Annotated in this window: 59 protein-coding genes, 5 pseudogenes and 1 riboswitch (2 of these 65 cut by a window edge); of the genes and pseudogenes, 51 read left to right on the forward strand and 13 right to left on the reverse strand. The window is 38.6% G+C overall.

What is annotated here, in order from left to right; translation table 11 throughout:
• From PGLA_RS05625 to PGLA_RS05755, 27 genes and pseudogenes are all read left to right on the forward strand, one after another.
• A protein-coding gene (locus PGLA_RS05625) for a SpoIIIAH-like family protein (protein ID WP_068530011.1) crosses the window boundary here: on the forward strand, positions 1-180 show its end. The gene continues 603 nt to the left of window position 1, outside the view; the window shows 180 of its 783 coding nt (coding positions 604-783); its start codon lies off the left edge, out of view; its stop codon occupies positions 178-180.
• 157 nt (positions 181-337) lie between these two features.
• Positions 338-832, forward strand: coding sequence for an acetyl-CoA carboxylase biotin carboxyl carrier protein (gene accB, locus PGLA_RS05630; protein WP_068530013.1), 495 nt, complete (start codon positions 338-340; stop codon positions 830-832).
• A 109-nt stretch (positions 833-941) separates the two neighbouring features.
• Positions 942-2,285: an acetyl-CoA carboxylase biotin carboxylase subunit gene (gene accC / locus PGLA_RS05635; RefSeq protein WP_068530017.1), complete on the forward strand. Its 1,344-nt coding sequence runs from the start codon at positions 942-944 to the stop codon at positions 2,283-2,285.
• 133 nt (positions 2,286-2,418) lie between these two features.
• Positions 2,419-2,829, forward strand: coding sequence for an Asp23/Gls24 family envelope stress response protein (locus PGLA_RS05640; RefSeq protein ID WP_068530020.1), 411 nt, complete (start codon positions 2,419-2,421; stop codon positions 2,827-2,829).
• Between the two features lie 77 nt (positions 2,830-2,906).
• On the forward strand, positions 2,907-3,446 hold the full coding sequence (gene amaP, locus PGLA_RS05645; protein WP_068530023.1) for an alkaline shock response membrane anchor protein AmaP: 540 nt from the start codon (positions 2,907-2,909) through the stop codon (positions 3,444-3,446).
• 14 nt (positions 3,447-3,460) lie between these two features.
• Complete coding sequence (locus PGLA_RS05650) at positions 3,461-3,694, forward strand: DUF2273 domain-containing protein (RefSeq protein WP_068530025.1); 234 nt, start codon at positions 3,461-3,463, stop codon at positions 3,692-3,694.
• 231 nt (positions 3,695-3,925) lie between these two features.
• A complete protein-coding gene (gene nusB, locus PGLA_RS05655) occupies positions 3,926-4,378 on the forward strand; it encodes a transcription antitermination factor NusB (RefSeq protein WP_068530027.1) in 453 nt (150 codons plus the stop codon).
• Between the two features lie 39 nt (positions 4,379-4,417).
• Positions 4,418-5,275 (forward strand): bifunctional methylenetetrahydrofolate dehydrogenase/methenyltetrahydrofolate cyclohydrolase FolD, encoded by an 858-nt coding sequence (folD, locus tag PGLA_RS05660; protein ID WP_068530029.1) that lies wholly within the window; start codon positions 4,418-4,420, stop codon positions 5,273-5,275.
• Between the two features lie 11 nt (positions 5,276-5,286).
• Positions 5,287-6,657, forward strand: a complete 1,371-nt coding sequence (xseA, locus tag PGLA_RS05665) for an exodeoxyribonuclease VII large subunit (RefSeq protein WP_068530031.1) — start codon at positions 5,287-5,289, stop codon at positions 6,655-6,657.
• Complete coding sequence (gene xseB, locus PGLA_RS05670; RefSeq protein ID WP_068530037.1) at positions 6,641-6,901, forward strand: exodeoxyribonuclease VII small subunit; 261 nt, start codon at positions 6,641-6,643, stop codon at positions 6,899-6,901. Before xseA ends, xseB begins: the two co-directional genes overlap by 17 nt.
• Positions 6,902-6,923: 22 nt before the next feature.
• Entirely contained in the window at positions 6,924-7,799 is an 876-nt protein-coding gene (locus PGLA_RS05675; RefSeq protein WP_425415355.1) for a polyprenyl synthetase family protein, read from the forward strand.
• Between the two features lie 103 nt (positions 7,800-7,902).
• A complete protein-coding gene (gene dxs / locus PGLA_RS05680; protein ID WP_068530043.1) occupies positions 7,903-9,810 on the forward strand; it encodes a 1-deoxy-D-xylulose-5-phosphate synthase in 1,908 nt (635 codons plus the stop codon).
• 31 nt (positions 9,811-9,841) lie between these two features.
• On the forward strand, positions 9,842-10,684 hold the full coding sequence (locus tag PGLA_RS05685; RefSeq protein ID WP_068530046.1) for a TlyA family RNA methyltransferase: 843 nt from the start codon (positions 9,842-9,844) through the stop codon (positions 10,682-10,684).
• 109 nt (positions 10,685-10,793) lie between these two features.
• Positions 10,794-11,276 carry a hypothetical protein gene (locus PGLA_RS05690; RefSeq protein WP_068530049.1) on the forward strand — a complete coding sequence of 161 codons (483 nt, stop codon included), beginning with the start codon at positions 10,794-10,796 and terminating at the stop codon, positions 11,274-11,276.
• A gap of 25 nt (positions 11,277-11,301) precedes the next feature.
• Positions 11,302-11,751 (forward strand): transcriptional regulator AhrC/ArgR, encoded by a 450-nt coding sequence (ahrC, locus tag PGLA_RS05695; protein ID WP_068530052.1) that lies wholly within the window; start codon positions 11,302-11,304, stop codon positions 11,749-11,751.
• A 55-nt stretch (positions 11,752-11,806) separates the two neighbouring features.
• Positions 11,807-13,531: a DNA repair protein RecN gene (gene recN / locus PGLA_RS05700; protein WP_068530055.1), complete on the forward strand. Its 1,725-nt coding sequence runs from the start codon at positions 11,807-11,809 to the stop codon at positions 13,529-13,531.
• Positions 13,532-13,644: 113 nt separating this feature from the next.
• Positions 13,645-14,976, forward strand: coding sequence for a SpoIVB peptidase (spoIVB, locus tag PGLA_RS05705; protein WP_068530057.1), 1,332 nt, complete (start codon positions 13,645-13,647; stop codon positions 14,974-14,976).
• A 202-nt stretch (positions 14,977-15,178) separates the two neighbouring features.
• The gene (gene spo0A, locus PGLA_RS05710; protein WP_068530059.1) at positions 15,179-15,982 is read left to right on the forward strand and encodes a sporulation transcription factor Spo0A; all 804 of its coding nucleotides are present in this window, start codon (positions 15,179-15,181) and stop codon (positions 15,980-15,982) included.
• Between the two features lie 161 nt (positions 15,983-16,143).
• Positions 16,144-16,830 (forward strand): tyrosine-type recombinase/integrase, encoded by a 687-nt coding sequence (locus PGLA_RS05715; protein WP_068530062.1) that lies wholly within the window; start codon positions 16,144-16,146, stop codon positions 16,828-16,830.
• A 108-nt stretch (positions 16,831-16,938) separates the two neighbouring features.
• Positions 16,939-19,170 (forward strand): ATP-binding cassette domain-containing protein, encoded by a 2,232-nt coding sequence (locus tag PGLA_RS05720; RefSeq protein WP_068530065.1) that lies wholly within the window; start codon positions 16,939-16,941, stop codon positions 19,168-19,170.
• A gap of 192 nt (positions 19,171-19,362) precedes the next feature.
• Positions 19,363-20,481 (forward strand): DUF3800 domain-containing protein, encoded by a 1,119-nt coding sequence (locus PGLA_RS05725; protein ID WP_068530068.1) that lies wholly within the window; start codon positions 19,363-19,365, stop codon positions 20,479-20,481.
• Between the two features lie 218 nt (positions 20,482-20,699).
• A complete protein-coding gene (locus PGLA_RS05730) occupies positions 20,700-21,917 on the forward strand; it encodes an HNH endonuclease (RefSeq protein WP_068530070.1) in 1,218 nt (405 codons plus the stop codon).
• Between the two features lie 250 nt (positions 21,918-22,167).
• Complete coding sequence (locus tag PGLA_RS05735; RefSeq protein WP_068530079.1) at positions 22,168-22,500, forward strand: TIGR02391 family protein; 333 nt, start codon at positions 22,168-22,170, stop codon at positions 22,498-22,500.
• Positions 22,501-22,526: 26 nt separating this feature from the next.
• On the forward strand, positions 22,527-23,291 hold the full coding sequence (locus PGLA_RS05740; protein WP_068530082.1) for a hypothetical protein: 765 nt from the start codon (positions 22,527-22,529) through the stop codon (positions 23,289-23,291).
• A 165-nt stretch (positions 23,292-23,456) separates the two neighbouring features.
• A complete protein-coding gene (locus PGLA_RS05745) occupies positions 23,457-23,708 on the forward strand; it encodes an excalibur calcium-binding domain-containing protein (protein ID WP_145939490.1) in 252 nt (83 codons plus the stop codon).
• Between the two features lie 344 nt (positions 23,709-24,052).
• Positions 24,053-25,132 (forward strand): hypothetical protein, encoded by a 1,080-nt coding sequence (locus PGLA_RS05750; protein ID WP_068530088.1) that lies wholly within the window; start codon positions 24,053-24,055, stop codon positions 25,130-25,132.
• A gap of 358 nt (positions 25,133-25,490) precedes the next feature.
• Positions 25,491-26,674: pseudogene (locus PGLA_RS05755) on the forward strand (IS256 family transposase).
• Between the two features lie 106 nt (positions 26,675-26,780).
• Here PGLA_RS05755 and PGLA_RS05760 read toward each other — a convergent pair.
• Positions 26,781-27,548 (reverse strand): stalk domain-containing protein, encoded by a 768-nt coding sequence (locus PGLA_RS05760; protein WP_068530091.1) that lies wholly within the window; start codon positions 27,546-27,548, stop codon positions 26,781-26,783.
• 757 nt (positions 27,549-28,305) lie between these two features.
• Here PGLA_RS05760 and PGLA_RS05765 point away from each other — a divergent pair.
• The 3 genes and pseudogenes from PGLA_RS05765 to PGLA_RS05775 form a co-directional block, all read left to right on the forward strand.
• Positions 28,306-28,575, forward strand: a complete 270-nt coding sequence (locus PGLA_RS05765; protein WP_068530094.1) for a hypothetical protein — start codon at positions 28,306-28,308, stop codon at positions 28,573-28,575.
• Positions 28,576-28,720: 145 nt separating this feature from the next.
• Positions 28,721-28,966: a hypothetical protein gene (locus PGLA_RS05770; protein ID WP_068530097.1), complete on the forward strand. Its 246-nt coding sequence runs from the start codon at positions 28,721-28,723 to the stop codon at positions 28,964-28,966.
• Between the two features lie 199 nt (positions 28,967-29,165).
• Positions 29,166-29,378 (forward strand): annotated as a pseudogene (locus PGLA_RS05775) (GMP synthase (glutamine-hydrolyzing)); the annotation flags it as partial.
• 789 nt (positions 29,379-30,167) lie between these two features.
• Here PGLA_RS05775 and PGLA_RS05780 read toward each other — a convergent pair.
• A complete protein-coding gene (locus PGLA_RS05780; protein ID WP_068530101.1) occupies positions 30,168-30,581 on the reverse strand; it encodes a hypothetical protein in 414 nt (137 codons plus the stop codon).
• Between the two features lie 670 nt (positions 30,582-31,251).
• Between PGLA_RS05780 and PGLA_RS05785 the strand changes: the two are divergent.
• Positions 31,252-31,455, forward strand: a pseudogene (locus PGLA_RS05785) (GMP synthase (glutamine-hydrolyzing)); the annotation flags it as partial.
• 207 nt (positions 31,456-31,662) lie between these two features.
• Here PGLA_RS05785 and PGLA_RS05790 read toward each other — a convergent pair.
• Entirely contained in the window at positions 31,663-31,839 is a 177-nt protein-coding gene (locus PGLA_RS05790) for an H-type small acid-soluble spore protein (RefSeq protein ID WP_068530105.1), read from the reverse strand.
• Positions 31,840-32,073: 234 nt separating this feature from the next.
• Between PGLA_RS05790 and PGLA_RS26570 the strand changes: the two are divergent.
• Positions 32,074-32,199: pseudogene (locus PGLA_RS26570) on the forward strand (sporulation initiation factor Spo0A C-terminal domain-containing protein); the annotation flags it as partial.
• Between the two features lie 309 nt (positions 32,200-32,508).
• Positions 32,509-33,039, forward strand: coding sequence for a hypothetical protein (locus PGLA_RS05795; RefSeq protein WP_145939491.1), 531 nt, complete (start codon positions 32,509-32,511; stop codon positions 33,037-33,039).
• A gap of 1,029 nt (positions 33,040-34,068) precedes the next feature.
• Here the strand turns inward: PGLA_RS05795 and PGLA_RS05800 are convergent.
• Positions 34,069-34,245: an H-type small acid-soluble spore protein gene (locus tag PGLA_RS05800; protein WP_068530109.1), complete on the reverse strand. Its 177-nt coding sequence runs from the start codon at positions 34,243-34,245 to the stop codon at positions 34,069-34,071.
• A gap of 235 nt (positions 34,246-34,480) precedes the next feature.
• On the opposite strand from PGLA_RS05800, the pseudogene PGLA_RS28785 reads away from it, so the two are divergent.
• The 3 genes and pseudogenes from PGLA_RS28785 to PGLA_RS05810 form a co-directional block, all read left to right on the forward strand.
• A pseudogene (locus PGLA_RS28785) lies at positions 34,481-34,611 on the forward strand (sporulation initiation factor Spo0A C-terminal domain-containing protein); the annotation flags it as partial.
• Positions 34,612-35,279: 668 nt separating this feature from the next.
• A complete protein-coding gene (locus tag PGLA_RS05805) occupies positions 35,280-36,341 on the forward strand; it encodes a Gfo/Idh/MocA family protein (RefSeq protein ID WP_068530112.1) in 1,062 nt (353 codons plus the stop codon).
• Positions 36,342-36,564: 223 nt separating this feature from the next.
• Positions 36,565-37,443 carry a helix-turn-helix transcriptional regulator gene (locus PGLA_RS05810; protein WP_068530116.1) on the forward strand — a complete coding sequence of 293 codons (879 nt, stop codon included), beginning with the start codon at positions 36,565-36,567 and terminating at the stop codon, positions 37,441-37,443.
• A 232-nt stretch (positions 37,444-37,675) separates the two neighbouring features.
• Here PGLA_RS05810 and PGLA_RS05815 read toward each other — a convergent pair whose 3' ends face one another.
• Positions 37,676-39,874, reverse strand: a complete 2,199-nt coding sequence (locus tag PGLA_RS05815) for a GH92 family glycosyl hydrolase (protein WP_068530119.1) — start codon at positions 39,872-39,874, stop codon at positions 37,676-37,678.
• Between the two features lie 39 nt (positions 39,875-39,913).
• Positions 39,914-41,008, reverse strand: a complete 1,095-nt coding sequence (locus tag PGLA_RS05820) for a GntR family transcriptional regulator (protein ID WP_068530123.1) — start codon at positions 41,006-41,008, stop codon at positions 39,914-39,916.
• A 507-nt stretch (positions 41,009-41,515) separates the two neighbouring features.
• Positions 41,516-41,614, forward strand: a riboswitch (guanidine-I (ykkC/yxkD leader).
• A gap of 67 nt (positions 41,615-41,681) precedes the next feature.
• On the opposite strand from PGLA_RS05820, the gene PGLA_RS05825 reads away from it, so the two are divergent.
• Positions 41,682-42,023, forward strand: coding sequence for a DMT family transporter (locus PGLA_RS05825; RefSeq protein WP_068530126.1), 342 nt, complete (start codon positions 41,682-41,684; stop codon positions 42,021-42,023).
• Entirely contained in the window at positions 42,024-42,338 is a 315-nt protein-coding gene (locus PGLA_RS05830; RefSeq protein WP_068530137.1) for a DMT family transporter, read from the forward strand.
• 251 nt (positions 42,339-42,589) lie between these two features.
• Here the strand turns inward: PGLA_RS05830 and PGLA_RS26575 are convergent, their stop codons facing one another.
• Complete coding sequence (locus PGLA_RS26575; RefSeq protein ID WP_084410778.1) at positions 42,590-42,811, reverse strand: hypothetical protein; 222 nt, start codon at positions 42,809-42,811, stop codon at positions 42,590-42,592.
• A 281-nt stretch (positions 42,812-43,092) separates the two neighbouring features.
• On the opposite strand from PGLA_RS26575, the gene PGLA_RS05835 reads away from it, so the two are divergent.
• From PGLA_RS05835 to PGLA_RS05840, 3 genes are all read left to right on the forward strand, one after another.
• Positions 43,093-43,410 carry a hypothetical protein gene (locus PGLA_RS05835; RefSeq protein ID WP_068530142.1) on the forward strand — a complete coding sequence of 106 codons (318 nt, stop codon included), beginning with the start codon at positions 43,093-43,095 and terminating at the stop codon, positions 43,408-43,410.
• 30 nt (positions 43,411-43,440) lie between these two features.
• Positions 43,441-43,566: a hypothetical protein gene (locus PGLA_RS29365; protein WP_281197260.1), complete on the forward strand. Its 126-nt coding sequence runs from the start codon at positions 43,441-43,443 to the stop codon at positions 43,564-43,566.
• Between the two features lie 161 nt (positions 43,567-43,727).
• Positions 43,728-44,558, forward strand: a complete 831-nt coding sequence (locus PGLA_RS05840; RefSeq protein WP_211269504.1) for a stalk domain-containing protein — start codon at positions 43,728-43,730, stop codon at positions 44,556-44,558.
• 20 nt (positions 44,559-44,578) lie between these two features.
• On the opposite strand, the gene PGLA_RS05845 is transcribed toward PGLA_RS05840, so the two are convergent.
• Together PGLA_RS05845 and PGLA_RS05850 are read right to left on the reverse strand one after the other, a co-directional pair.
• Positions 44,579-45,310: a ZIP family metal transporter gene (locus PGLA_RS05845; protein ID WP_068530146.1), complete on the reverse strand. Its 732-nt coding sequence runs from the start codon at positions 45,308-45,310 to the stop codon at positions 44,579-44,581.
• Between the two features lie 109 nt (positions 45,311-45,419).
• Complete coding sequence (locus PGLA_RS05850; RefSeq protein WP_068530148.1) at positions 45,420-45,989, reverse strand: thymidine kinase; 570 nt, start codon at positions 45,987-45,989, stop codon at positions 45,420-45,422.
• Positions 45,990-46,111: 122 nt separating this feature from the next.
• On the opposite strand from PGLA_RS05850, the gene PGLA_RS05855 reads away from it, so the two are divergent.
• Together PGLA_RS05855 and PGLA_RS05860 are read left to right on the forward strand one after the other, a co-directional pair.
• Complete coding sequence (locus tag PGLA_RS05855) at positions 46,112-46,324, forward strand: hypothetical protein (RefSeq protein WP_068530149.1); 213 nt, start codon at positions 46,112-46,114, stop codon at positions 46,322-46,324.
• Positions 46,325-46,414: 90 nt separating this feature from the next.
• The gene (locus PGLA_RS05860; protein ID WP_068530152.1) at positions 46,415-46,738 is read left to right on the forward strand and encodes a hypothetical protein; all 324 of its coding nucleotides are present in this window, start codon (positions 46,415-46,417) and stop codon (positions 46,736-46,738) included.
• Between the two features lie 99 nt (positions 46,739-46,837).
• On the opposite strand, the gene PGLA_RS05865 is transcribed toward PGLA_RS05860, so the two are convergent.
• Complete coding sequence (locus PGLA_RS05865) at positions 46,838-47,143, reverse strand: DUF2627 domain-containing protein (protein ID WP_068530155.1); 306 nt, start codon at positions 47,141-47,143, stop codon at positions 46,838-46,840.
• Between the two features lie 203 nt (positions 47,144-47,346).
• Here PGLA_RS05865 and lpdA point away from each other — a divergent pair, with 203 nt between their 5' ends.
• The 5 genes from lpdA to lipB all read left to right on the forward strand — a co-directional run bounded on the left by lpdA (position 47,347) and on the right by lipB (position 53,122).
• Positions 47,347-48,768 carry a dihydrolipoyl dehydrogenase gene (gene lpdA, locus PGLA_RS05870; RefSeq protein WP_068530157.1) on the forward strand — a complete coding sequence of 474 codons (1,422 nt, stop codon included), beginning with the start codon at positions 47,347-47,349 and terminating at the stop codon, positions 48,766-48,768.
• A 185-nt stretch (positions 48,769-48,953) separates the two neighbouring features.
• Positions 48,954-49,988 (forward strand): thiamine pyrophosphate-dependent dehydrogenase E1 component subunit alpha, encoded by a 1,035-nt coding sequence (locus PGLA_RS05875; protein ID WP_068531303.1) that lies wholly within the window; start codon positions 48,954-48,956, stop codon positions 49,986-49,988.
• Positions 49,979-50,965, forward strand: coding sequence for an alpha-ketoacid dehydrogenase subunit beta (locus PGLA_RS05880; RefSeq protein ID WP_068530160.1), 987 nt, complete (start codon positions 49,979-49,981; stop codon positions 50,963-50,965). The genes PGLA_RS05875 and PGLA_RS05880 overlap by 10 nt, the downstream gene beginning before the upstream one ends.
• A gap of 20 nt (positions 50,966-50,985) precedes the next feature.
• The gene (locus PGLA_RS05885) at positions 50,986-52,356 is read left to right on the forward strand and encodes a dihydrolipoamide acetyltransferase family protein (protein WP_068530162.1); all 1,371 of its coding nucleotides are present in this window, start codon (positions 50,986-50,988) and stop codon (positions 52,354-52,356) included.
• A gap of 64 nt (positions 52,357-52,420) precedes the next feature.
• Entirely contained in the window at positions 52,421-53,122 is a 702-nt protein-coding gene (gene lipB / locus PGLA_RS05890) for a lipoyl(octanoyl) transferase LipB (protein WP_068530168.1), read from the forward strand.
• A gap of 2 nt (positions 53,123-53,124) precedes the next feature.
• On the opposite strand, the gene prli42 is transcribed toward lipB, so the two are convergent.
• On the reverse strand, positions 53,125-53,226 hold the full coding sequence (gene prli42, locus PGLA_RS27320) for a stressosome-associated protein Prli42 (protein WP_145939492.1): 102 nt from the start codon (positions 53,224-53,226) through the stop codon (positions 53,125-53,127).
• 97 nt (positions 53,227-53,323) lie between these two features.
• On the opposite strand from prli42, the gene PGLA_RS05895 reads away from it, so the two are divergent.
• Positions 53,324-54,466 (forward strand): tripeptidase T, encoded by a 1,143-nt coding sequence (locus PGLA_RS05895; RefSeq protein WP_068530169.1) that lies wholly within the window; start codon positions 53,324-53,326, stop codon positions 54,464-54,466.
• Between the two features lie 101 nt (positions 54,467-54,567).
• On the opposite strand, the gene PGLA_RS05900 is transcribed toward PGLA_RS05895, so the two are convergent.
• Together PGLA_RS05900 and mciZ are read right to left on the reverse strand one after the other, a co-directional pair.
• Positions 54,568-55,770: a hypothetical protein gene (locus PGLA_RS05900; RefSeq protein ID WP_068530170.1), complete on the reverse strand. Its 1,203-nt coding sequence runs from the start codon at positions 55,768-55,770 to the stop codon at positions 54,568-54,570.
• A gap of 112 nt (positions 55,771-55,882) precedes the next feature.
• Positions 55,883-56,017: a Z-ring formation inhibitor MciZ gene (mciZ, locus tag PGLA_RS26580; protein WP_084410780.1), complete on the reverse strand. Its 135-nt coding sequence runs from the start codon at positions 56,015-56,017 to the stop codon at positions 55,883-55,885.
• A 95-nt stretch (positions 56,018-56,112) separates the two neighbouring features.
• Between mciZ and PGLA_RS05905 the strand changes: the two genes are divergently transcribed.
• Together PGLA_RS05905 and PGLA_RS05910 are read left to right on the forward strand one after the other, a co-directional pair.
• A complete protein-coding gene (locus PGLA_RS05905) occupies positions 56,113-56,688 on the forward strand; it encodes an NUDIX domain-containing protein (protein WP_084410782.1) in 576 nt (191 codons plus the stop codon).
• Positions 56,685-57,671, forward strand: the 5' portion of a protein-coding gene (locus PGLA_RS05910) for an endonuclease Q family protein (RefSeq protein WP_068530174.1). Its footprint extends 228 nt past the window's final position; only the first 987 of its 1,215 coding nucleotides appear in the window; the start codon lies at positions 56,685-56,687; its stop codon lies off the right edge, out of view. The genes PGLA_RS05905 and PGLA_RS05910 overlap by 4 nt, the downstream gene beginning before the upstream one ends.

Here is a 57,671-nt window from a genome sequence, read left to right on the forward strand (position 1 = left end):
GAAGAGGAACTTCATCAGCAATTCGAAGAGGTTGTTGTTAAAGAAGAGAATGATAAATATCAAGTGCTTGTTCTAAGTGAGAAATTGGATGTGAAGCAAGCTGTAAACATTGTACAATTAGTCATGAAAGAGCTAAATGTATCTCAAGATAAGGTTAGTGTACAATACGTAGCACCTTAATATAATCCCTATATTTCACCATAATTAGACAAATAAGGAAATGGTCCAGGAGGTTCTGGACTCTTTCCATTTCTTGCGTTTGTGATATAATACATATCGGTATGTATATGCAAGTCGTGAGTAAGGCGGTTCTGAAAGTTAAAGGAGTGAATTGACAATGTTTAAGTTGAGTGAGATTAAGGAATTGATCAAGTTAGTAGACCAAACATCTGTTCAAGAGTTGGAGATTGAGATGGAAGGTACTCGTGTATCCATTCGTAAACCTGGGAAGGAAGTTGCACATTATCAACAATCCATCCCACAAGCATATCCAACGGCACCATTACATGTTCAGCCGATGCTGCATCCTACAGAGCAGGGATCTGATCTAAGTTCGACTGGTCAGTCGACATCAGCAGATTTATCATCCTCATTACATAAAATTGTTTCCCCTATGGTGGGAACATTCTACAGATCTGCTTCTCCTGATGATGCTCCCTTTGTAAGTAGTGGAGATAAAGTAGACTTGAAATCAACGGTGTGTATCATAGAAGCTATGAAGTTAATGAATGAATTGGAAGCTGAAATAAAAGGACAAATTGTAGAGGTGTTGGTTGAAAATGGCCAATTGGTCGAATATGGACAGCCTTTATTCTTGGTGAAAACGGAGTAGGACGTTACTACAATAATCTTACGAAGAGAGTTTTCCTACGGAAAACTTTGAGTTAATGCTTACGAAGAGAGTTTTCCTACGGAAAACTTTGAGGAGGATGGTACTTGCAATGAAATTTCATAAAGTGCTCATTGCGAACCGCGGAGAAATCGCGGTTCGTATTATCCGGGCTTGTCGAGAACTTGACATATCAACGGTTGCAGTATATTCAGAAGCAGACAAAGATTCTTTGCATGTACGTCTAGCTGATGAAGCATATTGTATTGGACCTATACTATCAAAAGATAGCTATCTGAATGTTACTAATATCATGAGTGTTGCTACACTTACAGGGTGTGATGCAATTCACCCTGGATATGGATTTTTAGCAGAGAATGCGGATTTCGCGGAGATCTGTGAATCGTGCAACATTACATTTATCGGTCCTTCAGCAGATGCTATTAATAGAATGGGTGATAAATCCGTTGCTAAACTGACCATGAAGGAAGCCGGTGTACCCGTAATTCCAGGGTCTGATGGGATAGTAGATAGTCTAGATGAGGCGATTATTCTTGGTCGTGATATTGGCTATCCACTCATTATCAAAGCAACCGCTGGTGGCGGAGGTAAAGGGATACGTATCGCGGAAGATGAAGACTCACTAATTAAGCAAATAACTGCAGCTCAGCAAGAAGCTCAGAAAGCTTTTGGCAATGCAGGTGTATATTTAGAGAAATATTTGACCGGAATGAAACATGTGGAAATCCAGATTATTGCTGATAATTATGGTCATGTGGTGCATTTAGGAGAGCGAGATTGTTCTATACAACGTCGTAGACAGAAGTTGCTAGAAGAAGCTCCATGTCCTATACTTTCCCCAGAAATACGTGAACGGATGGGTGAAGCTGCTATTCGAGCTGCTAAGTCAGTTCAGTACTCGGGAGCGGGAACGCTTGAATTCTTGCTTGGAGATGATGGGCAATTCTATTTCATGGAGATGAATACACGTATTCAGGTTGAACATCCTGTGACAGAATTAGTGACTGGTGTAGATCTCATTAAGGAAATGATCTCTGTAGCAGAAGGGCATTCTCTTTCTTTCAGACAAGAAGATATTGTGATTAACGGGTGGGCTATCGAATGCCGGATTAACGCAGAGGATCCTGATAAAAACTTTATGCCTGCGCCTGGAAAGATTTTATTTTATCTTCCTCCCGGTGGTCCTGGTGTTCGAATCGATAGTGCAGCTTATCAAGGGTATACGATTCCACCGTATTATGATTCTATGATTGCTAAGCTGATCGTCTGGGCACCAACACGACAAGAAGCTATCGCAAAAATGAAACGTGCATTATCCGAATTTATGGTGGAGGGAATTCATACAACGATCCCATTTCACCAAAAACTTTTGAAACATCCTACGTTCATCGAAGGGGATTTCGACATCAAGTTTCTTGAAGAGAACGAGATTTGATTTCTTGAACTTTGTTTGTCTTAATGAACCCTAAATGATATAGTATGGATAACAAAATTTGCATGCCTAGTAAGTGCTATGCGATTATCTATTAATGCTAAAGAATTTACTTGAAGGGTGTGATAAGGTCATTATGAGTACAATACCGAACGAATTTGAACGAACGGATATCGGTGAGATCCAAATTGCTCCTGAAGTCATTGAGGTTATTGCTGGATTAGCTACAGTTGAAATTAAAGGTGTAGCTGGCATGAGTGGAGGATTTGCAGGTGGTATTGCAGAACTTTTAGGGCGTAAGAATCAATCTAAAGGTGTTAAGGTTGAAGTTGGCCAACGCGAAGCTGCAATTGATGTATCCGTCATCGTAGAATACGGTTATCGTCTGCCTGAAGTAGCTACTCAAATTCAGACTAATGTTAAACGTTCTATCGAGAATATGACAGGACTAACCGTAATTGAAGTGAACGTGCATATTCATGATGTTATTTTTAAAGTAGTGGATAAGAGCGAAGACGTTGATGTTAGCCACCACCGGGTTAAATAATAGACTATGATAGGCATTCGAACCCCCGACATTTCTTGTCGAGGGTTTACTATAATTTTAGGAGGTTGGGTTGTTTCGTGGCTAAAATACTTGATAGACTTCTGCTGTTTATATATAGCTTGAGTATTGCTATTCTTTCAGTAGCTGCCATCCTCAAACTCAGTGGTGTTTTACCATCTAACTGGATTGATGACTCGGATTACCGTGTGTTCATCTCGACGATTGTTGTGTTGGTGATATTATTTCTTCTAAGTATTCGTTTCTTCTATATCTCTATTCGTAAAGATCGGAATAGTATTCCTTCCATTGATCAGCGAACGGAGTTTGGAGATATTCAAATTTCAGTAGAAACGATTGAGAATTTATGTCTCAAGGCAGCATCTAAAGTACGAGGTGTAAGAGACTTGAAAGCCCGTATCAAGGTGAATCAAGCAGGTATTACGATTGAGATTCGTGCTGTTGTGGATGGTGAATTTTCCATCCCTGTCTTATCCTCTGATATACAGAAACAAGTCCATGATTATTTGCAAGAAACCACTGGGATTCCGGTGTCGGATGTGTCGGTATTTATAGCTAACGTTGCTCAATCACCAAGCTTTAAGAGTAGAGTGGAATAGAGGTGGATTTCCCGATGCTTTGGAAAGAAATGTGGGGGAGTCACAGAGGACGCATTGTCGGTATTATGGGTGGGGTTTTATTTGGTATTATTTATTTGATATCTGGTTTTTGGGATATGTTGTTCTTTGCATTGGTTGTGTTCATTGGGTACACTTTCGGTAAAAGAAAAGATTTGCAACAGGGTTCCTTCTTTCAATTGAGGGAAGCTGTGCAATGGTTATCGGAACGGTGGCGCCCTTTCAAATGAACCCTGTGATATGCTTTCTCTAAGAAAAAGAGCTACAGCTTCGCCAGGCCCATTTTTTGGAGAAAGTTTTCCGGGGTTTTTTTTGTGAATATTAAGAAAGTATAAGTTTTACGTTATACTTTGTTAATATTTCACGAAGAAACACATCTGAAACCTGAAATGACAACATGATAGGTTCTGTTATAAGACAAAATGAACGCAATACAAGATATTCAGGAGGAACAGATAATTATGAAAAGACGTGTGGCAAGAGAAATCGTAGTACAAAGCTTGTACCAAATGGAAATGAACTTAGTTGAAAGTGAAGAAGCTGTATCGATCCTTTTGGAGGAAGCTTCTGAAGAGAATGAGACGGAAAGAGTCATCAAAGATGAAATCAAACTAAAGGAATATGTTCTTGAGCTAGTGAACGGGACTTGGAGTAATAAAGTTGCGATTGACGAATTGCTGGGGCATTATTTAGTTGGATGGCAAATGAGCCGTTTATCTCGCGTAGATCGTCAAGTATTGCGATTAGCGACTTATGAAATGGTATATCAAGAAGACGTTCCAGCGAAAGTGGTTGTCAATGAGGCGATTGATCTTGCGAAACATTTTGGAACAGAGGATTCAGGTAAGTTTGTAAATGGTGTATTAGGTAAAATGATTGGTGATTTGGATGAACTTAAAGAGAAACGTTCCTAGAATTCCTAATTATACTTAAACATAAGGGGAGAGAGTGTAATGACAGCAACGATTATTAATGGGAAACAGGTATCAGATGAAATCCGTGGTTCATTAGCTAATGAAGTAAAGGAACTTTCAAATAAAGGCGTTGTTCCAGGACTTGCTGTCGTATTGGTGGGGGAAGACCCTGCCTCTCAAGTCTATGTCCGTAATAAAGAGAAAGCTTGTCATGACCTAGGCTATTATTCTGAAGTACACCGTCTATCGGAGACGACTACGCAAGAAGAATTGCTGACATTAGTGGATAAGCTTAATCATCAGGACAATATCAATGGCATACTTGTACAACTACCACTTCCTGGGCATATTGAAGAAAAGGCTGTTATTAATGCGATCTCGGTGGAAAAAGACGTGGATGGGTTTCACCCCATTAACGTAGGTAACTTGGTGATCGGTGATGATAGTCTCCTTCCATGTACACCATCGGGTGTTATTGAACTGATAAAGCGTGCCGGCATTGAAATGTCAGGTAAGCATGCTGTCGTGATTGGAAGAAGTAATATCGTTGGTAAGCCTGTATCGTTATTGCTTCAACGGGAGAATGCTACCGTTACGATGTGTCATTCACGTACAGCTAATATGGCTGAAATTGCGAGACAAGGCGATATTCTAGTCGTAGCTATCGGAAGAGCTAACTTTATTGATGCAAGTTATGTGAAACCAGGAGCAGTTGTTATCGATGTTGGGATGAATAGACTTCCTAATGGTAAACTTGCTGGTGATGTTGATTTTGAAAGTGTTAAAGAAGTGTCAGGACCTATTACACCCGTTCCTGGAGGCGTTGGTCCGATGACAATTACAATGCTTATGCAGAATACGTTGATTGCGGCTAAACGTCATCATAAATTGGCTTAAAGGGGTTTGTTATGGACCAGCAGAATGTATTATCCATTAAAGATCTGAACCGATACATCCGGATGAAGCTGGATTCGGATTCATTGTTGTCTGATGTATGGATTCGTGGGGAAATATCTAATTTCACTCACCATTCTAGCGGACATATGTATTTCACATTGAAAGATGAGAGTAGCCGTATACGTGCTATTATGTTTGGATCTCACAATCAAAAATTACCTTTCATACCGAAGGAAGGTTCGCGGGTGATCGCCAGAGGGAATGTTACTGTCTATGAACGAGATGGACAGTATCAATTCTACGCGACACATATGCAGCCTGATGGTATCGGAAGCTTATATCTTGCCTATGAACAGCTAAAGAAGAAATTAGAGTCCGAAGGGTTATTTGCGTCTGAGCGAAAGCGTCTAATACCTGACTACCCAAAGACAATCGGCGTAATCACGTCTCCAACAGGAGCAGCGGTAAGGGATATTATCATTACGCTGAAGCGGCGGTATCCCCAAGTAAACATCATCCTTTATCCTGTGCTTGTGCAAGGTAAAGGAGCTGCTCCATCTATCGTGAAAGCAATCGAGGCTTTGAATAGTATGGCAGAAGTCGATGTAATCATTGCGGGTAGAGGTGGCGGCTCGTTAGAGGAATTGTGGGCTTTTAATGAGGAAATGGTTGCTAGAGCTATTTTTCGATCCGTGATTCCAATCATTTCTGCAGTGGGACATGAAACGGATTTCACGATTGCCGATTTCGTTGCTGATCTCAGGGCGGCGACTCCTACGGCAGCAGCTGAACTTGCCGTACCCAATGTAGAAGAAATTAAGGCTACTCTGAATCTTAGAGAACGTCAGTTACGACAGGCTTTGAATCAACGAGTACAACATGGTCGTGAGCGGCTAGCAGCGCTACAACGTTCACCTGTGTTGGTTCATCCTCGCAGAACTTTACTGCAACATACGGAGCGGCTGGATAGGCTACAGCAAGGGCTTACACGATCGATTCGTTCTAGTGTAAAGCTTAATAAGGAAAGAAAATCCCGAATCCATCACAGCTTGTTACGATTCAATCCGAAAGAGCAAGTGTCTTCCGCTAAAAAGAGTAGAGAAAAAAGTCAGCGTCAGCTTCAGCTGGCTATGTTATCTATTCTGAAAGGAAATCAGACACAACTCGGTTCTGCGGTAAGACAACTGGATGCTCTTAGTCCATTGAAGGTCATGTCTAGGGGATATAGTCTTGTTTATGACGAACATGAGAAACGTTTGATTAAATCGATAAGCGATGTACAGCTTGGAGATTTGGTGAAGATAAGAGTCAATGATGGTCAATTCGATTGTCAGGTATGGGCAATCAAGGAGGATGAGCAAAGTCATGGCGAAGGTCACTGAACTTAATTTTGAACAAGCAATGAGCCAGCTAGAAGAAATTGTAGACGAGCTTGAGCATGGGGACGTTCCTTTGGAAAAAGCGATTGAGTTATTTCAAAAAGGGATGGGCTTATCTCAGTTATGCAGTCAGAAGCTGGAACAGGTTGAACGCAAAATAGAAATGATTGTGGAGGAAGATGGCGAGCTTCGGAAAAAGCCATTTGGTGCTTCACTTGATTCAGAAAGTGGTGAATCCATTGAGTAATCAACCTTCATTAAATGATTATATTGAAGATATATCGGATCTGATCACATCATCCTTGTTGGAGATATTCCCATCCAACTGGGATGTTCCTTCTAATCTAAAGGAATCGATGACCTATTCCCTACTTGCAGGAGGAAAACGCTTACGACCGTTGTTAGTTATTACAGCTTGTGAAGCTCTTGGGGGACGACGTGAAGTAGCGATAGAAGCAGCTTGTTCTGTTGAAATGGTTCATACATATTCGCTTATCCATGATGATCTTCCAGCAATGGACGACGACGATTATCGTCGTGGGAAGCTTACAAATCATAAAGTGTATGGTGAAGCCATGGCCATCCTTGCGGGAGATGGACTGCTTACGCATGCCTTTTTTAGTTTAGCTCAGATTGCACGTAAGCATGGTATTCCTTCAGATAGGGTTCTTGCTATTGTTGAGGATTTGGCTGAAATGGCTGGACCTAGAGGCATGGTTGGTGGTCAGGTCGCGGACATGGAAGGGGAACAGGGCCTAACGAGCATATCCCAACTTGAGTATATACATACCCACAAGACGAGTGATCTGTTTATATTCTCTCTAATTGCAGGGGGACGAATTGCAGGGGCTGATGAAGCTAAGATTACAGCACTTCGTTCATTTGGTCACCACATTGGACTAGCCTTCCAGATTCAAGATGATATTCTTGATCTAATTGGTGACGAAGCTAAGCTTGGTAAAAAGACTCAGAGTGATGTCAAACAAGATAAAGTGACTTATCCTTACTTTATTGGTCTTGATGAATCGAAGTTGGAAGTCGCAAGATTGACCCATGAAGCTAAGAGAGTAATTATAGAGGCTGGTTTCCCTCATCCAGAACGTCTTCTGGAAATTGCAGATTATTTGGTCAATCGGGATCATTAAGACTGCTAATTTTATTAGTAAGGTTCATTTGTGATATAATGAGCGGAAAGATTTCCAATCTCAACATTAACAAATCCTATAGAAGAAAAGTGGGGAGATTTAAGTGAAGCTTCCACAATTGAAACATCCAGAACAATTGAAGTCACTTTCGGTTGACGAACTAACTGCCCTGGCGGCTGAAATCAGACAGTTTCTGATTGAGAAGTTGTCTGTTACAGGAGGGCATCTCGCATCGAATTTGGGCGTGGTGGAACTAACGCTTGCTCTTCATTACTGTTATAACAGCCCGAAAGATAAGTTTTTATTTGATGTAGGACATCAAGCATACGTCCATAAGATACTTACTGGTCGTATGGATCGATTCGATACATTACGTAAATATAATGGATTATGTGGGTTCGTGAAGAGGTCAGAAAGTGAACATGATGTCTGGGAAGCCGGTCATAGTAGTACATCTCTATCCGCTGCCATGGGTATGGCTCTTGCTAGAGATCTTAAAGGCGAAGACAACAAGGTTGTTGCGTTTATTGGAGATGGTGCATTAACAGGTGGTATGGCATTTGAGGCGCTAAATCATATTGGTCATGCACAGAAGAAATTAATGGTGGTCCTAAATGATAATGAGATGTCTATTGCACCCAATGTAGGCGCTATGCATAATTATTTAAGCAAGTTACGTTCAGATCGTCACTATTTACGAGCAAAAGACGAAGTTGAAGGCATGCTTAAGAAAATTCCAGCGATTGGTGGTAAATTAGCCAAGACGGTTGAGAAGTTAAAAGATAGCGTTAAATATATGGTTGTACCAGGTATTCTTTTTGAGGAACTAGGTTTTACGTATCTTGGTCCAGTTGACGGACATGACCTTCAGAAATTAATCGATACGTTTCAGCAAGCGGATAATGTAGATGGCCCTGTGTTTGTTCATGTTCTTACAACGAAGGGCAAAGGCTATACACCTGCGGAAGCGGATTCCTATAAATGGCATGGTATCACACCTTATAAGATTGAATCCGGTCAAGTTCTGAAATCAGTAGGAAACCCAATGTATACGGATGTGTTCGCACAAACATTAATTGAACTTGGAGAACGTGATTCAAGAGTCGTGGCCGTAACACCAGCAATGCCTGGGGGTTCGGGACTATTTCCATTCAGTGAAAGATTTCCAGATCGCATGATTGACGTGGGGATTGCAGAGCAACATGCGGCAACCATGTGTGCGGCTTTGGCGATGGAGGGAATGAAACCTGTATTCGCAGTGTACTCTACATTTATGCAACGGTCTTATGATCAGATTGTGCATGACATTTGCCGACATAATGCCAATGTAACGTTTGCTATTGATCGTGCCGGATTTGTTGGAGCAGATGGAGAGACACATCAAGGGGTATACGATATTGCTTTCATGCGTCATATTCCGAATATGGTTCTTATGATGCCTAAGGATGAGAATGAGCTTCGGCACATGATGTATACGGCACTAGAATATAATGATGGACCTATAGCTTATCGTTATCCACGTGTGAATGGACTTGGTGTGCCTATGGATGAGACGCTTGTATCCATTCCAATTGGGAAATGGGTAACGGTTCGTGAGGGAGAAGGGTACGCTGTACTTGCCGTAGGCCCTATGGTGCAAGTGGCTCTCGACGCCTCAGAACTACTTAAGCGAGAGGGAATTCAACTACAAGTTGTGAACGCTCGTTTTCTTAAGCCTGTGGATGAAGAAATGTTACGCAGCCTTGCTAAATCAAGAACGAATATGATCATCTTGGAAGAAGCATGTGAGGCTGGAAGTCTCGGTGGTGCTGTTCTTGAATTTTACGCAAATGAGCATATGTTTGATACGACCGTTTCAATTATGGGTGTTCCTGATCGATTTATTGAACACGGAAGTATCAAAGAGCAACGCGAAGAAACTAACTTAACGGCAAGTGCAGTATGTGAGGAGATACGTAAACTTATAGCTCTTCATCCTTATGAATATGGTAAAAGCAGCTTTCCGTCTTAAGGCGTGAAGACAGAATCAGGTGAATGAATATATGGAAAAAGAACGTATAGATATTCTGCTTGTTGAGCAGGGATTATATGATAGCCGCGAAAAAGCAAAGGCAGCGATCATGGCTGGGCTAGTGTTTGCTGCTGAAGAGCGGATTGAGAAACCAGGAATGAAGATTCCAAGGGACGCTGCGATCAGGGTCAAAGGTGCTGTTCATCCTTACGTAAGCAGGGGTGGATTGAAGCTGAAGAAGGCAATCGACAGCTTTGGAATTGAACTCCAAGATGCTGTGATGCTTGATATTGGCTCTTCAACGGGTGGTTTTACCGACTGTGCGTTAAAGTATGGTGCTAAGAACGTATATGCGATTGATGTGGGAACCAACCAATTAGATTGGTCTCTTCGCAGCGATGAGCGGGTATATGTTATGGAAAAGACAAATTTTCGATATATGACTCCAGAAGATTTAAAAGGACCTATTCCGAATTTTGCTAGCATTGACGTCTCATTTATTTCACTTCGAATTATATTGCCACCTCTAATGGCACTATTGAGCCAACCCTCGAGTATAGTAGCTTTAATAAAGCCACAGTTCGAAGCTGGTCGAGATAAGGTGGGTAAATCAGGTGTAATTCGTGATACGGCAGTTCATAAGGACGTTCTAAAGACGGTTCTAACATTTGCAGAAGAGTTGGGCTATCGTCTGCAAGGGTTAACGTTCTCACCCATTACGGGTGGTGAAGGTAATATTGAATTTCTAGCCCACTGGAAGCTGGATATGTCTGATCGTGAGGGAATTCTATTGGATACCGTAAGCATGAAGGATCTCATAGACCGCGTTATTAACGAGGCGACACATACGTTTAAGGGGAACTCATCTAAGTAGATGGGTTTCTTTGCTTGAAATGGGTATCGTCCTTGAAAAAGCATAGCCAATTTTACTTGAAAAAAGGTTTTTTTTAAGGGCTCACGAATACATCTATGAGGTGATTCGCATGGGAGGACGAGCTGATCTGTTCATGATGGCTATAATAGGAATTCTTATTATTATAGGCATTATTTCTTTATTGATGAGGTGGTATCAGAAGCCAATCATTGATCGCAGCCTGAATATACCCTTTAATGATTACATCCCTGAACATCCAGCTGTGGATTTTTTGCAAAGTAAAGGATTTGAAGTGATGGGTGGGCGAATTAAGATCCCCCTTTATTTCGAAGTTGATCATGAGGATTACTTTAGTAGGTTGTTTATTGATTATGTTGTGACCGATGAAGAAGGTGCGGTATATCTGGTTAAGACAGCCAAGAAACGTTTACCACTGGAATGGACAGGCAGCTCTCTAAGAGATCGTCTCTTACCTTACTTTCTCCTTTATCCAGACTGTGCGGGAGTACTATATATGGATTTAAATGAAAGAGAAATACGACATATCTATTTCGAGTGGGATGAGGAAGAATGGAATGGATATGATAGTTAATTATTAGCACAAATAGGAGGCATTTATGAAGGGACAGCGACATATTAGGATACGTGATATTATTACGCATCGCGATATTGAAACTCAGGATGAACTGGTAGAAGCGTTAAGGGAGTCGGGGTTTCAGGTAACGCAAGCGACAGTATCACGAGACATTAAAGAATTAGTTCTGATTAAAGTACCAACGGAGGATGGAAGATATAAATATTCACTTCCGACGGACCAACGTTATAACCCTGTTCAGAAATTAAAAAGAGCGCTTATAGATAATTTCGTGCATATAGATCACACTGGAAACCTCGTTGTCATGAAATGTTTACCAGGTACAGCCAATTCCGTTGCGGTCTTGTTGGATAATATGGAATGGAATCAGATCATGGGTACCATCTGTGGAGATGATACGATTCTAATGATTTGTCGTTCTGAGGAAGATAGTGTGTACGTGATAAAGCAAACGTTAGGTTTTATTTCATAGATATATTAGGCATTCATGAGTAAGGCAGTAAAGAGCCGAAGGTGGGATTGTGTTCATGCTGGTAACGTTGTCCATTCGAAATTTAGCTGTTATTGAAGCGATTGACGTACATTTTTATCCGGGATTTCATGTGATTACGGGGGAGACAGGTGCAGGTAAGTCTATTGTCATTGACGCGCTCGGTCTTTTGGCGGGGGGGAGAGGTTCTGCAGATCTCATCCGTTATGGCTGTAATAAAGCTGAAATTGAAGCACTGTTTGAGCTCCAAGAAGGGCATCCGGTGTGGGATACGCTTGTCAAGATTGGTATAGATGGTAATCATGAAGAGCATTTGGTTATTCGACGTGAAATTACGTCTCAAGGAAAGAGCACTTCTCGGATTAATGGACAACTTGTGAATCTTACGATGTTGCGTGAAGTAGGTGAACTACTTGTTAATATCCACGGTCAGCATGAGCATCAGAGCTTATTGCGGCCGGAGAGGCATTTGCATCTTCTGGATACATACGGTGAACATATAATTGGTCCTTTAAAGCTACGGTATCAGGAGAAATATTCGGCTTTTATTAAAGTTGAGAAAGAACTTCGAGAAATACAGAATTCTAGCCAAAAAGCATATCAGATGCTGGATTTATATCGATTTCAATTAGAAGAGATTGCAGCTGCACAATTAAAACCGGGTGAAGATGAATGGTTATCCAATGAAAGGGTCAAACTATCACATAGTGAAAAAATGATGGACTCTGTTACAGGAGCACATGAAATTCTTTATGGGCACAATGGTATGGGTTCTATTAGTAGTGCGATCTCTCTTTTAAAAGATATCATTCATTATGATGAGTTAGGACTTAAGCCTTTACTTGACCAACTTCAGTCTGCCTATTTTCAATTTGAAGATGCTGCGTTTCAGTTAAGGGATTATCGTGAGAATATAGAATTTAATCCTGAACGGTTAGAGGAAATTGAACAACGTCTAGATATGATAATTACTCTCCGTCGTAAATATGGCGACAGTGTAGAACAAATTCTGGATTATTATGAGAATATTAAGCAGGAAACGGATCTGCTGGAGAATAAAGATGAACGGCTGGAAAGCCTTCGCCAATTGCGTGATGGGATGCTTGAGGGTCTACTTCAAACGGCGTATGAATTAAGTCAGGCGAGAAGAAAGTGTGCTGAAGAGCTAGCTTCCCAAGTAGAGAGCGAACTAAAAGATCTACAAATGGAGCGGACCTCGCTTCAAGTTAGGCTTGATCTGCTTGAAGATCCACGTGGATATGAAGTGGAAGGTCACAAGGTGCGATTGACGAAGCAGGGAATGGATAACGTCGAATTTATGATATCCCCAAATCCAGGAGAGCCTTTAAGACCTCTTGGTAAGATAGCTTCAGGTGGAGAGCTCTCGAGAATAATGCTTGCTATGAAGTCCATCTTTGCACGTCATGATCAGATTCCTGTTCTTATATTTGATGAAGTGGATACGGGTGTTAGTGGGCGAGCGGCACAGTCGATTGCGGAGAAGCTCTTTAAGTTGTCTGAGACGTGTCAAGTGTTCTCCATTACTCACTTGCCTCAAGTCGCTTGTATGGCAGATCATCAATATTTGATTGAAAAGAATATCATGGATGGGCGAACGATGACGCAAGTAGAAAATTTGTCTGAACAAGGGCGAATTGAAGAATTAGCTAGGATGTTAGGTGGAGTCGAAATCACGGAAAAAACACGTCATCATGCCCAAGAGATGTTGAAGTTGGCGGAAGCGAGAAAAGCTGTCAGATGAGGGGACGGAGTAATGATTGACAGTAATAAAAGCCTGAGGGCGGGGTTATCTTAAAGGTACGCAACGGCGACCACTTTCGTCAAGCGAAAGAAATCAGGGGAGTGTGACAGCCATTGAACTCCAATCTCAGGAACAAATTATTAGGACTATTATCAGCCTTCTTGCTGTGTTTCCTATGTACAAGTGAAACGGTACACAGTTATGCAGCAATGCCCAATGATGTTAGGTTATTTTCAGGCGATTCCAAGTTTCAATTAGCCGTTCCGGTTAATGCACAGGCATTTGTGGACAGACCCGATGTTCTTCAATTGAACGGATCGACTCGTCCTACATTACAAGTGTCCCCTAATCATCCTTTGCAGCTAAGCTCACAACAAAGTGGCAAAGCACGACTTACCTTGAAATTATTCGGAACCATTCCTATTAAAACGGTACGAATTCAGGTTGTTCCTGGATTGAAAGTGTTTCCTGGAGGACAAACGATCGGGGTTAAGGTAAAGTCAGCAGGAATTCTAGTCGTAGGACATCATTTAGTTAACGTTAGCAATGACAGTCGAGTTTCACCAGGTGAAAATGCAGGTATTCAGTTAGGTGATTTAATGACACATATGGATGGTGTCGCCCTAACCGATATAAGTAAAGTGGCTACGATGGTTGAAGAAGCTGGAGTAGGTAAGAGAAAGCTTGAAATTTCCTTTAAAAGAGGCGAGTTAACCTTATCAACGAAACTTACGCCTGCATATGACGAAGAAGACAAAGCATGGCGACTTGGTCTTTATATCCGCGATTCTGCTGCGGGTGTCGGAACTTTGACCTTCTATGCTCCAGATCAAGGCGTATATGGTGCTCTTGGACATGTGATCACGGACATGAATACGCAAACCCCTATCGTTGTAGGGAGTGGACAAATTGTTCAGTCAAACGTAACTTCAATTTCTAAAAGCCAAGATGGCGAACCAGGTGAAAAACGAGCTCATTTTCTTAAGGAAAGTAACATACTTGGTAATATTGTAAGCAATACACACTTCGGAATTTTTGGGAAGATGACTCAAAATCCTGAGCATAGTTTATATAAGGAACCTATTCCGGTTGCATTTGCTGAAGAAGTAAAAGAAGGCCCTGCTGAAATATTGACGGTAGTGGAAGGACAGCAGATTGAACGATTTAAAGTGGAAATTGTACATGTTGCACGTCAGGATGCTCCGGCTACGAAAGGTCTTGTATTAAAGATCACTGACCCGAGACTGATTAGTAAGACGGGCGGCATTGTTCAAGGAATGAGTGGAAGTCCGATTGTTCAGAATGGTAAACTCATTGGTGCGGTTACTCATGTATTTGTTAATGATCCGAAATCCGGTTACGGATGTTTCATTGAGTGGATGCTCCAAGATTCTGGTGTAATGCAGAAATCAGAAAATCAAATGAAAAACCTTAAGGCGAGTTAGCCTTATGGTTTTTTTTGTCATAAATGAACGAACGAGATCTAACTTTGTAAATAAATATTTAATTATAAATGATGTTAATAAAAAAATAAACAAAAATAATTTTCGACAGAAGGAATTAACAAATGGATGTCGAAAGTTATGTCTAGAGAGGAAAATGATCACAGTGTGCCAATTATCAACATAAACCAAGGAGGAACCAACAGTGCAAAAAATTGAAGTGTTGTTAGCGGATGATAACAGAGAGTTTACAAATTTACTTGCCGAATATATTTCGGAGCAAGAGGACATGGTTGTTACCGGAATCGCCTATAATGGCGAGGAAGTGCTCAATATGATCAATGAATCTAGAAAGGCGCCAGACATACTTATCTTGGATATCATCATGCCGCATCTGGATGGCCTTGGGGTACTTGAACGCCTACGTGAAATGAATATCTCTCCACAACCTAAGGTTGTGATGCTGACGGCATTTGGTCAAGAGAACATTACCCAAAGAGCAGTGCAGCTAGGAGCCTCTTATTACATTTTGAAACCGTTTGATATGGAGGTTCTTGCGAACCGTGTTCGCCAATTAGTGGGTCAACAGAACGTGAATTCATCAAGCTTGTCCATGTCTAACCACAGATCTAATGTACTTCCATTAGGAAAAGGAAAGAATCTTGATGCTAATATTACATCCATCATTCATGAAATTGGTGTTCCTGCACATATTAAAGGGTATCAGTATTTGCGTGAAGGTATCACCATGGTATATAACAACATCGAAATTTTGGGAGCGATTACAAAAACTCTTTATCCGGCAATCGCTGAGAAGTTCAAAACAACGCCATCAAGAGTGGAACGTGCCATCCGCCATGCCATTGAAGTGGCTTGGACACGCGGCAACATCGATTCCATCAGCCACCTATTCGGCTACACGATCAATATAAGCAAGTCTAAGCCTACGAACTCGGAATTCATTGCGATGGTAGCTGACAAGCTTAGAATTGAGCATAAGGTGTCTTAAAGGTATATAGGGTAAGGGTTTCGGGGTATTTATACATAAAACCATTTTGCGTATAAATATCGGATTTAGGTGAACTCATGCCGATAAACTACTGTTCGTTAAACCGACTTATACCGTCTATTTATTGGGTTCTAAAAATCCAATGAAGAGGCGGTATTTTTATGACTGATTTAGAGTTTCAGTTAGACAATTTCATGCTTTACTGTTCAAGTAAGAATCTATCTAGAAAGACTTTAGCGAGCTATGAGCAGACATTAAAACTTTTTATTAAATATTTGAAAGATACTTTCGAAATTGAGGAAGTTAAGAAAGTTCAGTCAGGTCATATTCGTCAATACATTAAGTACCTACGTGAAAGAGGTAAGTATACTGTAGTAAATAATGAGCTGACGAAGAATAATAATCATCCTGAAAATCGGACTGATTACAAGAAGGAAATTTCAACTACGACAATTGCTAATTATGTAAGGAACATCAAAGTATTTTTCAATTATCTGTTTGAAGTTGAACGTGAAATCCCTAAGAATATTGTTGAAAAAATAGAAAACCCAAAAATTGAAAGAAAACAAAAGAAAAGGTTATCTTCTGATGAAATTAAGAATGTTTTTGGTCAATTTGAAACTTCAACTTTTCATGGATACAGAAACTATGTAATAGCACGTCTATTGCTTGATACAGGGATGCGAATTGGAGAATGTCTTAGTTTACTGGAAAAAAATTTTGATTTTCAGCACAAAAGTATACTAGTTACCAATCCAAAGAATAAGCAGGAGCGATATGTGTATTTTTCCTTTAATGACTGTCGGTTTGACTGTTTACTCGAAATACTACGCTTATTCGACAATTAATGTGGTACTATTTAACTATTAATCCAATGTCTTGATTTAGTTGTGTATAGCTATGGATATAGGCATTACATGCAGAGTCTATTCTATTAAGAAACTAGGGGGATATGAATGGATAAGTTAAGTGTTCATATGGAGAATTGCTATGGTATTAAATCACTTACTACAACTTTCAATTTCAATAAAAAGAAAGCTTATGTAATTTACGCTTCGAATGGCTCAATGAAAACTTCCTTCACAAAAACTTTTAAGCAATTAAAAGAAGGAGGAAACCCAAAAGAGGAGATATTCGGAAGAGAATCCTCTTGTAATATTATTAAAAGTAATGAACAGAGTATTGAACCTGAAGAAATCTTTGTAATTGAATCATATAATGAAAGCTACAGTTCGAAAAATGTATCAAATTTATTAGTAAATAAGGTACTACAAGAGAAATATATATCGCTATTAAAAGAAATTACTATTAAAAAGGATAATTTTATTAATGCTTTGCAAGAATACTTGGGGCCAAAGGTAGCTATAGAAAGTCAAATAACGTATGCATTTAATAAACAGGACTCTGATTTTTTGAAACTATTAAATGAAATACATAATAATGATTTGAATAAACTAGAAGATAGTGGACTAGACTTTACTCAAATTGATTACACAACATTATTTGATGATAAGGTTGCTACATTTGTGAAAGACCCCAAAAGTCTTGAATTATTAAAGGAGTACAGCACTGAGTATAATAACTTAATGGATAAAACTACTTTCTTGAAAAAAGGCACATTTAATCAATACAATGCAAAGAATATTAATGATAGTTTAAATGAGAATGGTTTTTTTACAGCAGAACATCATCTTTTATTAAGAGATGGGAAAAGAATAAAGTCCAATGAAGAATTAATCGATTTAATTCAAACTGAGAAAGCTGAAATACTAAAAGATCCAAGATTATTGAAGAGATTCGAACAAATAGATAAAAAGTTATCCGCAAATGTTCAATTAAGAAATTTTAGAATTTTGATTGAAAATGAACCGAGTTTGATTAATCAATTGGTTGATTTTGATGGGTTATTAAGGAATGCATGGGTAACAATATTAAAAAGTAATATTGAACATTTTAATGCTCTCGTTTCTGAATACAAAGTTTCGGCTTCACAAATTAATGAGATAATTCAAATAGCAGCTAAAGAAAATGAAAAATGGAGACACGTAGTTGAAATATTCACCAATAGATTTTATGTTCCTTTTCATGTTTCTATTAAAAATCAAGAAGAAGTTGTCTTGAAAAATTCTGTTCCAACATTAGTGTTTGAATATCATGAAGATGGTGAAAAAGTAGAAATTGATAGAAGTAAGCTCAATTCTCTATTAAGTGGTGGAGAAAGAAGAGCATTATATTTAATGAATATTATTTTTGAGATTGAAGCATTGAAAGTAGAAGGTAAAAATGTATTAGTTATTGCAGATGATATTGCTGAATCTTTTGATTACAAAAATAAATATGCAATAATTGAATATTTGCAGGAAAATGTTGAACACCGATTATTTAACTTTATTATATTAACGCATAATTTTGATTTTTATAGAACAGTTAGTTCTAGAATTTTGGGATATGATAGAGATCACTGTTTAATGGTATTGAAAAAGTCATCGGGGATTGAGTTAACTAATGGAAGATATTTAAAAAATATTTTTAAAAGTTGGAAGGATCAATTAGAAACTAATGACACAATTCTTGTTGCGTCTATCCCGTTTATTAGAAATATTGTTGAATATGTAGAGTCGGAAGATTGTGAAAATTATATATTTTTGACTACACTGTTACATTTAGTTGAGTTTGGATCGCCAAGAAAAACTAAAGAAATCACGATGAAGGAGTTAGAGCTTGTTATTAATAAAGTATGGATAACTAGTAAAGATATTTCTTACCAAAGAGAATCAAAGAGTATATATAGTTTAATACTAGAAGTTGCAGAAAAAATTAATAATGAATCTGATGATACTGGTATCAATCTTGAAGAAAAGGTTGCCTTCTCTATGGGCATAAGATTGCTAGCGGAAGAAATAATGATAAAAGGAATTACTTTAGACCTTGGAGATGCTTCTGAAATCGAAAAAATTAAATCGAATCAGACTGGTAGATTGCTATCTTTATATAAATCATGTATTGGTACTAATAAGGATGTATTGCCTGTTCTTGAACAAGTTAGCCTTATGACTCCTGAGAATATTCATCTTAATTCTTTCATGTATGAACCTTTAATAGATATTTCAATGAAAAGCCTCAAGGATCTTTATGTATCTTTAAAGTCAGTAGCCAGTGAGTATGAAAGGCTTCATGTCCTAGTTTAAACTCGATAAAAGAAACAATAATATAAACGATTGATTTTAATGCATGCTGCGAAGAAGTGAAATTGGCATCATAGCAATTTTCATAGGGTCGCTCAAAGTAAGAGCAATGCCCTAAGTGCGATAATAGTTTATTGGTTGTTGTCCTCTTATATGAAGGATTATTTATATTCAATTAATTCTAAGGAGTTTTGTATGAATACCCTATCTGTTTTTATTGATGAAAGCGGTAATACTGGAGAAGCAATTATATTACACAAGAATAATATTTTCGGTAATCAGCCTATTTTTTCATTAGGGGCTATTGGTATATTAGATTTTCAAAAAGACAATCTTGAAAATTACCTAGCAGTATTAAAAACAAAGCATAGAGTTCAAGGAGACGAATTAAAAGCGAAAAACTTATATAGTAGTAAACCTAAGTTTGTCCTTGAACTGATTGAATATTTACTTGTGAACCAAATCCCTATATTTGTTGAAATAATGGACAAGAAATATTATCTATCTACCCAAATCATTGAAAATACAATATTTAAACGAACAAATGTAATGGTAACTGATAAGCATTTAGAGTTAAGAAGGATTATTGCTGATTACCTCTTTTTAAACTTAGATAATAATCACTATCAATTGTTCTCAGTGCTGTGCAGACAACCAAATAAAGAAAATTATAATGCTTTCATGATTAGTACCATTCTGATGTTGAAGAGCAAGTCAGACGATATAGGGAAAAGTTTGCTAAAGCATTTTGAATATACATTAGAAGAAGCTAAAGAATATGAAAATTCGGATGCTAACTATAACTACGAAGATTTTATTCCATACCCTGATATGAATCGGAAAAACCAAGAAATAAGATTGCTTCCAAACCTACACGCTTATACGAATATAATTGCTAGAGCAGAAAAATATCGAGTTAATAACAAAATTGAAAAAATTGACTTTATACATGATGAGCAATCAAATTTTGAACATATTTTTTTGACATATGCTAATCTAATGAAAAACACTAAATTTGATAGTAACTTTTACACTAGTAGTTTGTCTAAAAAAGTTAAATTCTCAATTGAAGATTCTTCAGAGTTTATCTTTGAAAGATCTCAGTTAACTGCACAAAGTATTTTTATTCAAATTGCTGATATAATAGCTGGTGTCTTGATGAGAGTGTGGGAAAATTTTGTTAAGCAAAATAAAATACCAAAAGAGTATATAAAAGTTGCTGATTTAATCATTGAGACAACAAATCATTATGGAACTACAGGAATTAACTTTGTGGTCAATAGTTCTGATCTAACCAATTTTGAAAATCTATAAATTAATTAACAAAGTTGAGAGATATACAAACTAATAAAGCTTAATGATATTTGAGGTAAGATGTAAGCTAAAGTATTGAGTTAGATGACAAATACAAAATGAACAGAAAGGGATAGATTCAGCGAATTGGAACTCTGTAATAGTGAAGATGTTGCTACGCATCTGTACAGCTTTTTTTGGAATATCACTAGTTCAAGGGACGAAGGGAAGTAAACTTATTGAAAATACCACAGAAATTAATCAGAGATAATATTATTGATATTTGGCTTAATCTAAGTGACAGAGAATTTGACAAATATAAGGAATTTGGTCTCAATAAAACTAATATCTTTTCGCTTGACCAAACTCAAAGAGATAATTATATTTCGTATCTTGGATATGGTAACACAGACTCGAATCTGTTTAGGAGTAATGGTATTAACTTTAAGGTAAATATGCCATCACCATCAAAGATAATTTACACTATATTAAATATAAAAATAAAAAATGTTGAATACAGAGTTAAAAATCATAGTTTGAAATTAAAATATGAATATGAATATGAAACAAAAAGTGAAAAAAACTCAACATTTTTTAAATGGGTTAGAGAACTAGTCAAAGAGGGATTGTTAAACTTCAATAATGCAAATCACTTACAAACTCAACAGCAAGCAGAAAAGGAAGATCAGCAACAATTCCATCATCAATCCCAACAAGTAGAACTACCGATACCAATATATAAATCTCGTTCAAGTGAATTTAACAAGTATGAGGTTAGTAGGAACAGCATATTTTACGAATATCTTTTTAATTCAAGGAGCCATAGATGGTTAGATAAAAATATTCTCAAATTAAATGATGGTAAATCTCTTGGTTATCAATCTATGAGTATCCTGCATTTTAAAGGAGTTACAAAAGATTTTAAGGGGTTGTTTCAGGGGCTAAATGTTAATGAAGCTTTAGAAATATTAGTAGTTGCAGATGTTATTCTATATAAGCAATTAATAGAAACGTTGATGAAAATACAAAAACAGGATTTTATGGACTTGAATATTCAGGTTAATAAAACAATAGATGAAGGAAAGGAATATCCAGAAGGAAGAATTGCTTACGTATTACATAGGAAGATAGAAAGAAAGCCTCAGCTTATTAAAGATGCTAAGGAACTTTTCATTAAAAAAAATGGACGCTTGTATTGTGAAGCTTGCGGGTTTGATTTCCTTGAGAAGTATGGAGAAAGAGGTTCTGAATTTATCGAAGGTCATCATAAGAAACTTGTCTCTGAAATGAAGGTAGGAGAAAAAACAAAGATTGAAGACATTGCAATGCTCTGTAGTAATTGTCATAGAATGATTCATAAGAAGCCACTTTTGAGTGTTGCGAAATTAGCGGATATGATTTTACGTTATAGTATGCCAAGTGAGGAAGATAAGCAGAAAGCCGTTGATAATATTTAAGGACTAGCCACTCAAAATGAGTGGTTTTTTTGTTGGATCAAGAGAGGGATGGGGCTAGGATAACAAAGAAAATACGATTTTAGGGAAGGCTCATAACGCATACAGCCAGCAACTCGATAGTAGTATTGAAGCGATACGTTACAGACCTATTTCCCATCATATGGTACAATAAATGGGAGTTATAATTAATAGAAGGTAAATTTTTTTATTACATAATATTAAGTTGGAATTATATTAGGAGTGAAAATTCATGGAATTGAAGACTAACATTCAGCAAGATTTGTGGGAAGCTATAGAGAAAAATTATGGAAATGAAAGTTATTCAAGTGCAATTTTAGATACCATTCATTTATTAACGGAAACTATTAGAAATAAAACTAGTTTAGAAGGTGACGGGTCCAGTTTAATAGGACAAGCTTTTGGTGGTGATAATCCTAAGATACAATTAAATAAATTACAGACTGAGTCTGAGAAGAACGTACAAAAGGGAATACAAGATATACTTAGAGGATTATTTACAGCAATCAGAAATCCAAGAAGTCATGATAGCCATACTGATACTAAACTGAAGCAGATGCTATAATTTATTTTATTGATTATTTGTTAAAAATGATTGATAAGTCTAAAGTGAATTTTGAAGAGTCTATATTCTTAACTAGGGTATTCGATAAACATTATGTAAAGAGTAAAGTATACTCAGATTTATTAGTAAGTGAAATACCGAAACGGCAGAGAACAAACATTGCCATAGAGGTTATTTTGCAACGAAATATGGGTGATATACATAATCTGAGATATTTTATGGAATCGATTTTTGAAAATATGGAAGAAAGTGATATATCTCAAGTTTATAAAGTAATTAGTGAAGAATTAAAGTTTACAAGTTCAGATGATGATATACGTCCTATGTTATATATACTTCCAGTTCAATATTGGATTAAAATCGAAAAGGTAGTAAGACTTAGAACTGAGAGTATTTTGTTTGAAAATGTAAAGTCGGGTAAATATGACCGAGAAAATAATGATTGTATTTCAGGTTCACTTGGGACTTGGATTGAAATAGAACATTTAATGAACTTTGAAGACCTTAGTCATTGGACTACCATGGTAATCGAAAAGTTAGAAAATGGAGACGATGAGGATAAAGATTATATCTATGCATATTTCTTGGATAAGATTTATGAATTGAATTATCAGAAAATAAGTTACTCGCTGAAAAATTATATTAAAATTGGACTTAGAAATAGAGATCAGAAAATAATGGATGATTTGGAAGGTGTTCTACAGTTAACGAAGAGTCACCCATGGTGGAAAGTCTTTGAAATAGAATTAAAGGATTTCCCTGAGATAAAGTATACTGACCTTCCTTTTTAAGGACATACTTGATTGTATTTGCTCATGCATGATGTCTGGGAAAGTTGTCGTTATTGTGTTCAAATATATATCTTAATTAACTTGAAGAGAAAGAGTATTGAGGTTATAGTGACATTTACATGAGTTAAGAGAGAGGAAGTGTTAGTAATTAAAAAGATATTCGTAATGTTTGTATCATTTGTGCTTATTCTTGGATTCAGTTCAATTTCAACTGGCGTAGCAGAAGCTAAAGAAAAGGTAGTTACATATAAAAACTGCACAGAGTTGAATAAAGTGTACAAAGGTGGCGTGGCACGTTCTTCCTCAGTCAAAAATAAAGGTGGAAAAACGAAGTATAAGCCTTTTGTTTCTGAGGCACTCTATGACGCCAATAAGAAGAGTGACAGAGACAAAGATTTGATTGCTTGTGAACGTTAATTGATCGTTTCAGAATATGATTTTAGCAAGGACCTTTCTAATATTGAAGGGTCTTTGTTGTATATAGAAAATCAAAGCTAAGTGAATGTTAAGATATGGTATAATTTTAATAAGTGGTTAGGCTGATAATTCCAGAATATCTACATAAAAGATATCCGTCGCATCCAGAGTCCATTGAATCGAATGGCTATGGGGGCAGAGTATGATGAATAGCCTCGTCTAACAATCTATAGAGGGCGATTATGAGAACTCGCTTATACAGCCTTATGAGAGGGATATACAAGTGTGTGGATTAGTAGTTATCGGAAATCTAAATTCAAATGACTTTTAGGAGATATATGAATATGCTTGCAGTATTAAAACAAAAACCCGATAAAATGACATTAAGAGCTTTGAAAGCAGTGAGTGTCCCTATATTGTTTTTGATTACATTATTTCTTATTGTAGTTATATATATAGGCTTATATAAAATTGTTAACGTTATGGATACAAAAGCATATTTTCGCTATGCTTCAGACGGAAAATTTACGCAAGATATATATTTTGAAGAAGCAGAAGAAAAAGGGGCTGAAATCTATTCTACATTAGGTAATGTGATACCTGATGCGGTAATTCCTCCTCGAATACAAGAACATTTCAAAATTTTGCTTCAAAATGAAAAGTTTCTAAAAGAGGAAATGAACAAAAATAATGGGTATGTAGAATATTTGGCAAGTAACAATGCGACGGTGAATGATGTTATTTCATATATGAAAAAAATCGTTAAATTGGATGATATATTTTTGTACGCAGGGATATATGTAGGTATGCTTATATTTATTCTTACTCTTTATTTTTTATACAAGTGGAGAATAGGCCTCTTTATTTTTTCAGGAATATTATATTTCATTTTGGTTGTTGATTCATTTATGGCAGGTATCTTTTTAGATTCATTTTTCCTTTCTTTTCAAAGTCTAAATAATTTTTTAAATCACCTTGAAGGAAATGGAAATGGTTATCTAGTATCATATGATGATTACTTGATGTTATCTAAAAATGTTTTGCCAGCTACACGTGAAGCTGCACTGACTTTCATCATAGTAGATACAGTTGTGCAGTCGATGAAAGATTCAAAAAAAAGAAAAAGAAGTTCTAAGTTTTTAGCATCGTACTGTGAGCTCGAATTCACATTGAATTTTCTTAAACAAATGAAGGGAAATTTAGTGATTACGAATCTTAAAACAGTAGATTTAGAAGCTATCTATTATTTTTGTAAGGAAAACAAAGAAGATAGGCATTTAATAGAGGTAGTGACAAACCTTGATGAATGGAAAAAAGTAACTAGAAATCAAAAAATGACAGTTACTGAGTTGCATGATAGACTCTTGAGTGTTCGAAATGTCCTGAAGGAGTCGAAATTCATAAGAGAAAATATTATTAGATGAATTAAACTAGACATCCGTTAGCACAGCATTCTTACTACGGGCATTCGCCCTTGATCGCTAAGAAGGATTTCCAAAAAGTATATTCAGGGCGATACATTCAACCAGATAAGTCTTACGACCCGTTCTCTTTTGAAGAACCAAGTTTACCAGCCTGAATTGCGAGACTTTGTGAAACGAGTTAAGTTGAAACATATTCACGATTGAGCCAAGGGTACAAGATAGTTCAATAAAAGAGAAGTTTTACGTTTAAGCCAATCCTTGAAAATAGAGCGTAAAATATTTTGTGTAAATAGAAAAAGGAAGACCTTTTCTTGTAGAATTGAGTTACCACACAACAATTCAAAGAGAGGTCTTCCCTATGAATCATTTTACAACAGATTTAGTCCAAGCTCTAGTCACAAAGCAAGATGTAACGGAAGTATTTCGCAGTCACTTAGAGTCTGCCATGAATCATCTGCTAGAGACGGAGCTTACTGCATTCCTAGACTATGAAAAATATGACCGTATAGGCGTGAATTCAGGTAATTCTCGAAACGGTGGCTACTGCCGAACGTTTCATACCGAGTATGGGGACCTGCAGTTAAACATTCCCCGAGATCGTAATGGAGAGTTTAAGCAACAGACCGTACCACCGTATAAACGCTCGAATGACACGCTAGAATCCTTCGTCATTCACATGTTTCAAAAGGGCGTAACGATGACGGAGATTGCCGACCTAATCGAGAAAATGTATGGACACCATTACACGCCACAAACCATATCTAACATGACAAAAGTAATGGTAGAACATGTCGACGCTTTTATGAAACGACCACTTGAGAAGCACTATGTGTGCGTCTATATCGATGCTACATATATCGCAGTTAAGCGTGAAACCGTATCTAAGGAAGCTGTCTATCTTGCCGTGGGAATTCGTGAGGATGGTTCTAAGGAAGTACTCGCGTACGCCATTGCACCAACCGAATCAGCGTACATCTGGAAAGAACTGCTCCAGGACGTGAAACAGCGTGGTACGGAACAAATCCTTCTCTTTATCTCTGATGGACTCACAGGTATTGTGAATGCGATTCAGGAGATCTATCCGCAGGCAAAGTACCAAACATGCTGTGTTCATTTAGCGCGTAATATCGCCCATAAAGTTCGCGTGAGTAATCGAGCAGAGATCTGCGAAGACTTCAAATCCGTCTATCGATCCGACGATGAAGAAGCTGGTAAAGCAGCTCTAGCAACCTTCTGTGACAAGTGGAAGACTGCTTATCCTAAGGTCGTTAAATCCCTACGAGAAAATCCTTACATTTTTCGTTTTATAGCTTTCCAAAGCCTATTTGGAGAAGCATTTATTCGACGAATTTAATCGAATCGTTTAACAAACAGATTAAGAAATACACGAATCGTAAAGAGCAATTCCCCAATGAAGAAGCACTAGAAAAGTTCTTGGTTTCACAGTTTGAAAGCTATAACCAACGCTTTGCTACACGTTGTCATATTGGTTTTGATCAAGCTCGCTCAGAACTGCTAGCTATGTTCTCCACCCAAGACTAATCCTAGTTCTACAAGACAAGGTTATTTTTATTTACACATAATTCTTGACGCTCCCGTTATATCAGAGTCCATTTTGTCTTCTAGTATGATGGTTCTTCATTTTTTACTATTTTAGTGTTGACTGGTACTTTCCATTAACGTCATACGTCAAAAGATCTGAAACTCTAACGCCATTTTTGACTTGTGCAATGCCATAATCTCCGTTTGAGAAATGATACCTCACTTCACCATTCAGTTTACCATCTATAAAGTTGCCAGAAACAGCTAACATATTTTTACCCGTAATTTTTCCGAATCCATGAGGAAGTCCGTTCTTAGTTTGACCAGTATATACGATGTAACCATCGTCAGTTTCTTTGACGATCGTATCATTGTTCACGTAAACATCATTACTGTTTGTGTTGTTTGAAGAGTCTGGATTTGCATTTCGATATTCAGTTGTCATAACTGCGGCAGTTTTAGATCTACTATTGTATGAAGCAGAAGCTCCTAGCAAGTAACTTGTAGACTGCAATGGCACATATGTGGTGTTTTTGTATACGAAAGGTGCTTGGCTTAATTCATAAGGTTTTTTGTCAAAGTATGCGACAATGTTACCTACAGTTAGTTTAACTTCTCCACGAGATTGATATGCTGAAATAGTCTTTGTATTCGGATCGTACTGAACACTTGCATTTGCAGCATCGAATAATTGACGGAATGGAACGAATACTCTTCCATCCTTAATGATCGCTTGGTTGCTCACATATTTACCATCGAATGTTACTATTGCAGTTCCATAAACTGGAGCCTTAACTGGTGATGCTGAAATGCTCCCTGCGAATACGGACATTGATAATGCAATAACCACTGATGCTGATAATATTTTTTTCATGTTTGTCATCTCCACTAGTTGTTTTTTTGTTTGATATATTGAAAATTGTACTGAATATGTTTTGGTATGTGTATTTCACGGTATTAATTATAGCAGTTTCATAAGTAACATTGTGAAAATTATGGAAAATATTTAATTCTTATCAAATAAAAACTAATAGACGTAGTTATTGTCCCATATGAGTAGACTCTCTAGCGACATAAAAGACGGTCAGTGTTATAATGGTTTGAAATGTCCGATTTAGGTGAGCTGTACAATAGAGGTAAGAGATGCATATTTGGAAAGAGATAGCCAGAGCCGTATCCTTAGGTTCTGGCTTATTTTATATGGCTAAAAGTATACTTTTTGACAATAGTGATTGGTATGGATCTGGAGATTTGGAGTCTTCTTTTCTAATGTATTTCAGATAGGACGGGGGCAGTTGAAAACCTAGTATAGTTTTCGTAGAGCTTCATAACAAATATAGCCAGCAACTTGATAGTTATTTGGGATGATAACGATACGGACATAAATTCGAGTATATGGTTCATTGTCTTCTAATTATTGAAAAAACGGTTTATGAAAAATAGATAGTTAAAGCAATTTCAGATATTTTTGATGTAGAATAGATATACCTCAAGCAACATTTTGCATACAAAGTTGTGTTATTAATGGTGAATATCATCGATTAAGTGATAGTTGCATATATGGAACGCTTGGAACTTGGATTAGTACAGAGGATTTATGGAACTTTGAAAATGGTAGAGAGTGGATTGATATGTTGGTTGCAAAGCTAGAGGATGACAATGAACTGAGTATGGATTATATCATGAGATATTTCTGGCACAAAATTTGCAAATATAATTATTTGGATATAGAGTACTCACTGGAAATGTACATTAAAAAGGGACTTGAAAATAAGAACAAACAAATAGTAAATATGTTGAACTCTGCTCTACAGGTAAGAGAAGATCACCCTTGGTGGGATGTATTCAAAGAAGAGTTAGAGGCTTTCTCTGAGATAGAGTATATAGGTCTCCAGTTTTAATCAGCATATTGGATCATTTTTTCTCATGGATGATTTCTGGGAAGATTAATTATTCAGAATAGGATGTGCTGTTATGGATATGAGTTCATCAATTACTTACCGTAGATTTCTTAATGATTTCTAAAATGAGTTCAGTAAAAAGTATTTGAACGATATTATTGATTTTCTTGAGGAAGAAGAAGATCACACTTTTGATCAGTACCTGATTGAAAATGAGGCTATTGATGAGATCAGGCTGAATTTGATCTCACTAGATTCTAATTATTTTGATAATGAATATGGCACTGAAACTAAGATATATGATGATGCTGTTAAAATGATTAAAGAGAAGTTTAAGGATTTCATTTTGGACTCTCAGGCATATTATCATTTGGCAGAAAGAATTATTTAGATTACATCAAACAATCCATTTCAAAGGTGATACATAGATTATCTAATAGTTGTGGAGGGACAAAATGTCAGTTGATAAAAATATTCGAGTTATATGTACATTTAGAAGTGGTATAGTATATATGTTGATTTATAAGCTAAGACCAGCTACGATTGAGTTACAAAATAACGTAATAATTGAGTTGTAATTTGCTTACTTGAGTGTAGGTGTAATGGGCGATGCTCGCACCTATTCTTATACGGTAGGTATTCGTGCAGTTACTTCGATCGATGGTATGACAGCTGATTGGGGTCGTATCCCATGGGATATCTTAGAGAAGATCTCCGTTCGTATCGTAAATGAAGTAGATAATGTTAACCGTATCGTGTATGACATTACCTCCAAGCCACCTGCAACGATTGAGTGGGAATGATTTGGATAGTTTTTAATTGATTTGTAGCTGAGAATCCTTGCTGGACAAGGGTAATCAGATAATGAAATTAGATTGTTCATCATTCACCTGCAACAATTGGTCTTCAAAAATTACTCTCTTTTATTTGTGTTATTTAACAAATGAAAGGGAGTTTTTTATGTCGGCGTGCCCAGAGGTACGCATTATCTAGTTGGTGAAAGTCCAACCAAAGGAGGGACCAAGCCACCTTCGTAGCTAGGATACCTGCGTATGGCGAAATCTATGCGTAGAAGCGTATCGACGAAAGTACCTGTCAGAGATAGGGCGAGCAACATACCAGGCCGTTGGCGTATGGGGAGCGGCATGGTATGAAAGATAATACAGTGCACTTTTGTAATCTGCATGCGCATGAAAGAAAAACATCGGAAAGCCGTATGAAGGAAAACTTCACGTAAGGTTTGATGAGGAGGGGCTGAAATACTTTTCAGCCTTTCACTCTAGAAAATCTTGATTGATGATTTTAAGATGAATCAAGAAATCCAAGGCAGAAAAAAAGGAGTATATCTCAGGTTGAATATATAGATTGCATCGTTAGATGGAGTTCACTAAGGAGGAGCTAGATATTGAGGAAGCGGAAGAAGTGACTTCAAGCATATTAAGAAGTGACAAAGGATTAGATATTGATTCCTAGGCTAGTCTATATGTTGCCCAGCTAATCTCATTAATCCAAACAAAAGAGGACAAGCCATTTAAGCTTATCCTCACCTACTTATTACTTTATGTTATTAAAGATAGAAAGTACTCCCACCATTAAGGTGTATAATGAGCACTGTACATATAATCTTGGGAAATGAAAGATTGATAATTTATTCCAGTACTAGTCACTTTCAAGTAATATATTTCTCCAGTATTCACGTATTTAGAAGTGTACGAGCCTTCTTGTAAGACGTTATAGTTACTGTCTAGTAATTGCGTCTTCAATACACTGGCCGTATTATGTGGCACATAATTTATCATAAATTGTACGTTGCCTGACTTATGGGCCCTAAATTCATGATAGTTAGTATAGGTATGATCCCCTAAATTATACGGTCGTAAAACTGGACTCCCATCCGATATCGGATTACTTGTAACTCCTCCACCAGCATTGACAACCCCAACTGAAAATAGAATACTAAATAAAAAAGCAGTGATAAGTGCTGAAAAAGTAACTTTCCTTTTCATAATCATTAACCCTCCTTAGTTTTTGTTTGCACGTAATATTCTTGCGCAATAAACACTCGATGGTGGCTGTGATTGAATTATGGATTAATCTTCCAATATCATATCACTATTTATCTTGTTTTTCCATCCAAATATCTTTAAAATCAATCCAGCCCAATGAATGGACACTAACACCTTCAATACTCAGATTATAAATCGTATCCATTTCCAATTCAGTAGGCCGCACCCATTTTGTACCGTGTAAAAAGTTTACCGGAAATTCAAAAAAACCTGATAAAATCAGGTCAGAATGAAGAGAAACCCACGTTATTTTTCATAACATAGGGTTTCTCTTCTGTTTTAGGGGTTTTGCTTTTAACCAACACAGAAGCTTTTCCACCTATACCCTCTTATCTAGGAGGAGGGCTTCTTCATGTTCTGTACTGCAGCTACCATTAACGCTTGTATCACGTTGTGCGACTCCCGCAAACGGCAATAACGAAACCCGTGGAGCTGTTTAGCATCCGCGAAGATTCACTCAATTGTTTCTTTTCATTTACGGTACAACTTTTTGCCCGTCTTGCTAAGACGGTTCAAACGCACCTATTCTTTTCTGTCCTCCCTTCACCCGCTACAATTGATCTATAAAATAACACAATAATAGACATGTAATGACCTAAAATTGAAGCAAGTAATGGGCGATGCTCGTACCTATTCTTATACGGTAGGGGTTCGTGCAGTTACTTCAATTGATGGTATGACGGCTGATTGGGCTCGTATCCCATGGGATATACTTGAGAAAATCTCCGTTCGTATCGTAAATGAAGTGGATAATGTTAACCGTATCGTGTATGACGTTACCTCTAAGCCACCTGCAACGATTGAGTGGGAATAGTTCAGCGGATATGGTTCAAGGTATTCAATGCCAAGTGAGGAAGATAAGTAAAGAGCTGTTGATAATAATTTTAATGACTAGCCACCTGTGAAGGTGGCTTTTGTTTTGTTGGGACGAGCAGGGACTGAGCGTAAAACAAAGGTATAGGCTCTAGCAAATGTAAATTAACGCTACTTAATGTAAGGTTTCGGGGTTATCTTGTTTCATTTAATACTCAATCAGACTTTCTAAGGACACAGTCAGTTCTTGCTCTGGTTTATCAAGTGGATATATCCTCGCTGTGCCATCATCATTTACATGTTGAATAAATACAGGAGTTCCTTGGCAAGACACATTTTTCATCATTGGTGATTCGGAAATTTCAATTGCTCGTTGTTTGTGCATAAGTACTCTCCTTCATTTCGAATTATATGTAGTTTGTGGATCATTAAGTTAATTTACCCCATTTAATAATTGACATTTAACCGAATTTAGCATACGGTGTTCGTAGGCGATTTTGCCCATAAATAATCATTCTTGAACCCGATAAATATTCGAATTAGTGATTGTCTATTATTATAGAAGTAACTCCCTAGCAGTATACTCTAACTTCTCCAAAGCCTTACTATAAAAGGCTTCGGCAACATCGACTCTATCAGTCATCTGTTCGGTTACACGATCAATATAAGCAAGTCTAAGCCTACGAACTCAGAATTCATTGCGCTGGTAGCAGATATGCTTAGAATTGAGCATAAGGTTAGCTAGAACGTAGTGAAGTCAAGGAGTTCGATGTTTTGTAAACGAATTACTGCCGAAGCAATTATGGTGGTAAATATCCGAAAGGGGCGTTTCAAAACGTATAAACTTCAAGATCATAAATCAACAGACACCGCTTATTTATTGGTTGTTTATAACCAATAAATAAGCGGTGTTTTTATGACGTCCTTGATAGTGGTAGTACTGATTTCTTTCGTTGACTTGTGGAAATTAATGGAATAGACTTGTGGTATTCAATCGTGTAAACAAATAAAAGAAGGGAATGACTGATGGGTGATTAAAAAAGGTATATCAAGGGTGATGATACTCGCGCTGCTGTTGAACTTTTCTCTATGGGTAAACGTAGGTGTGTTCTCAACTGTTGCAGAAGCTACCGCAGAAAGTACGACGTTCAATTGCACTAGCTATGGTGTGACCACCTCGGTACCAGTCGGCACGACACTGCCTGCTGGCTGGATCATTGCGAATAATATCGGCAGCACAATAACTGCCAAGTGCTTGATCGGGGCACCGACAGGCGCAACGACCGTCGCTATGCTGGGTTCTGCGATTCCGAGCGGTTGGGTGGTCATCGAACAAACAAGTACCTGGCTTAATCTCAAAAATTCGAACGGAGCAAATTACGGTGAAACGTACACGATAGTACCCATCTCGCCGCTCCCAAACGGCTGGGTCACGATAAACAGAACGGACAGTGTGGTGTGGATCAAAAACCTAATTGGGGCACCGACAGGTGCAACGGTCACCATTCTGATTGGTTCTCCAATACCGAGTGGCTGGGTGATTATAAATGAAATAGGTTCTACGTATACCATTAAGAAACTGTAAGGAGCAAGCTACTGAGAAACCTTTGCAATCTTACCAGTCTTACCAGTCTCGCATCTCCCAACTGGTTGGGTGATCATTAACAAAACAGACAGTACGGTTTGGATTAAGAACCTGAATGGGGTCAGCTTGGGTACGACGGTGAATGTCCTTTATGGTTTCCCGGTACCTGTTGGCTGGATAGTGTTATCGATAGTGGGCACAATGCTTACGATTAAATACACCGGCTAATAGCGAGTTTATTGCAATGGTAGCAGACAAGCTTAGAATTGAGCATAAGGTTAGCTGAGAGAAGGGAATTAAGGCGTAACAAGGGATTGCAGTATTTGGAAATTGTTTACTTCCAGAACAATTTTGGTGGTAAATATCTGAAATCAACGTTTCCATCCCGATAAACTTCTAAATGACTTATCAACTAATACCGCTATTTATTGGGTTTGAGAAAAAATTCAATGAAAAGGCGGTATTTTTGTTATGACAGACATTGAATTTCAGTTAGACAATTTTATGCTATATTGTTCATCCAAGAATTTATCACGGAAGAATGGATTAATGAGGATAAAGAAATTAAAGTAGACAATGAATCAATCTCTGTCGTAGAGGTCAAAAAGTTCAAATCTAGAATTAAAGAGCTTGAAGAGGAAAACTAGATCCTAAAAAAAGCTATGACCATATTCGCCAAAAGATAAGCGTTCGTGAGGTTGTGGATGTGGCCGTATCCCAGTCTGACCAACATAGCAAAAATAGAAAAATATTCTAGTTATTCACAAGGAGAATGACTACATAAGAGTCCTATCATCGCTGTTGCTTCTTGGTCGCAAGAGAGTGGATCTAAGCGATAGATGCAACAGCCAAAGCGTAAAAGTACGATCCTACGAATCACTTGCATATATATTTAAGGACTAGCCACCTGTGAAGGTGGCTTTTGTTTTGTTGGGACGAGCAGGGACTGAGCGTAAAACAAAGGTATAGGCTCTAGCAAATGTAAATTAACGCTACTTAATGTAAGGATTCGGGGTTATCTTGTTTCATTTAATACTCAATCAGACTTTCTAAGGATACAGTCAGTTCTTGCTCTGATTTATCAAGTGAATATATCCTCGCTGTGCCATCATCATTTACATGTTGAATAAATACAGGAGTTCCTTGGTAAGACACATTTTTCATCATTGGTGATTCGGAAATTTCAATTGCTCGTTGTTTGTGCATAAGTACTCTCCTTCATTTCGAATTATATGTAGTTTGTGGATCATTAAGTTAATTTATCCCATATAAAAATTGACATTTAACCGAATTTAGCTCACGGTGTTCCTAGGCGATTTTGCCCACAAATAATCATTCTTGAACCCGATAAATATTCGGATTTAGTGATTGTCTATTATTATAGAAGTAACTCCCTAGCAGTATACTCTAACTCCTCCAAAGCCTTACTATAAAAGGTTTCGGCAACATCGACTCCATCAGTCACCTGTTCGGCTACACGATCAATATAAGCAAGTCTAAGCCTACGAACTCGAATTCATCGCGATGGTAGCTGACAAGCTTAGGATTGAGGGGTTTTATATAAACTACTAGTTGCTAAACCAATCGTATACCGTCTATTTTTGGGTTCTAACAATCCAATAAATAGACGGTATTTTTATTCAAGTGTTTTTTGAATCTGTTTTGAAATCACTCGAGAATGTGTTTAGTAACCTTGGAACTTATTATTTCTTGGATATATGGATATGGGTATAGAAAAAAGATTTACAACGATCATGACCAAACCAAAGATTAATAGCCCTTTTTCTATATCTTGTTTTTCGGGATCATCATTGAATGCAAATATCCCGCCAACTAAATATAGTTCTACAATATTTGTATTGTTAGAATCTTTTAGTGAACTGCCGCATTCGATATATAAATAAGCTTTTCACTATTACCTTAGACACACTTATTATATATTTTCAAAGCCATTTTTCCACCTTCTACCTGTTTTATATTTCCACAATCGAATCATTGTTAACAAATCAGGTCTATGTAGTTATTGAAATTTATGATGTTAACTTTATTGATTCATTGTTAAATTAGCGTTAGTAAATATTGTCGTATGTCCAATACAATATCAAAAGACAAAATTCAGGAATAATAGCACAAAACTGTAGGAAGATAATACTTAAGATGGTTTGTAAAATGAAGATACCAAACAAGTCATCGTAAATGGGCGGCATAACGCCTTTTAAGAATGGAAGGGGATAAGAACTATGGAAAATGGACAAACGTATAATCTTGCCATTATCGGCTTTGGCGGCATGGGTAGTTATCATGGAGAATTAATTGATGAAGTTGAACGTATTAGAGTCACCGGGGTCTATGATCTCGTGGACTATCGTATGCAACTGGCTGAGACTAGAGGATATAAAACTTACGAAAGCCTGAATGCTGTTTTGTCCGATGAAACAGTCGATATCGTTGTGATTGCGACACCTAATGATATTCATAAGGAACTGTCTATTCAAGCGCTTCGTGCTGGAAAACATGTGGTTTGCGAAAAGCCTGTTACTATAAACAGTTCTGATTTGCTGGATATTATGAAAGTGTCCGAGGAAGAGGGCCGTATCTTTATGGTTCATCAGAACCGTCGTTGGGATGAGGATTTTCTCATCATTAAAGATATCTTTGAAAAAAGAAAAGTTGGAGAAGTCTTCCACCTGGAATCTCGGGTTCAAGGAGCCAATGGTATCCCGGGAGACTGGCGCCAGCTCAAGGCTTATGGCGGTGGAATGCTTCTTGACTGGGGCGTGCATTTACTAGACCAACTGCTTCTCCTTACCGATAGCAAAATAGAAAGCGTCGCAGCAAGTCTAAGTTCAATTTTGGGTACGGAAGTTGATGATGGATTCACCTCACATATTCGGTTCAAGAATGGCTTGACGGCACTAATTGAGGTGGGAACTACCAATTACATCAAGCTGCCGCGCTGGTATGTAAAAGGATTGGAAGGAACAGTTGTAATCGTGGATTGGGATCTAAGCGGAGAGATCGTTAAGAATAATCCGGATGTTAGTAAAATCGAACCCGTACCGATTCAGGCAGGTAGAGGATTAACAAAAACGATGGCACCTCCATCGGAAGAATCAACCTTGAGATTGCCATTAGACCGAGTCGGAGATTCTGGTCAAGACTTTTATTCCAATGTAGTAGCTGTAATCGAAGGGGTTACTGAGCCGGCTGTCAAGAACGAAGAGGTTTATCGGGTGCTGGTCCTTATCGAAACTATATTTGAAGCTGCAGAAACGAACAGCGTTATTCATAAAGAATTATAATTCAACTCTGTATTCAATAACATAACCTATCCGAAAAGATCGCATAGCGCTCGTAGAAACGAGTGACGTCGCGATCTTTTTGTGTCTAAACTTCATATATTTATCCACAGTAGTAGCTAAATATAAATATAATATATTGACTAATATAATTAATATAGTTAACATTTTTGATGTACATTCGTTTTAAGAACGACAAAAAGATTAAAGAGTGCGAGGGATTATCATGAGTTTTTATTTAGAACTTCCGAAGTTGGATAAAGATTTTTCTTTCCGAAGCTTTGTCGATCTGGGAACCGGATTATGCTATCCGCACTGGCACAAAGAAATTGAAATTATTTACGTCACCAAAGGAATTCTTGATCTAGGCATTAATGATGTTCCGATTCGCATGCATAAAGGCCAAATTCAATTCATTATCGGTGGCGACGTTCATTACTTCCTCGCTTCACCCGATAGCGAGCGGATTGTCATCCAATTTAACCTAAGTCTATTTCATGAGATAGCTATGCATATCAATAATAAACGATCTAGCGGGGAAGCCTTTATGGGGATGGAGCATTCCAGTTGGAAATGGCCGCAAACCGTCGCAGATAGAATGCGCTTACTGATTGAAGTCATTCACGAAGAAAATATCCTATGTAGGGAAGGCTACATGTACATGATTAAGGCAAAGATGTATGAAATGCTTGCTCTTATTTATCGTGACATTCCACAAAATAGTCTGCAACAAAATACGGAATTTTCGATTAATGGGAATATTCGCTCCCACGAAATGCTTGAAAAGCTTGAACGTGTTTTTTCGTATGTGGAAAATCATTATCGAGAATCCATTACACTTAAGGAAATTTCGGAGTATATGGGCTTTGATTCTTTTTATTTCAGTAAGATGTTCAAAAAGAACACAGGCAAAAACTTTATTTCTTTTCTTAATGAGTACAGATTGAACAAAGCTAAGTGGTTATTATTGACTGAGGATGAGCCCATGATGGCCGTTGCGGAAGCTTCCGGTTTTGGAAGTGTTAAAACCTTTCATCATCTATTTAAAGAAGCAACAGGTATTTCACCGTTGAAATATAGGAAGACGTTAGCTGGAAAAATTTAAACGAACATCATATGATAAAGCTCCTACTCCGATTTGTATGATTTAAATCGTAGTAGGCTATTTTTATGGTATTGTAAATCCTCGGTGAAGTTTATTTATGGGAAATTTTGTTTGCATAGGAATGAATTTAAGCAACATGAGGTAGTGGAGGAGCTTTTATATAAGAGGTGAAAATAAGGGACATCCCTGGAGGCCCTAAATGGACTGCTCTAGGATGTCCCTTACGGGATTATTAACCGTTACGCTTCGTTATCGAGAAAGGAAGCTCCTCCGGCCCATAAGAACGGTATGTTGGAGCCAATCCTAGACGGAAATCCAACGACTTTCCTTCCAAAATATCCTCATGCGTAATATACAATTTGGTATATTTTTCGTTCTCCAATGTGACGTTAGCAACGAAATTGGACTGTGTGTTATTGTTCTCGGTATGAATCTGCATATGTTGTCCATTTGGGAGTTCAATCGTAATACTGTCGAACAGCGGGATGCCGAGTACATATTCATTGCTGCCTGGGCATACCGGGTAGAAGCCCATGGAGCTGAATACATACCATCCAGACATGCTGCCATTATCTTCGTCGCCGGGGAATCCGTCAAAACCACTATTGAATAGGTTGGTTAATATCTGCTTGATTACGACCTGGGATGATGCCGGCTGTCCGACATAATTGAACAAATACGGAATGTGGAAGCTCGGCTGGTTGGAAATAGCCACTTGACCGAAATCGACGGCTGCCATTTCGCTCATCTCATGAATTTCAAAGCCGTAGCCTAAAACATCGAAATCAGGTGCTTTGTTGCACAATTCAGTGATTTTGTTAAAGAATGGTTCCTTGCCTCCATAAGCTTCGATCAAACCTTCGAAATCTTGAAATACTGCAAAGCTGCTCTGCCATGCACTGCCTTCAGCGTAATCAAGTCCCCAGCTCGTATCGTTGAAGTTTGGACGGAAATGTCCATTTTGATCCTTCGCTCGCATGAATCCGGTCTCGGTATCAAAAATATTCCGGTAATTTAAGGCGCTTTGTCTGTAACGATCTGCGATATCTCCGTTTCCTAACACCTCAGCCACGCGGCTGATGCAGTAATCGCTGTATGCGTAGTCCAGAGTATGATTAACACTCTCGTGATAGTTGCTTGGAACGTAACCATGTTTAATATAATCCAGCGTTCCCTGTCGACCATAGCAGTTCTTTTCACTTTGCGTCGTGGCTGCTGTCAACATCGCTTCAAGCAGTTCGGGCATCAGGTGTTCTCCGATTCCTTTCGTTGCAGCATCAGCAATAACAGCGTCAATGAGCGTGCCAGGCATCAGTCCGCGCTCATCTGGAGACAACCATTTTGGTAAAAATCCAGTTTCTCGGTATGAATTCATAAAGCCCTCGAGCATTTCCTCATATTCCTTAGGTGCAATGATGGAGTACAGAGGATATACGGTTTTGTAAGTATCCCAGAATCCGTTATTCGTATAAAGAATACCTTCCTTGACGGCTCTAGCTGTTGTATCGTAATGAATCGGCTCCATATTGGCGTCCAGCTCATAGAACTTCTGCGGGAATAGAAACATGCGATACAAGCATGTGTAGAAGGTCCGTAAATATTCCTCGTTTGAGTGTGTGACTTGGATTTTGTTCAGGTAGTGATTCCAAGATTGTGCAGCTTGTTCTTTCAGTCCATCGAAGGATGTGCGCATATCTCGATGCAGATTGAGCTGTGCTTGATCAATGCTGATAAATGAGGTGGCCAGATTAACTTCCAGCGTACCCTTCTCGCAGTCCACAAAACGAATGACTGCATGCTGATCTTCGCCGCTTAGCGTACTTACATTGATTAAACTTCCTTCAGCATTATAATAACCGGAACACTCAAGATCAATGTCCTTGTTAAAGGTCATAGCCACGTACATCCGGAGTCCATCGTCGTGACAGCCAGAGAAATTGCTGACATATCCGGAGATTGTACGATTTGCGACATCCAGATGGAATTCGCTCTTGTTCTTCGCATTCAGTACGAAACCGGCCTGCTGGACGCCGTTGTATTTGATGCGTAAACATGCTCCGTAGCAGGTTGGAGCTAGTTCGGTTGTAATGTTGTAGCGTTGTTGTTTCACTTTAACGTAATGAGGTTTAAATATCGCTTCTTCAGGCCGGTAGGAGCTTTGGCAGGAAAAGACGGACCCTCTGATTTTGTCATCTGCGATAGGTGTCATGAGGAAATGAGAGAAATCTCCCATCCATGGGCTCGGCTGGTGAGTAAGACGAATTCCTTGAAAAACGCGGTCATTCGGATTGAAAAACCAGCTCCCCTCATCGTTTGTCTGTACGACAAAGTGATTCATACCGAAGGGGACCCCGGTGTATGGGAGTGTATTCCCGTTGGAATAAGAGTGTTTGTTATTGGTACCTTGGCGTGTGTCGACGTAATGCAACATATAGAGTCAGTCTCCTTTAATATTCAGAAATAATAAGTGCTATAATTTCTTTACAGTCTGACGTTCAATGAGCTGAACAGGGACTATAATGTTTTCCCGCAAATGATCCTGAGGACTCTCAATAAGACGGATAAGGCTTTGTGCAGCCAGATAACCCATTTGGCCGAAGTCCTGCGAGATCGTTGTCAGCTTGGGCTCGACAAAGCTGGCTAGGTTAATATTGTCAAAGCCCACAATCGATAAATCATCCGGAACCGACAGACCCAACTCCTTGGAAATTTGAATGATTTCGATGGCAATCAGATCATTCTCTGCAACAATCCCCGTGATCCCTTCCTCCATAACAGATTGTATGAATTCGATATAGTATTCTTTTCCGTTATTGTTGTCATGGGTCAAATATCGATCAGTTAAGTCATTCACACCGTAATCGATCAGGTTGTTATCATACAGCGCCTTTAGGTAACCGAAATATCGCTCCCGAATCGATGAGGAATTCTCTACCTTCAAGGAGGAGAGAAAGGTGATTTTCTTGTGATTATTCTCGATCAGGTGCTTGGCGGCCTGATATCCGCCATCAAAGTTATCGGAGACAACAGACTGGAATGGAATCCCTTCAATACATTTATCCATGGTCACCAGCGGGTAACTGGACAGATGATATTGATATAGAATACCAAGATCGCAAATGCTGCTTAGCGGGTAGAAAATCACGCCCGAGTTGGTGCTTTGAAGAGCTGCCTTCAATAGCTTTCGTTCTTCGACAATGGTATTGGACTGGATGTGTAACGTATAGTCGGTATTCGTAAGATATTCATTAATGCCTTGCTCATAATCCCCAAGCCCGGGATTGTGGGCGAACGGCAGAATTAACAAAATCTCCTTGCGTGCTTTGGCCGAAGCTTGGGTCGAGACATGGATTGGATTCACAAAGCTTCCCTTGCCCTGCACCCGATAGATCAGACTTGAGTTTTCCAATTCCGTCAGTGCCCGCTTAGACGTGATCCGGCTCACGTTATATTGCTTCGAAATAACTGCTTCGGTTGGAAGCTGATCCCCACTCTTCAACTCTCCTGATTCAATCTTCGCCTTTAAAGCGTTTACGATATTTTGGTATAGTGGAATCTGTCCCATAACATATCTCCTCACTGAATTTGATATATCATATTTATGCTGTGTATGTCAAATTTTTATGATAGGTTCTTAATTTGAAATTATAATTATTATGTTGAATATACGACATAATAGACAGTTCATGCAATAGAAAAGAGATAACTGACAAACAGAGGCGAAAACGAGCAGAATTGAACTGCTGTCTAGCGTTCGTACTCAATTACTAAAGGAATATTTAACTTTCAATGAGCATCGGATTAAGGAATATTTCAGGTGAAAACGTTACCGAATCACGTGAAAATTATAATAATTATGTGCTAGATAATGAAATGGAGTATATCATAAGATATTTTTTATTGTTCATTGATATATCAAATATTGAAGATTAATTGTTACGTTCTAAGAATGGGGAAGCTGTGAAGTCAACTGAAATACAGACAGCAAGGAATGTATATTTTTCTGGAAGATTTAACTTTTAAGCTTGATTAAGATACAAAAGTATGTATAATTCAAAGTAATTGTATACGTAAAAATGTTTTCTAGGGTTCCGCAACAACAATGTTGGTCTGGTCCGAGAGGAAACTCACAGCTACGGCTGTGTCACGGAAGGATAAAAGCCTGGGAGAAACTGTTTAACAGTTATCTCTCGGGCTTTTTTTTGTATGCAAAAATAAAATTGGAGGTGTTTTTTCAAATGAATGCAAATTGGATTAAAGTATTTGTAGCTGCTTTTTTTGAGGTTTTTTGGGTTATTGGCTTGAAACACGCAAGTGACTTTTGGACTTGGAGCGGAACGGTTATTGCTATCATGATTAGCTTTTATTTTATGATTATGGCTGGGCGAAAACTTCCTGTAGGGACGGTATATTCAGTTTTCGTAGGAATGGGTACAGCAGGGACTGTTCTTTCGGAAATCATCTTCTTTGGTGAAACGATTAAAGTGGGCAAGATCCTTTTGATTTTACTTTTACTAGTAGGTGTTATTGGCTTGAAATTAGTTACGAATGATAAAGATCAGGAAGGGGCTGAATCTTAAATGGCGTGGATATCTTTAATTTTAGCAGGAATATTTGAAATGTCTGGTGTTGCTATGATAAATAAATTTCATAAGGAGCGTAATTGGCAATCGTTAGTACTGTTAATTGTGGGATTTGGAGCAAGCTTCGTGTTTCTTGCATATGCCATGAAATCATTACCTATGGGGACAACATATGCGATTTGGACTGGGATTGGTGCATCTGGTGGGGCGATATTAGGAATGCTTCTATATGGTGAATCAAAAGATTGGAGAAGAGTCGTTTTTATAGCAATGGTTCTGGGCTCAGCGATAGGATTAAAACTCGTCTCGTAACAATAACAATACCACTACGATCCCTGTCGCCGCCAACGAGGTGATTTGGTGGTTGGTCCATGGTATTTTGAATATACAAAGAAATCGCTCCTTTTGAATGTTTGGTGGTACTTCCATTTCACCAAAAAGAGCGATTTCTTTGTATTGTTATGTGTGAAAAATTTTGCTCCTACAGAAAAAGGGTGTCCCTAGCCATTTCTCAATGGATTTTGGGACACCCTCATCTTGGGGTTATTCCCCGTGTTTGTCTGTTATATCAATGCAATGGCTAGTAATGTAAATAAGCTCAGTGTCAAAATTTGATTTTGCGGATAAAAGGCAGATGTGTGTACTTGGTTTCTAGGGGAGTCTGTTCTTAAATAAACATATTGGTTATCTACACCTGTTATAACACCTTCATGTCTGTTCCCGTCTACAGTAAGGATACGAACTCTTCGATTCATACAGCTCACGCAGTTATAATATGCCTCCACTTATTAGTAAGCCTCCTTTCAACTCATAAAGTATTTTATGAGTTATATAACTAGCTTGTGTCGGCTAAGTTACCTATTCATCAGTGTAGTAAAAGAGTGAAATGTGACGTCATATTTTGAAATAGGATCATGTTTAAGGAATTTAGTAGTAACGAGAGCATTATTGTTGAATATATTGATAAACAAAGATCATGTCGTTGTGTGAATCAAGTGTAGCCCTAGTCCTCGCCTCACACCAAAAATGCTTGAGCAAGGACAAAATATGGTGGGAGGAAGAATAAATGACTTCCTTTAGGAAAAAAAGTAAGACCAATAAATCATCAAAAAACAGTAAAAAAAATGAATCCATTTTGGATTCATTACAAGGAAATAATATTGAAATCATTGTGGCTGCGCTACTTGTAACTGGTAAATTAAGAGTTGATGCTGTGCAGTTATTTAGACAAGCAACAATGATTGTTAGTTTAGTGGGTCAATATAATACGCTGAAAAAAATGGATAATTCGAATGTGAATAATTTGATTGATTTTATTAACAATAATGGAAATTTGACATTGGATGAGCTTATCCAAGGGATTAGGGGAAATACAGAAGGATGATGAATTCATACAAGGAAAGAGGTTGCATCCATGAGTGATCTTCATTTTGATGGTGCTTTTTTCGCGGAGAGTTTAGTAATCATTATACTCGTTGCACTGTTTATCTTTGGAACTTCAGATATTGAAACCTTAAGTGCAACACCAACCAGAGATTAGAATTTCTATATAATGAACATGGATAAGCACCTTACAAAGGTGTTTTTTTTGTTGAATATTCACTTAATGAAATAGTTACAATCTTTTTTCTGGAAATTTTGCTAAAATGAACATACGATAAAGACAAGAGTATTTTGTTCACCATGAAGGGTGGGTTATCATTGAAATCTAAGAAGTGGGTTGTTGTTACCACGGCTGTCTGTGTATTACTTGGAACCTCTGTTATAGCTTTCGCATCTAATCCAATTAAATTAATAATAAATGGCGATGAACGTTATACAGAGACGCCACCACAAATTATAAATGGACGAGTTATGGTACCTTTAACGGCCATCACAGAAGTGTTCAATAAAATAGTATCTTACAACGCGAATTCAATGGAAGTTGAAATACGAGATCCGAAAGAAAAGGTGATCTCTCAAATGGATAATATAGAAATCACTGGCAAGGAAAGTGAAGATGGGATCTATGAGCACTTGCAACTCGTTACAGACCAATTCAGTCGTAAGTTGGATGGCTATAATGTAACGAATCCGACGTATGCTCCAGAAATCATGTCTGTAGATTTAAAAGGTGATGGGAATAAGGAAATTGCCGTTATTCTGACTACAGGTTATGGCACGGGTGTGTACATAAGCGAACTTCACTTAAGAGAAGGAGATTCGGGGATTGAAATTCCTGTGGAAGATGCTTTGATCGCAATGAAGAAACAATTCACAGGAACTGTTACGAGTAAAGGAATTGACATGAAAGTAAATGGTCATCACACCCTACTCACGAATGATAAGTTAAACACAGAGAGAGAACACTGGTTCGAAGAGCCTGTCATTGGTAATATTATTTATTATAATATTGAGAACAACATACTAAAGGCATCGGCCGCTGTACAGATATCTCCAGGTGAATTTATCGGGGAACTTGAGATCATATATACGTATAAGAATGGCATCTTTCAGGTGGGAGAGGCTATCTTTTCCCAAGACGAAGAATAGCCTCTGTTCATTCAAACCATTTAACTAAACATGTAACTGATGTAGACCATCGCAAGCAGACCGATAATAAAAGAGTATGTAGAGGGTCTTTCATATCCATGTCCATGACTTTCAGGGATGAGTTCTTTATACACGATAAACATCATGGCTCCAGCGGCGAAAGCTAATCCATAGCCGATTAAAGAATCTATGTAACTTGCGGTAAAGTAACCTACAATCGCAGCAATCACTTCTATAAACCCTGTGACGGCGACGAGTAGAAGTGCATTGAGTTTCGTTACGTTAGAATTCATTAGGAATATCGCTAGGATTAACCCTTCTGGCATATTCTGTGCACCAATTGAGATGGCTACCATGGGACCCAAGATTTCATTCTCACTGGCAAAGCTAAAGCCTGTGCTTAGCCCTTCGGGAATGTTATGGATGAAGAGTGCAATAATGACTAGTAGAGATTTAGAATCGAACATGCTAATACCAGAGTCATTCTCAACATCAATATGGGGAATGCTCTTCTCAATGAGATCAAGAACAACAATTCCTAGCAATAACCCAATGGTCAGTGCTATAATCCCGGATTCATTCACTGCCTGTGGCATCAATCCAAACGTGGAGGCGGATACCATGATACCAGCCGTAAAGGCAATCAGGATGTCCTTCCACTTTTCAGAAAGACTTTTTACAAAGAATAAAGGAACGGCTCCAAGTACAGTAGCCATTGCTGATATAAAGCTTCCAATGATAGCAGCTTCCATAGATAAACTCCTTTATATGATGGATTGTCAAGGGCTGTCGCACTTGTATTAATAATCCGTCATTTTCGCTAAAAATGGGGTGCAGGAGCGCTTGTTTTTGTGTTTTATTTTATAGTGATGGATTGACATGGCATTTACGACACACCGGATAATAGGTTTCATTTCCACCGATCTGTATTTGCTGTCCTGTATAGATAGGTTTGCCGTTCTCTACTCGTAATGTCATCGTAGCCTTTCGTTCACAGAACCAGCAGATGGTTTTTAATTCTTCAATTTTGTCTGCATAGATTAACATGTTTTTACTGCCTTCAAAAAGGTTGTTTTGAAAATCATTTTTAAGACCAAATGCCATGACGGGAACGTGAAGTTCGTCCACAATTCGGACTAGCTGAAGAATGCCATTCTCGGTCATGAACTGGCATTCATCGATTAGAACACACGAAGGTTTAGGGTGATGCTCTTGTACGATTCGATAAATATCAGTATCCTCATAAATGGGGATCGCTTCTTTACGTAAGCCAATTCTTGAAGATACGTAACCTACTTCATCTCGGTCATCGATCGCTGATGTGAAGATCAAAACATGTTTATTCTGTTCTTCATAATTATGAGCAACTTTAAGAATTTCAATGGATTTACCGCTATTCATAGCGCCATATTTAAAAAATAACTGTGCCAACCGTACATCTTCCTTTCATTATGCCTCAAAGTATTATGTGGGGATTATCAATTTCCCAGTCATTTATCCATATTAACAAAACTTCAAACACATAAATAGTACCCTAATAGGAGGAAATAATAATGAACAATACGCTAGAACAATATAAAGAACAAATTGCAGATTTGGAAAGGGAAGGGTCACTCGATTTGAACACGCAAATGCTTTTGAATCATCTAGTGGAGGATTTAGAGAAATGTGTGCAGTTGAACTTATCCTTAAGAAAATCAGTGCTGAAATCTAATTCTAAGGAGTCAAGAATGTCAAGTAAGCTTCGAGATGCCTTATACGAATAAAAGAATCTACACTTTATATATGCAAAAATGTGCTTATCCATATCACCAATTCTGGATTCTTGCTATATGTTATAGGAAGGAGAATTTGTGGTGAAGGGTGGGGTGATTGTGAGTGTTTCCTCAAAAAAAAACAAAACGAAAAAAAAAGAGGTTCGAATTTCCAACAAGGGGCAATGCACGAATGGATCTACCCCGAATTTAACTCCACAACAGATATCTTTAATTGGTGCTCTCTTGGCTGGTTTCTTCAATATAGATTCTGTGATATATACTCGTGACAATATCTTACAGGTTTTACTGACGACGGATAAGTTAACGGAACTTCCGATATTGGGTCCTCCGTCCAAACAACAGCAGACAGACATTCTGAATGCGATTGATATCGTTGCAAGTAATGAAAGTAACCTCAGATAGTGCAAAAAGACTCCGTTTGCTATATTGCGAACAGAGTCTTTATTTGTTCATATTAGAATGATGACTGTTCACGTTAATCCCGCTGTCCTCACGTTAAACTTATGGTTGAGTGGGAGCTTGAGGGGGCTTGGGTTTGCGTTTCTCTTTAAAGCGTGGACCCACATAATTTCGTTTGCGATCTCTGGTTAGAATCCAGCCTCCTAGAAAGGTCATGCCTGCAACAAATAGAAGAAATCCTCCTCCAAAATGAAGCCACTGGAAGGACGGATCTGTAACTGCATCGTCACCATGCAATGAGATATAATCGAATATGGAATCTTTCATCATTAGAAATCCAGTCATAGCTAGTAATCCTGGAATCACTAAAATTAGAATGGCAATGAAGCGGGATATAAGCAATTTCATGGCTGAATCCTTCCTATTTCTTGGAATGTTTATCTTCATGTATAATACCGTGTTCAAGAAGGCTTGTCTATTTGTGATGATACTCTAAACTTTGTAATACGAATGAAAAGGAGTAGAATATAAGAGAGTGAAGGAATGTCAAGATCATTGCAAGCGGGTGTGACATTCCATTTAGGTGAAAACCAAATAGGTGGAGGATGTATATGACTATTACATGTGATATTGCAGTGCTTGGAGGAGGAACCGGTGGTTATGTTGCCGCAATCCGTGCTGCTCAATTAGGCAAAGATGTCGTTATTATTGAAGAAGACAAGCTTGGTGGAACCTGTCTGCATCGGGGTTGTATACCAAGTAAGTCTTTGTTACGAAGTGCTGAGGTATACGCGGATATTAAAGAAAGTGATAGCTATGGTATTGAGACTAGTGGGGCTAAGGTAGTATTCCCTAAAGTGCAGCAGCGAAAGACTGATATTGTAGAACAGTTGCATCAAGGCGTCCAATATTTAATGCGTAAGAATAAAATAAGAGTGCTACATGGTAAAGGTCGTGTGACCGGACCTTCGATATTCTCACCTAAGAGTGGGGCTGTAGCTGTAGAGCTTTCTGACGGAGAAATGGAAACCGTCGTTCCAGCACATTTAATTATAGCTACAGGGTCCCGCCCAAGGATATTACCGGGTCTTGAACCAGATGGCATTCATATTCTTAGTAGCGATGAAGCACTCTTAATGGAACAATTGCCACAATCTATGATCATTATCGGTGGTGGAGCCATTGGTGTGGAATGGGCCTCTATGCTGAATGATTTCGGAGTTCAGGTTACGATTGTAGAAACTGCCAATCAACTGCTCCCACTTGAAGATGAAGACGTGTCGAAAGAGCTAACAAAAATATTTACCCGTCGTGGTATTCGTGTCCTAACAGGTAGAACAGTGCAAGTGGATACATATCAAGTCAATGATGGCGTAATCACTTTGGATATAGAACATGGGGACAAGACGGAGCGTCTCACGGCAGAGAAGTTGCTCGTATCCATCGGGCGTCAAGCGAATATAGAGAACATTGGTATTGAAAATACGGATGTGCGTACTGAAAAAGGTTTTATTGCGGTAAATAAATTCATGCAGACAGGTGAAGCACACATCTATGCCATAGGGGATGTGATCGGTGGCGTTCAATTAGCTCATGCGGCTAGTCATGAAGGAATTGCGGCTGTAAACCATATTCATGGAGAGACAGTTCATCCTTATGAATCACAACTTATTCCACGTTGTGTATATACACGTCCAGAAGTAGCAAGTGTTGGTTACACAGAGAAAGAGTCCAAGGAAAGAGGACTAGATGTTAAGGTTGGAAAGTTTCCTTTTCAAGCGATTGGGAAATCCTTAGTACATGGAAGCAAGGACGGATTCGTCAAAGTTGTTGCGGACCGTAAGACGAATGATATTCTAGGAGTGCAAATGATTGGTGTTCATGTGACTGATTTAATCAGTGAGGCTGCTTTAGCACAAGTATTGAATGCAACACCTTGGGAAGTGAGTCAGACCATTCACCCGCATCCTACGTTGTCTGAAGTGCTTGGGGAAGCCATGCTTGCGGTTGATGGAAATGCGATCGGAATGTAAGTGTGAATAGGGTAAGTAATGGATAGATTAAAAATTGTTATGAGTCATGTGATGAATCATTCTTTTCTTTTTGAATGAAAAAGGATTATAATAGGTTTAGCCTAGTCTTAGTACCTGGTTTTAAGATCAGATCAGATAAAGATCAGATAAGAGGATTTGGCTCTATGAACAAGGAGGTACCTGCGATGAATGATAAAGAAAATACTAAATTGAAAAATCAGCATGAGCAACTTGGACTGAGTGATGGTCAAGTGATAGACATGTACAGATATATGCTGTTGGCACGTAAATTTGATGAACGCAATCTATTACTACAACGGGCAGGTAAGATTAATTTCCACGTTTCAGGCGTGGGTCAAGAGACTGCACAAGTTGCTGCGGCGTTTGCCCTTGATCGTGAGAAGGATTATTTCCTTCCGTATTATAGGGACTATGGATTTGTCTTAGCTGTAGGAATGACTCCAAGAGAATTGATGCTCTCAGCTTTTGCAAAGGCAGAAGACCCGAATAGTGGTGGACGCCAGATGCCTGGACACTTTGGTAGCAAACGATTACGAATAGTTACAGGATCAAGTCCGGTGACAACGCAAGTTCCTCATGCCGTTGGATTTGCACTGGCAGCCAAAATGAAGAAGCAGGATTTTGTATCTTTTGTTACTTTTGGAGAAGGATCAAGTAATCAAGGTGATTTTCATGAAGGTTGTAACTTTGCAGGCGTACACAAGTTGCCTGTCATCATCATGTGTGAGAATAATCAATATGCTATCTCAGTTCCTATACACAAGCAAATTAGTGGGAAAATTAGTGATCGTGCACTTGGATATGGATTTCCAGGTATTCAAGTTGACGGAAACGACGCCCTTGAAGTATATCGCGTTGTTAAAGAAGCAAGAGAACGTGCGATCCGTGGGGAAGGCCCAACGCTAATAGAAGCGATGATGTATCGACTTTCACCCCATTCAACTTCGGATAATGATTTGGCGTACCGTACGCAAGAAGAAGTGGATGAGAACTGGAAGAAGGACGGCGTAGCTCGTATGAAATCCTATCTCATCAGTCTAGGGATTTGGGATGAGGCTAAGGATGCAGATTTGGTTGTACAGTTAAATATGGAGATTAAAGAAGCTACGGACTATGCTGATCATGCACCGTTCCCGAAACCAGAAGATACGCTTCTGCATGTCTATGCTAGCGCTGAGGAGGAGAAGTCATGGCAGTAATGGAATATATCGACGCGATTCGTCTTGCGATGAAGGAAGAAATGGAACGCGATGAGAATGTATTTATCCTAGGTGAAGATGTTGGAGTCAAAGGCGGCGTATTTACGACGACCAAGGGATTAATAGATCAGTTCGGTGAAGAACGTGTGATGGATACACCACTGGCTGAGTCAGCCATCGCTGGTGTCGCTATCGGAGCTGCCATGTACGGAATGAAGCCTATTGCTGAAATGCAATATTCGGACTTCATGTTACCTGCAACGAATCAAATCATAAGTGAAGCGGCCAAAATCCGTTATCGTTCAAATAATGATTGGAATTGCCCTATTGTCGTTCGGGCACCTATTGGAGGAGGGATCTTTGGTGGATTGTACCATTCTCAGTGTCCTGAATCAATATTCTTTGGTACACCAGGCTTGAAAATTGTCGCACCCTATTCTGCGTATGACGCTAAAGGGTTATTAAAAGCAGCAATTCGCGACCCAGATCCAGTACTCTTTTTCGAAAATAAGAAATGTTACAAGCTCATTAAAGAGGATGTACCATTGGATGATTATATTGTACCGCTTGGCGTAGCCAATGTATTACGTGAGGGTGACGATATTACGGTTATTGGTTATAGTATGCCACTTCATTTCTGTATGCAGGCTGCCGAAGAGTTGGAGAAGGAAATGGGAATTACAGCTCATGTTCTGGACCTACGTACGTTACAGCCGCTTGATCGGGATGCTATCCTTGCATCAGTTCGTAAGACAGGTAAGGTACTTATTGTTCATGAAGATAATAAAACGGGTGGTATTGGTGCTGAAGTATCTGCCATCATTTCAGAAGAATGTTTGTATGATTTGGATGCACCGATTATGAGGTTGTGTAGTCCAGATGTACCAGCGATGCCAATTAGTCCGCCAATGGAGAAATTCTACATGCTTACTAAGGATAAAGTGAAAGAAGCCATGATCCATTTGGCGAACTACTAGAAAGTTTAGGAGTGAATGAAATGTCTGATAATAAGCAATTAATTGATGTGTTTATGCCGCAACTTGCCGAATCACTTGTTTCTGCAACGATTGGTAAATGGCTTAAGCAACCTGGAGATAGAATTGAACAATATGAACCGATCTGTGAAGTCATCACAGATAAGGTGAACGCTGAAATTCCATCTACCTTGGATGGTATTATGGGAGAACTCATCGCTGAAGAGGGAGAAACGATTGCAGTAGGTGAAGTCATATGCAGAATAGCTGTGATTTCTACGAATGAATCCGCTGCTGTCAATGTACCTACAAACACAGCGATCCATGAAGACTCACCTTCCGCATCACAGGATCAATCTATGCGTAGTCGATATTCACCTGCTGTACAAAGTTTAGCAGCTGAACATGGGTTGAATCTTGCTGACATTAAAGGAACAGGTATGGCTGGAAGAATTACTCGTAAAGACGTGCTGGCATACGTAGAGCTTGGACATTCAGCACAAGCTAAGCCATCTTCTGTACCCTCTGCGGACTTGGGTGGAGCAAATTCACCATTCCAAGGATTATCACATGCGAATCCTGCGGTGACTCCTTCTCAATATGTGGAGAATAAATCACCTGCTACTCGGAATTCAGGACTTCATTTGAATGAAACTCCACAAATTCCGAATAACGTTATTGAAGGTCAACAAGGAAGAGCTGAGACGCTGATTGACATCACACCTGTGCGGAATACGATTGCAACACGTATGAGACAAAGTGTGTCTGAAATTCCTCATGCTTGGACGATGATTGAAGTGGATGTAACGAATTTAGTGTTGATCCGCAACAAGCTCAAGGATGAGTTCAAACGCAATGAAGGAGTTAACTTAACCTATTTAGCGTTTCTTTTGAAAGCTGTCGTAAATGCAATTAAAGATTATCCTATTATGAATTCTGTGTGGGCTACAGATAAGATTATTGTCAAACGGGATATTAATATTTCTCTAGCGGTAGGAACAGACGACACGGTTATGGTTCCTGTTATTCAGAAGGCAGATCAGAAGAATATTGCAGGTCTGGCTAAGGAAGTTGAAGAACTTGCGACCAAAACACGACAAGGGAAATTGAAATTGGATGATATGCAGGGTGGTACATTTACCGTAAATAATACGGGCTCCTTTGGCTCAGTACTATCGTATCCGATTATTAATTACCCGCAAGCTGCGATTCTCACATTCGAATCGATTGTTAAAAGACCTGTTGTAATTAATGACATGATCGCTGTGCGCTCCATGGCTAATATATGTTTGTCGCTAGATCATCGGATTCTGGATGGCGTCATTTGTGGACGATTCCTTCAGCGCGTGAAGGAGAACCTAGAAGGTTACACGTTAGATACGAAGCTATATTAAGAAACGTAATGTGAAGACAATTAGGTTTTCTTCTTTGTCTTGCAGAGAAGGGCGGGTATGACGTTTGCGCAAAATACTTGATATTTCTTATTTACCATTCATTGATTATGGTGAAGCTTGGGATTTACAAAAGGAAATCGTACATCGTATAGATCTTGGAGAGCAACAGGAAACCCTGTTGCTCTTGCAGCATCCACCTACGTATACCATGGGATCGCAGAAACATCCAGAACATCTGCTTCTTAGTCAAGAGGAGTTAAAGGAACGTGGAATTGCTTTATTTGAAATTGACCGCGGTGGAGATATTACATATCATGGTCCTGGACAACTGGTAGGATATCCCTTGCTCTTATTAAATGGAGACGCAGGAATCGATTTACATGGTTATTTACGGAATCTAGAGCAAGTCATCATTGATTACTTGGCTCTTTATGGTGTTCAGGGGATTCGCAAACCGAAGTATACCGGCGTGTGGGTAGGTGAGCATAAGATTTGTGCGATCGGTGTGAAGTTTAATAAATGTCGGCATAATCGAGGGTTTGTGACAAGTCATGGGTTCGCCTTCAATATACAATCAGGTATTCAGAATGAGGGATTTCAAGGTATTGTACCTTGTGGAATTCAGGAATTCGGAGTTACATCGCTAGAGGACTGTACAGGAAAAGAATTCGATCTCATGCAAGTTGCTAGTGAGATTGCACCATTATTCTGCTCATTATTTGATTATGAAGGTTCCTTATCGGATAAATTAAAAGAAGCCCGCTGAATTTAGCGGGCAATGAGAGGTTCAACGACCATTAGCAATGTAGAGCCAAGCATCGCTATAAGCATAAGGTAAATGAAAACACGAAATAGTTTTTTTCGTTGCATAAAGAAACTCCTTTGAATTAAGTTTAGTTGGAAAGATTAGATTAGGTATTTTGCTATTCACTTATTGTAACGTATCCACGAGAGAGAGGGAAGTCCAATGACATCACAAGAGCGTATTGTGCAAGAATTTATAGAATTGGTTCAGGTAGATAGTGAGACTATGCATGAAGAGGAAATCGCAATCGTACTTAAGAAAAAGTTCAGTGATCTTGGGTTAAAGGTATTTGAAGATGATAGTAAAGAACGTACAGGCCATGGTGCTGGAAATTTGATTATCACGTGGGAGGCCGATCAACTCAAGGACGCTCCACATATCTTCTTTACTTGCCATATGGATACTGTTACACCTGGTGTGGGGATCAAACCTTCACTTGGTGAAGATGGCTGGATCACGAGCGACGGTACGACAATTCTAGGTGCAGATGATAAAGCGGGGATTGCTGCTATACTTGAGGCTATTCGTGTTATTCAGGAGCAACAAATACCTCACGGGCAAGTTCAGTTCATTATTACTGCTGGTGAGGAATCAGGGCTTCGTGGAGCACGAGCATTTGATCCTAAGCACTTGGATGCTGAGTACGGGTACGCAATAGATTCCAATGGAGAAATTGGTGCTATTGCAGTTGCTGCACCTACTCAAGCCAAAATTAAGATGACAATTATCGGTAAATCAGCACATGCTGGTGTGAATCCGGAAGATGGAATCAGTGCTATTCAGGTCGCTTCCAAAGCCATTTCACGCATGAATTTGGGCCGTATTGACCATGAGACGACTGCTAATATTGGTAAATTCTCAGGTGGTGGTCCAACGAATATTGTGTGCGATCGGGTACAACTTGATGCTGAAGCTCGTAGTATCGTTCAAGAAAAAGTAGATAAGCAGATTGCACAGATGAGAGAAGCGCTAGAGACAACGGCTAGAGAATATAATGCCGAGTGCGAATTCTGTAGTGAAATACTATATCCCGCTTTTAACTTCTCAGAGAATGATGCTGTCGTGAAGCTAGCTCAACGTGCCATTGGGAATCTTGGATTAACGAGTCGAGTGTTCCATTCTGGTGGAGGAAGCGATGCTAACATATTTAATGGATTCGGTATTCCTACCGTAAACCTTGCGCTTGGATATGAGGACATTCATACGACCAAAGAGCGAATCAAAGCAGCTGATATGCTAAAAGCATCTGAGATGGTCGTTGCGATCATTCAGGAATCTGGTAAAGAGACAGCGAACAAAAAGTAATAAACAGGATTATTCATTCAATATAGAAAAGAAGCCTGATATCCAGTTGATATCAGGCTTCTTTGTATGAATTGTTCCATAGACTATTTCTAATCTTACCTTCAGCCTTCCAATGGTTTGGAAGACATACGTCGTCTCTGGGCGGTTCCCCAAAGGGTATGCCAATGGGTATGATGTAGGATGTGTAAGGATTGGGTAATATTGTGTATGTATTGATCGACTAGCTCGGTGGAATCATTTGCTTGTGGAGGCAGTTCATGTCTATTTAATAAAGACTCTAATGTGATTTGTAGATAACATGCTGCTGTTGCAAACTGTGCTTTAGTGTGAGTGATGTCATTCATATAGATTCGTTCAAAATGCTCTGCCGCGATTTGTAAATGCCCTTCATCATACATAATTTCAGCGGCAATAAACAATAGATTCTGACTATGTTGTTCTTTCATATTCGACGGAAGCGGAGATAGGCTGGAAAGCAAATCTTTGGCTCTCTGGCGAAAACCTTGGTTATATAATATGTATATCAACTGACTCAATTCCGCTTCATTTGGAACAGGTACAATGGATAAGGATTCATCTAGTAGTCCATGACATATAGCTAGTTTAGCCATATCTAATTGTTGGCTGCGTGTTAGACTCGAAGAAGAGTGACGATCACTCATTAACCACTGACAGAGGTTCAGCAGTGTTTCTGCGGAAGTCGTGAATGATTCCATATGTATTTCCAAATGAATAAGTTCTTCTAATCGGTTGTTCAGTAAATGAAAAGCTTGGGAGAATTCCCCTGTATGAAGACAACATTGAATAAATTGAAGATAATTGATATTAGATAAATGGCTAAGGGAAGAATATAGAGTAGAGGACTCTTTATAGCATCCTATAATGAACAAAGCATTAGCCAATAATGTAGAACTCATCTTGCTTTCGTAGCATTTCTGACGCAATATGTCTATGATTTCGTAGTCTTTCTTACCCATCGAATGAAGAAGATCTCCCCATTCAACCAACCCATCCAACTTATATTTACCGCTCTTAAGGCATTGCTGGAATGCAAAAATAGCTTCGGATTTATTGTCTTCCGATTTGTTGAGCTTACCATATTCAAACCATACTAGGGACTTGTCGAATCCCTCTTCAGAAAGATCATTTTTGAATTCATAACTACTATTATGTAATGATTTCTTAAAGCTCTCTATAGCTTCAGCATGTAACCCACGCGTTTTGTACCACATTCCAATCTTAAATTGCAGAGCAGGGGGGTGGTGGTTGATAAGTAGTTGTTCTTCTAGCTCTTTTTTATTCATAGCGACGCCTCCATCCCTATGTATAACGCTAATAGTAGTCATTAGTTTATAGGATGAATTAATAAATTTTAATAAAAGGTCGAAAATTGAACAAAATATGAATGAATACATATTATTTTATTTTTTTAAGTAGTTCCTTTACGGTTATGTGTGGACCCCATTGCTTTTGCCACTGTTGAAGCATGATTTTAATCTGCCAGGCTTGTCCTACCATGTGGAATGAATCCGTTGATCGATAGCTTTTCATCCATTTTCCTTCTTTCAAATGAAGTTTGTTATAATATCACCATATGTATCAGCTTGTCCTTTCATGCTTATTTATATAATTAAGGGGGAATTATCTTGAAAGAAAATAAATCTAACTTAACATCTGCGTTGGATGAAGTTACATTATCAACACAGCCTATTTACGAAGGGCGAATCATTTCCCTACAGATAGATACCGTACGTCTACCCGATGGGAAGACGGCTACACGTGAAGTGGTTAGACATCCCGGAGCCGTTGCAGTACTTGCTCTGCATGAAGGGAAGATGTTAGTCGTCGATCAATTTCGTCAACCAATGGGTCGATGTGAAATAGAGATTCCAGCAGGGAAACTCGAGCCTGGTGAGGATCCTTTGGAGGCTGCAGTTCGAGAATTAGAGGAAGAAACGGGGTATCGTTGCGGTGAGATCAAGCTATTGCAATCCTTTTATACATCGCCTGGTTTTGCTGACGAGTTGATTCATTTGTATGTGACGCAGGATTTGGAAATTGGTGAAATGGCTCCTGATGAAGATGAGTTTCTAGAGTTGTCAGAAATTACACTTGAAGAAGCATATCGTTACATCCAAGAAGGACGGATTAGTGATGCGAAGACAATTATGGCTGTATATGCGTGGCATCTGTTTACAATAACCGGTAAGTTTGGAGGATGACCTTGAGCTCATTAGATTCTCAAGAAAAGTTACAGGATTATTATGCTGATTTACATATTCATATTGGTAGAGCCACAGATGGCCAAGCGGTAAAGATTACGGGAAGTCGAAATCTTACATTTGCTAATATCGCTAAGGAAGCGGCAGAGCGTAAAGGGATAGACCTAATAGGGATTATCGATTGTCATTCCCCCTCGGTACAGAATGACATCCTATCTTGTTTATATTCTGGGGAAATGAATGAAGTTGTCGGCGGCGGGATTGAATATCGAGGAACAACAATCCTGTTGGGAAGTGAAATTGAATTCAATGAACCAGATAAGGGTGCTGCACATGTACTAACTTATTTTCCCAATGTAGACGTAATGCAGCAATTTAGTGCTTGGATGGTTCATCACATGACCAACATTAATCTAAGTACTCAGAGGATCTATGTACCTGTGAGAGTGTTGCAGGAAGAAGTGGTAAGGCGGGGAGGGATTCTTATTCCTGCGCATGTGTTCACTCCCCATAAGGGTTTGTATGGAAATGTAACCGACACGATGGGAGACGTTCTGGATCCGAACTTGATCAATGCAATTGAGCTAGGCTTAAGCGCTGATTCCACAATGGCTGGTACATTGAGTGAGTTAGATCATGTTACTTTCTTGAGTAATTCCGATGCGCATTCGCTTGGGAAAATAGGACGTGAGTACAATAAGATAAGTTTAGCTAATCCCTCTTTTGAAGAATTTCGTAAAGCTTTGGCGAGAGAAGAGGGGCGCCGCGTGAGCGCTAACTATGGATTGAATCCTCGACTGGGTAAATATCATCGTACATTTTGCAATAGCTGTCATGTCATCATGGATGATCATGTAGCAACGATGAATGGACAGATATGTCCTAATTGTGGAGGTGAGAAAGTAGTACAAGGTGTGCTGGAACGAATAAATAGTATTTCAGATCGGAGCGAACCCTATATACCCGATCATCGCCCTGCCTAT

Origin of the sequence: Paenibacillus glacialis (assembly GCF_001637205.1) — a bacterium.
In the GTDB taxonomy this organism is placed as follows: Bacteria; Bacillota; Bacilli; order Paenibacillales; family Paenibacillaceae; genus Paenibacillus_AQ; species Paenibacillus_AQ glacialis.

What these genes read in the sequence shown, in the direction of transcription:
- accB (WP_068530013.1), top strand. Translation starts at nt 338, where the DNA reads ATGTTTAAGTTGAGTGAGATTAAGGAATTGATCAAGTTAGTAGACCAA.
- accC (WP_068530017.1), top strand. Translation starts at nt 942, where the DNA reads ATGAAATTTCATAAAGTGCTCATTGCGAACCGCGGAGAAATCGCGGTT.
- PGLA_RS05640 (WP_068530020.1), top strand. Translation starts at nt 2,419, where the DNA reads ATGAGTACAATACCGAACGAATTTGAACGAACGGATATCGGTGAGATC.
- PGLA_RS05650 (WP_068530025.1), top strand. Translation starts at nt 3,461, where the DNA reads ATGCTTTGGAAAGAAATGTGGGGGAGTCACAGAGGACGCATTGTCGGT.
- nusB (WP_068530027.1), top strand. Translation starts at nt 3,926, where the DNA reads ATGAAAAGACGTGTGGCAAGAGAAATCGTAGTACAAAGCTTGTACCAA.
- folD (WP_068530029.1), top strand. Translation starts at nt 4,418, where the DNA reads ATGACAGCAACGATTATTAATGGGAAACAGGTATCAGATGAAATCCGT.
- xseA (WP_068530031.1), top strand. Translation starts at nt 5,287, where the DNA reads ATGGACCAGCAGAATGTATTATCCATTAAAGATCTGAACCGATACATC.
- xseB (WP_068530037.1), top strand. Translation starts at nt 6,641, where the DNA reads ATGGCGAAGGTCACTGAACTTAATTTTGAACAAGCAATGAGCCAGCTA.
- PGLA_RS05685 (WP_068530046.1), top strand. Translation starts at nt 9,842, where the DNA reads ATGGAAAAAGAACGTATAGATATTCTGCTTGTTGAGCAGGGATTATAT.
- PGLA_RS05690 (WP_068530049.1), top strand. Translation starts at nt 10,794, where the DNA reads ATGGGAGGACGAGCTGATCTGTTCATGATGGCTATAATAGGAATTCTT.
- ahrC (WP_068530052.1), top strand. Translation starts at nt 11,302, where the DNA reads ATGAAGGGACAGCGACATATTAGGATACGTGATATTATTACGCATCGC.
- recN (WP_068530055.1), top strand. Translation starts at nt 11,807, where the DNA reads ATGCTGGTAACGTTGTCCATTCGAAATTTAGCTGTTATTGAAGCGATT.
- PGLA_RS05715 (WP_068530062.1), top strand. Translation starts at nt 16,144, where the DNA reads ATGACTGATTTAGAGTTTCAGTTAGACAATTTCATGCTTTACTGTTCA.
- PGLA_RS05720 (WP_068530065.1), top strand. Translation starts at nt 16,939, where the DNA reads ATGGATAAGTTAAGTGTTCATATGGAGAATTGCTATGGTATTAAATCA.
- PGLA_RS05725 (WP_068530068.1), top strand. Translation starts at nt 19,363, where the DNA reads ATGAATACCCTATCTGTTTTTATTGATGAAAGCGGTAATACTGGAGAA.
- PGLA_RS05735 (WP_068530079.1), top strand. Translation starts at nt 22,168, where the DNA reads ATGGAATTGAAGACTAACATTCAGCAAGATTTGTGGGAAGCTATAGAG.
- PGLA_RS05740 (WP_068530082.1), top strand. Translation starts at nt 22,527, where the DNA reads ATGATTGATAAGTCTAAAGTGAATTTTGAAGAGTCTATATTCTTAACT.
- PGLA_RS05745 (WP_145939490.1), top strand. Translation starts at nt 23,457, where the DNA reads ATGTTTGTATCATTTGTGCTTATTCTTGGATTCAGTTCAATTTCAACT.
- PGLA_RS05750 (WP_068530088.1), top strand. Translation starts at nt 24,053, where the DNA reads ATGCTTGCAGTATTAAAACAAAAACCCGATAAAATGACATTAAGAGCT.
- PGLA_RS05760 (WP_068530091.1), bottom strand. Translation starts at nt 27,548, where the DNA reads ATGAAAAAAATATTATCAGCATCAGTGGTTATTGCATTATCAATGTCC.
- PGLA_RS05765 (WP_068530094.1), top strand. Translation starts at nt 28,306, where the DNA reads ATGTTGGTTGCAAAGCTAGAGGATGACAATGAACTGAGTATGGATTAT.
- PGLA_RS05780 (WP_068530101.1), bottom strand. Translation starts at nt 30,581, where the DNA reads ATGAAAAGGAAAGTTACTTTTTCAGCACTTATCACTGCTTTTTTATTT.
- PGLA_RS05790 (WP_068530105.1), bottom strand. Translation starts at nt 31,839, where the DNA reads ATGCACAAACAACGAGCAATTGAAATTTCCGAATCACCAATGATGAAA.
- PGLA_RS05800 (WP_068530109.1), bottom strand. Translation starts at nt 34,245, where the DNA reads ATGCACAAACAACGAGCAATTGAAATTTCCGAATCACCAATGATGAAA.
- PGLA_RS05805 (WP_068530112.1), top strand. Translation starts at nt 35,280, where the DNA reads ATGGAAAATGGACAAACGTATAATCTTGCCATTATCGGCTTTGGCGGC.
- PGLA_RS05810 (WP_068530116.1), top strand. Translation starts at nt 36,565, where the DNA reads ATGAGTTTTTATTTAGAACTTCCGAAGTTGGATAAAGATTTTTCTTTC.
- PGLA_RS05815 (WP_068530119.1), bottom strand. Translation starts at nt 39,874, where the DNA reads ATGTTGCATTACGTCGACACACGCCAAGGTACCAATAACAAACACTCT.
- PGLA_RS05820 (WP_068530123.1), bottom strand. Translation starts at nt 41,008, where the DNA reads ATGGGACAGATTCCACTATACCAAAATATCGTAAACGCTTTAAAGGCG.
- PGLA_RS05825 (WP_068530126.1), top strand. Translation starts at nt 41,682, where the DNA reads ATGAATGCAAATTGGATTAAAGTATTTGTAGCTGCTTTTTTTGAGGTT.
- PGLA_RS05830 (WP_068530137.1), top strand. Translation starts at nt 42,024, where the DNA reads ATGGCGTGGATATCTTTAATTTTAGCAGGAATATTTGAAATGTCTGGT.
- PGLA_RS05835 (WP_068530142.1), top strand. Translation starts at nt 43,093, where the DNA reads ATGACTTCCTTTAGGAAAAAAAGTAAGACCAATAAATCATCAAAAAAC.
- PGLA_RS29365 (WP_281197260.1), top strand. Translation starts at nt 43,441, where the DNA reads ATGAGTGATCTTCATTTTGATGGTGCTTTTTTCGCGGAGAGTTTAGTA.
- PGLA_RS05845 (WP_068530146.1), bottom strand. Translation starts at nt 45,310, where the DNA reads ATGGAAGCTGCTATCATTGGAAGCTTTATATCAGCAATGGCTACTGTA.
- PGLA_RS05855 (WP_068530149.1), top strand. Translation starts at nt 46,112, where the DNA reads ATGAACAATACGCTAGAACAATATAAAGAACAAATTGCAGATTTGGAA.
- PGLA_RS05865 (WP_068530155.1), bottom strand. Translation starts at nt 47,143, where the DNA reads ATGAAATTGCTTATATCCCGCTTCATTGCCATTCTAATTTTAGTGATT.
- lpdA (WP_068530157.1), top strand. Translation starts at nt 47,347, where the DNA reads ATGACTATTACATGTGATATTGCAGTGCTTGGAGGAGGAACCGGTGGT.
- PGLA_RS05875 (WP_068531303.1), top strand. Translation starts at nt 48,954, where the DNA reads ATGAATGATAAAGAAAATACTAAATTGAAAAATCAGCATGAGCAACTT.
- PGLA_RS05880 (WP_068530160.1), top strand. Translation starts at nt 49,979, where the DNA reads ATGGCAGTAATGGAATATATCGACGCGATTCGTCTTGCGATGAAGGAA.
- PGLA_RS05885 (WP_068530162.1), top strand. Translation starts at nt 50,986, where the DNA reads ATGTCTGATAATAAGCAATTAATTGATGTGTTTATGCCGCAACTTGCC.
- prli42 (WP_145939492.1), bottom strand. Translation starts at nt 53,226, where the DNA reads ATGCAACGAAAAAAACTATTTCGTGTTTTCATTTACCTTATGCTTATA.
- PGLA_RS05895 (WP_068530169.1), top strand. Translation starts at nt 53,324, where the DNA reads ATGACATCACAAGAGCGTATTGTGCAAGAATTTATAGAATTGGTTCAG.
- PGLA_RS05900 (WP_068530170.1), bottom strand. Translation starts at nt 55,770, where the DNA reads ATGAATAAAAAAGAGCTAGAAGAACAACTACTTATCAACCACCACCCC.
- mciZ (WP_084410780.1), bottom strand. Translation starts at nt 56,017, where the DNA reads ATGAAAAGCTATCGATCAACGGATTCATTCCACATGGTAGGACAAGCC.